The sequence below is a fragment of the Candidatus Limnocylindrales bacterium genome, from assembly GCA_035559535.1.
In the GTDB taxonomy this organism is placed as follows: domain Bacteria; phylum Moduliflexota; class Moduliflexia; order Moduliflexales; family JAUQPW01; genus JAUQPW01.
In genome coordinates this window covers 115,344-168,746 of the sequence record DATMBG010000036.1, presented here as the reverse complement: position 1 = coordinate 168,746, position 53,403 = coordinate 115,344, and the positions used below count along the sequence as shown (strand labels likewise).

At 45.9% G+C, this 53,403-nt stretch carries 35 protein-coding genes (1 of these 35 cut by a window edge); 16 read left to right on the top strand and 19 right to left on the bottom strand.

What is annotated here, in order from left to right; translation table 11 throughout:
* From VNM22_12595 to VNM22_12570, 6 genes are all read left to right on the top strand, one after another.
* Positions 1-2,919, top strand: a 2,919-nt coding sequence (locus VNM22_12595; GenBank protein ID HWP47995.1) for an FG-GAP-like repeat-containing protein, incomplete at its 5' end; no start/stop codon positions are given.
* Between the two features lie 326 nt (positions 2,920-3,245).
* Positions 3,246-4,703: a glycosyltransferase gene (locus tag VNM22_12590; protein HWP47994.1), complete on the top strand. Its 1,458-nt coding sequence runs from the start codon at positions 3,246-3,248 to the stop codon at positions 4,701-4,703.
* A 566-nt stretch (positions 4,704-5,269) separates the two neighbouring features.
* Positions 5,270-7,366: an XrtA/PEP-CTERM system histidine kinase PrsK gene (gene prsK, locus VNM22_12585; GenBank protein ID HWP47993.1), complete on the top strand. Its 2,097-nt coding sequence runs from the start codon at positions 5,270-5,272 to the stop codon at positions 7,364-7,366.
* A 225-nt stretch (positions 7,367-7,591) separates the two neighbouring features.
* The gene (gene prsR / locus VNM22_12580) at positions 7,592-8,962 is read left to right on the top strand and encodes a PEP-CTERM-box response regulator transcription factor (protein ID HWP47992.1); all 1,371 of its coding nucleotides are present in this window, start codon (positions 7,592-7,594) and stop codon (positions 8,960-8,962) included.
* Positions 8,949-10,157: a glycosyltransferase family 4 protein gene (locus VNM22_12575; protein ID HWP47991.1), complete on the top strand. Its 1,209-nt coding sequence runs from the start codon at positions 8,949-8,951 to the stop codon at positions 10,155-10,157. The genes prsR and VNM22_12575 overlap by 14 nt, the downstream gene beginning before the upstream one ends.
* Positions 10,158-10,228: 71 nt before the next feature.
* The gene (locus tag VNM22_12570) at positions 10,229-11,104 is read left to right on the top strand and encodes a polysaccharide biosynthesis/export family protein (protein ID HWP47990.1); all 876 of its coding nucleotides are present in this window, start codon (positions 10,229-10,231) and stop codon (positions 11,102-11,104) included.
* A gap of 1,104 nt (positions 11,105-12,208) precedes the next feature.
* Here VNM22_12570 and VNM22_12565 read toward each other — a convergent pair.
* Positions 12,209-12,925, bottom strand: a complete 717-nt coding sequence (locus tag VNM22_12565; GenBank protein HWP47989.1) for a PEP-CTERM sorting domain-containing protein — start codon at positions 12,923-12,925, stop codon at positions 12,209-12,211.
* A 789-nt stretch (positions 12,926-13,714) separates the two neighbouring features.
* Here VNM22_12565 and prsT point away from each other — a divergent pair.
* Positions 13,715-17,254 carry an XrtA/PEP-CTERM system TPR-repeat protein PrsT gene (prsT, locus tag VNM22_12560; protein ID HWP47988.1) on the top strand — a complete coding sequence of 1,180 codons (3,540 nt, stop codon included), beginning with the start codon at positions 13,715-13,717 and terminating at the stop codon, positions 17,252-17,254.
* 55 nt (positions 17,255-17,309) lie between these two features.
* On the opposite strand, the gene VNM22_12555 is transcribed toward prsT, so the two are convergent.
* From VNM22_12555 to xrtA, 3 genes are read right to left on the bottom strand one after another with little or no spacing between them, the layout of a single operon-like run.
* The gene (locus tag VNM22_12555; GenBank protein HWP47987.1) at positions 17,310-17,723 is read right to left on the bottom strand and encodes a four helix bundle protein; all 414 of its coding nucleotides are present in this window, start codon (positions 17,721-17,723) and stop codon (positions 17,310-17,312) included.
* A gap of 58 nt (positions 17,724-17,781) precedes the next feature.
* On the bottom strand, positions 17,782-18,447 hold the full coding sequence (locus VNM22_12550) for an EpsI family protein (GenBank protein HWP47986.1): 666 nt from the start codon (positions 18,445-18,447) through the stop codon (positions 17,782-17,784).
* Complete coding sequence (gene xrtA, locus VNM22_12545; protein HWP47985.1) at positions 18,417-19,241, bottom strand: exosortase A; 825 nt, start codon at positions 19,239-19,241, stop codon at positions 18,417-18,419. Before xrtA ends, VNM22_12550 begins: the two co-directional genes overlap by 31 nt.
* Positions 19,242-19,811: 570 nt before the next feature.
* Between xrtA and VNM22_12540 the strand changes: the two genes are divergently transcribed.
* The 4 genes from VNM22_12540 to VNM22_12525 all read left to right on the top strand — a co-directional run bounded on the left by VNM22_12540 (position 19,812) and on the right by VNM22_12525 (position 24,626).
* Complete coding sequence (locus VNM22_12540) at positions 19,812-21,020, top strand: glycosyltransferase (GenBank protein ID HWP47984.1); 1,209 nt, start codon at positions 19,812-19,814, stop codon at positions 21,018-21,020.
* 16 nt (positions 21,021-21,036) lie between these two features.
* Positions 21,037-22,332, top strand: a complete 1,296-nt coding sequence (locus VNM22_12535) for a glycosyltransferase family A protein (protein ID HWP47983.1) — start codon at positions 21,037-21,039, stop codon at positions 22,330-22,332.
* Positions 22,333-22,519: 187 nt separating this feature from the next.
* Positions 22,520-23,722, top strand: coding sequence for a glycosyltransferase (locus tag VNM22_12530; GenBank protein HWP47982.1), 1,203 nt, complete (start codon positions 22,520-22,522; stop codon positions 23,720-23,722).
* A 97-nt stretch (positions 23,723-23,819) separates the two neighbouring features.
* On the top strand, positions 23,820-24,626 hold the full coding sequence (locus VNM22_12525; GenBank protein HWP47981.1) for a class I SAM-dependent methyltransferase: 807 nt from the start codon (positions 23,820-23,822) through the stop codon (positions 24,624-24,626).
* Here VNM22_12525 and VNM22_12520 read toward each other — a convergent pair.
* From VNM22_12520 to VNM22_12460, 13 genes are all read right to left on the bottom strand, one after another.
* Positions 24,607-28,401, bottom strand: coding sequence for a trifunctional glycosyltransferase/class I SAM-dependent methyltransferase/polysaccharide deacetylase (locus VNM22_12520; protein HWP47980.1), 3,795 nt, complete (start codon positions 28,399-28,401; stop codon positions 24,607-24,609). The genes VNM22_12525 and VNM22_12520 overlap by 20 nt on opposite strands.
* A gap of 108 nt (positions 28,402-28,509) precedes the next feature.
* Positions 28,510-29,247: an ABC transporter ATP-binding protein gene (locus tag VNM22_12515; protein ID HWP47979.1), complete on the bottom strand. Its 738-nt coding sequence runs from the start codon at positions 29,245-29,247 to the stop codon at positions 28,510-28,512.
* 18 nt (positions 29,248-29,265) lie between these two features.
* A complete protein-coding gene (locus tag VNM22_12510; protein HWP47978.1) occupies positions 29,266-30,123 on the bottom strand; it encodes an ABC transporter permease in 858 nt (285 codons plus the stop codon).
* Positions 30,104-31,732, bottom strand: a complete 1,629-nt coding sequence (locus tag VNM22_12505; protein ID HWP47977.1) for a HEAT repeat domain-containing protein — start codon at positions 31,730-31,732, stop codon at positions 30,104-30,106. The genes VNM22_12510 and VNM22_12505 overlap by 20 nt, the downstream gene beginning before the upstream one ends.
* Positions 31,733-31,738: 6 nt before the next feature.
* Entirely contained in the window at positions 31,739-33,058 is a 1,320-nt protein-coding gene (locus tag VNM22_12500) for a glycosyltransferase (protein HWP47976.1), read from the bottom strand.
* A 2-nt stretch (positions 33,059-33,060) separates the two neighbouring features.
* Positions 33,061-33,975 (bottom strand): glycosyltransferase, encoded by a 915-nt coding sequence (locus VNM22_12495; protein HWP47975.1) that lies wholly within the window; start codon positions 33,973-33,975, stop codon positions 33,061-33,063.
* A gap of 9 nt (positions 33,976-33,984) precedes the next feature.
* Positions 33,985-34,992, bottom strand: a complete 1,008-nt coding sequence (locus tag VNM22_12490; protein ID HWP47974.1) for an NAD-dependent epimerase/dehydratase family protein — start codon at positions 34,990-34,992, stop codon at positions 33,985-33,987.
* Complete coding sequence (locus VNM22_12485) at positions 34,983-36,083, bottom strand: radical SAM protein (GenBank protein HWP47973.1); 1,101 nt, start codon at positions 36,081-36,083, stop codon at positions 34,983-34,985. Before VNM22_12485 ends, VNM22_12490 begins: the two co-directional genes overlap by 10 nt.
* On the bottom strand, positions 36,080-37,048 hold the full coding sequence (locus tag VNM22_12480; GenBank protein ID HWP47972.1) for a glycosyltransferase: 969 nt from the start codon (positions 37,046-37,048) through the stop codon (positions 36,080-36,082). Before VNM22_12480 ends, VNM22_12485 begins: the two co-directional genes overlap by 4 nt.
* A gap of 86 nt (positions 37,049-37,134) precedes the next feature.
* Entirely contained in the window at positions 37,135-37,986 is an 852-nt protein-coding gene (locus VNM22_12475; GenBank protein ID HWP47971.1) for a class I SAM-dependent methyltransferase, read from the bottom strand.
* The gene (locus VNM22_12470) at positions 37,983-39,533 is read right to left on the bottom strand and encodes a DUF2723 domain-containing protein (GenBank protein ID HWP47970.1); all 1,551 of its coding nucleotides are present in this window, start codon (positions 39,531-39,533) and stop codon (positions 37,983-37,985) included. Before VNM22_12470 ends, VNM22_12475 begins: the two co-directional genes overlap by 4 nt.
* On the bottom strand, positions 39,505-40,281 hold the full coding sequence (locus tag VNM22_12465) for a polyprenol monophosphomannose synthase (protein ID HWP47969.1): 777 nt from the start codon (positions 40,279-40,281) through the stop codon (positions 39,505-39,507). The genes VNM22_12470 and VNM22_12465 overlap by 29 nt, the downstream gene beginning before the upstream one ends.
* Positions 40,282-41,076: 795 nt before the next feature.
* On the bottom strand, positions 41,077-43,560 hold the full coding sequence (locus tag VNM22_12460) for a methyl-accepting chemotaxis protein (protein ID HWP47968.1): 2,484 nt from the start codon (positions 43,558-43,560) through the stop codon (positions 41,077-41,079).
* Between the two features lie 388 nt (positions 43,561-43,948).
* Here VNM22_12460 and VNM22_12455 point away from each other — a divergent pair, with 388 nt between their 5' ends.
* The gene (locus VNM22_12455) at positions 43,949-44,722 is read left to right on the top strand and encodes an RluA family pseudouridine synthase (GenBank protein HWP47967.1); all 774 of its coding nucleotides are present in this window, start codon (positions 43,949-43,951) and stop codon (positions 44,720-44,722) included.
* On the top strand, positions 44,719-46,275 hold the full coding sequence (locus tag VNM22_12450; GenBank protein HWP47966.1) for a 5'-nucleotidase C-terminal domain-containing protein: 1,557 nt from the start codon (positions 44,719-44,721) through the stop codon (positions 46,273-46,275). The genes VNM22_12455 and VNM22_12450 overlap by 4 nt, the downstream gene beginning before the upstream one ends.
* Before the next feature lie 38 nt (positions 46,276-46,313).
* Here VNM22_12450 and VNM22_12445 read toward each other — a convergent pair whose 3' ends face one another.
* Together VNM22_12445 and ftsY are read right to left on the bottom strand one after the other, a co-directional pair.
* Positions 46,314-47,327 carry an NAD(+)/NADH kinase gene (locus tag VNM22_12445; GenBank protein ID HWP47965.1) on the bottom strand — a complete coding sequence of 338 codons (1,014 nt, stop codon included), beginning with the start codon at positions 47,325-47,327 and terminating at the stop codon, positions 46,314-46,316.
* Between the two features lie 23 nt (positions 47,328-47,350).
* Complete coding sequence (ftsY, locus tag VNM22_12440; protein ID HWP47964.1) at positions 47,351-49,849, bottom strand: signal recognition particle-docking protein FtsY; 2,499 nt, start codon at positions 49,847-49,849, stop codon at positions 47,351-47,353.
* 690 nt (positions 49,850-50,539) lie between these two features.
* Here ftsY and VNM22_12435 point away from each other — a divergent pair.
* The 3 genes from VNM22_12435 to VNM22_12425 all read left to right on the top strand — a co-directional run.
* Positions 50,540-51,421 carry a dihydrodipicolinate synthase family protein gene (locus VNM22_12435; protein ID HWP47963.1) on the top strand — a complete coding sequence of 294 codons (882 nt, stop codon included), beginning with the start codon at positions 50,540-50,542 and terminating at the stop codon, positions 51,419-51,421.
* Complete coding sequence (prfA, locus tag VNM22_12430) at positions 51,412-52,491, top strand: peptide chain release factor 1 (GenBank protein HWP47962.1); 1,080 nt, start codon at positions 51,412-51,414, stop codon at positions 52,489-52,491. The genes VNM22_12435 and prfA overlap by 10 nt, the downstream gene beginning before the upstream one ends.
* Before the next feature lie 280 nt (positions 52,492-52,771).
* Positions 52,772-53,403, top strand: the 5' end (the start) of a protein-coding gene (locus VNM22_12425; protein ID HWP47961.1) for a TrpB-like pyridoxal phosphate-dependent enzyme. It continues 727 nt past the right edge of the window; the window shows 632 of its 1,359 coding nt (coding positions 1-632); its start codon is at positions 52,772-52,774; its stop codon lies off the right edge, out of view.

Genomic DNA, 53,403 nt, shown 5'->3' with positions numbered 1-53,403 from the left:
AACGGAGTCTTCTATGCCTACAATCCCCTTACCAAGACCTGGGCAAGTCGAATTATGCAAACCCAACCTGCTGGGAGTTCTGTGGGTACTTTGGCTTTTCATGCACTGGATTATGATCCGGTAGATAACGTATTTATTTTTCTTGCAGATTCTGCTTCAGGTAGACGTACCTGGGCTTACCGCTATGGAGGGGGTACTCCTTCTACATCGGCTCCCATAATCTCGAATATCCTCGTTTCCTCCATTACCGCAAATTCAGCTACCATTTCATGGACCACAAATACTCCTTCTACCACGAAAGTAGAATATGGGCCTACCACCAGCTATGGAAATTCTACTCCTCTCAACTCCACACTCCTGACCAGCCACTCGGTTACCCTCTCCGGCCTCAATGCTAACACCCTTTACCACTATCGGGTAAGTTCTGCTGATGCCGCAGGGAACCTGGCAGTGTCCACCGACCAGACCTTTATGACCCTTACAGCTACAGTTCTTCCCACCCCAACTCCTACTCCTACCTCTACTCCTTCTTCTACTCCACCACCCTCTTCTGGATCAACCCAGATAGGCGGAGTTCTTATGCCGTCACTACAGGATGAGAAAAACACTTACCGATCATGGGGATGGACCTGGAATACTTCCCAGGAGCCGAACTTCCCTTCAGACTCTACTTATGTTGTGAGTGACCCGGATATTCATGGAGAGACGGAGGGAGATGATTTATGGACCTACCTCATGATGTATCGTCGCACCGGGCAAAAAGGATATTTAGATCGGGCAACTGCCTGGGCGAATTATTTTGAGAATGTGATGTTAACGTGTCCAGGTGATTATTATACAACCTATTGTTATGATCGTGATGCGTTTGGGTTGGATCATGCCTATGGATGGGGATTACTTGCCTGGTACGAATATACAGGTGATACAAAGGCACTGACTACAGCAGAAAGTATTGGTGCAGATATTGAAGCCATCTGGAGTAAGAGAGTCAACAACAATTATCCGGTGCCAGGACAATTTAGTATGTCATACTATGGGGCCCGGCAACCTGCACGGCATTTACTCCTTATCACCCGTCTTGCAGAGGTTACCAAAAAACAACGTTGGATCGATTTACGTGATAAGCTCATCGATCTTTGGTTACAATCCCCTGATTGGGACTCTAATTACGGTATGTATTTTGTAGGAGATTGGCAGACGGATTATGTGGCAGGAGCAGGTACCTATGCCAGCGGTGTGCGGATGCAGTCTTCATTTTCACTTGGTATATTAGGTGAAGCCTTCGAGCACGCCTATCGAACCACAGGGCGAGCGGAACTTAGGAATCGCATGATCGCCATGGCACGGTTCGTTGATAAATATGGACTTGATCCGGTCTATCAATATACCTCAAGCTGGTTTGGAGTAAAAAATGGTCAATCCTGGCAAAAATATTCTGCACAAACGCCGGTTACATTCTGGGATCCTGTCTATACAGAATCTCTGGTGAATATATTAGTGCGTGGATATAAATATACCGGTGATCGTACACTCTACGACCGGGCAAAATACTTCTTTAATCGTGGTACAAAAGGTATTTACGGAGAACCCGTAAAACGGGCTGCAAGTGATACTCAAGTTGGGCATTTCATCGATACGATCTTCGACTCCTCATCAGGTAATTTCTATCTCGGCTATAATAAAGGCGAATTGCAATATACCTATGCTATTTTTGAAAATGGTGGTTCACCAACCGTATTAGGGACTGTTCCTCCATCTCCAACTCCTGTTTCTAGTTCGACACCGACCCCGACGCCGACTCCTAAACCTGCTTCAACTCCAACGCCCACACCTAAGCCGACTGCAACCCCAATTGAGAAGCCTAAATCTGTTCCAACTGCGACCCCAACCCCGACTCCTAAACCTGCTTCGACTCCAACGCCGATTCCAACGCCAGCTTCTGACTCCAATGAGCTTTCCCTGACCTGGGGAACATCTGGCGATAAACCGGTACCTGAAGATTACGATGGAGATAAAAAAGCGGATGTTGCCGGATGGAGATCCACGGAAGGAAATTGGTATGTAGCCCTTAGCACCGGTAATCCTATCATCCAAACCTGGGGAACATCTGGCGATAAACCGGTACCTGAAGATTATGATGGGGATGGAAGAGCGGATTTTGCAGTTTTCCGACCTTCCCAGGGAACCTGGTACATTTTGAGATCCTCAGGTAAATCCCTGATCCAGAAATTTGGAAGTTCTTCAGATATTCCAGTTCCAGGTGACTATGATGGAGACGGAATTGCCGATATGGCTATCTTTAGACCTTCTACAGGTGGATGGGCTGTCATACCGTCCCATGGAGGAGATATAATAAGAGTGATATGGGGACAGAACGGAGATATTCCGGTACCTGCAGATTATGATGGGGATGGAAGGGCCGATATGGCGGTTTGGCGCCCCAGTACGGGAACCTGGTACATTCTCTTATCCACCGGCGGAATTAAAATAACACCCTATGGGCTATCCCAAGATATTCCGGTACCTAGAGATTATGATGGGGATAAGAAGGCCGATATAGCAGTTTGGCGACCCAAAGATGGAAGCTGGCACATCCTTTTCAATAAGCTGGCTTCCACCCTCACCCCTGCACCAGTTCCAGCTTCAAATACAACCTTTACCTTAAAGTCTGTGACCATCTCAGGCCAGGTAAAAGACATGCTGGGTAGAGCTATCAAAGGGGTTAGTATAACCCTCAGTGGAACGCAAGTTAAGACCACTCAAACCGATAGATATGGAAACTATAGGTTTGAAGGTCTGACCCAGGGTGGGGACTATACCCTGACGCCATCTAAAGAAAGGTACCTGTTTAATCCTAGAACTCAGCCTTTAGCCGATTTAATGACGGATATGGTCGTAAACTTTACCGGAATAAGGTAAAGGTTCCTGCCCAAAAACTTCCACCCCTTCCCCCGAGGTTCTGAAAGCCTCGGGGGCTTTAAAAACCTTCCTAAATTCTTCGCCAACTCAAAATTCTGGTTGACGCTCTATTCCTAAAACTCTTATATTTCTTCCATAGGCTTTCAGGAAGTCTTTACAATAAAAGCCCCTGAATGAGGGTAGAGTAATACCTTTCCAAGTTGAAAAGGATACTCCGGCCTGTCATCGCCGATAATGGCAGGAGCGAAGCGATTGGTTTGGTAATAAGTCGAAAGGTATTAATCCCAAAGATTCTCATAGCCCTTCATTAAAAAAGAGGAGAATGTATGGCAACCAGTACGACCCTCTCCATTATCGTACCTGTATACAATGAGCAGTACCTGGTTCAGGCAAGTCTCAACCGCCTTCAGGTACTCGGTGAGTCACCCCTATTAAGCCGGATCAAGGTGATCGTGGTTGACGATTACTCCACCGATCAAACGGAAGCTTCGCTAAAACAATTCCAAAAGTCCTGGGAAGCAAATCCCTGGAGCCCTAAATTCGAATGGATATTCCTCCATCATGAAGAAAACCAGGGAAAAGGAGCTGCCATCCGAACCGGTCTTGAGTATGTAGATACCGAACTGGTGGTGATCCATGATGCAGATCTGGAGTATCATCCCCGGGATTTATTGAAAATGATTCCTCTATTTTTAGAGGAAGATGCAGATGCAGTTTTCGGATCCCGTTTTTTAGCCGGTGAATTTAAGCGGGTCCTCTTCTTCCGCCATGCTCTGGGGAATAGTCTCCTTACCTTCCTCTGTGACCTGGTCTGTGATCTCAACATTACAGACATGGAAACATGTTACAAAATGGTCCGAACCTCGCTTCTAAAGAGTATCCCCCTGGAGAGTTGTGACTTTCGCATAGAACCTGAAATAACCATCAAATTGGCGAAACGGGGGGCCCGTATCTTCGAGGTCCCTATCAGTTACTCGGGTCGAACTTATCAGGAAGGCAAAAAGATCAACTGGAAAGATGGACTATTGGCGCTTGGAGCTATCCTCAAATACGCGGTTTCCGATCAAATCTATACGGCAGATAAATATGGAAGTGAAATTCTGGCTCGCCTGAACCGGGCTCCAAGATTCACACGCTGGATGGCAGATACGGTACGACCCTACATCGGGAAACGAGTTCTGGAAATCGGAGCCGGAATCGGGAATATAACGCTAAATCTGACCCCTCAGCCAGTCTATTGGGCAACTGATGTTAATCCGCTGTATTTAGACAGTCTTCGTAAACTCTGTTCCACTCGACCCTATCTTCACGTCACCTTCACAGATGTGACCGATCCGGGTTCCTTTCCCAAAGGTCAACAGTTTGATACAGTCATCTGTCTCAACGTTATTGAACATGTAAAGGACGATGTTGCTGCCTTACAAAACATCCGAAATGTCTTAGAAGATAAAGGACGGGCCATCGTTCTGGTTCCACAAGGACCCAACCTCTACGGAAGTTTAGACCGGGTTCTGGGACACTACCGGCGATACACCAAAGAACAATTGATCTCTGTGGGAATAAAGGCCGGTTTCCACGTCCAGGAAGTGTTGGAATTCAATCGAGCCGGTGTGATCGGATGGTGGCTAAACGGTCAGGTCTTGCCACAAAAAACCTTCGGATTCGGACAAATCAAAATGTTAAATCTCCTGGTCCCACTGTTCAGAAGAATGGAATCCTGGCTTCCACTTCCACCTCTCTCACTTATCGCCATCTTCGAGAAAGTCCCGGATCGTAAAGAATAGCTTTTTTATATCAAGCGGGATACTTAACCTACTGAATACCTGCTGACTTTCTCTAGAGGACTTTCCGGGGTATCTTTTTTATCTCGAAGGGGACCTCCTGTCTCACCCTGGGCTGGGTCGAAGGGTGAATTCTTCGCTGCTAACCCCGAAAGATTCTCTCTTCCACAGGCTCAGAACCCAGTCGATCCAAATTCAGATGGTGATGTAACTGTAACAATTCAGTAGATGTCACTTTTTTCTGTCTGAACACCCCCCTGGCCCCCCTCCAGGAGGGACTGACGTAGGGTTGCTGCTGCTGAAGTCCCTCCTGGAGGGGGGCCAGGGGGGTGTTTTTTCCACTTACTAAACAGTCATGACCCGTTGGGTCGCCACAAAGCGTGAAAATCGTAAGGCGATTTTCATAAGAAATTGTTACAGTTACGATGGTGATTTTTTACTTGCAAAAATAGAAGCTTTATGAGAAAGTTAAAAAACTAATAATCAATTCAATCCTAAACAAAACCCATTTATAACCGGCTAAAAAAACAGAATCGTGCAGTAAGTTAATTTACCTCAAAGGGTTAGATATGTCATCTATCGGGCTTATTTTCTCTACATTCAGTCTTATAACCTGTATAGGGCTGGCTTTATTTGTATTTTCCAGAAATTCTAAGCATATCGTCAACCGAAGCTTTTCCTTTGGGATGCTGGCCTTAGCTATTATAGAATTCGGGAATTTAATGGTCTCTGTTTCCTCGTCGATGGCTTCAGTGCTTTTCTGGAAACGGCTGGCTTTGGTTGGAGAAAGCCTTGCGGCTCCTAACTGGTTGCTTTTTAGTCTAACTTTTTCCAGGAGTAATTATCCCCAACTCCTGACCAAATGGAAGTGGGTTATTCTGGGAGTGTATCTTATCACTTTCACTTTTCTTGCTTTTATCTGGTCTGATGGATTTGTCTGGGCCCTCCCGGAACAATCCCCTGGAGAATTTCTTTTCCTGGGTCGAGTTGGGTATTATTTTTACATTTTCTTCCTGCTTACTTCTCTAAGCATTCTGGTAAATTTAGAAAGTACCCTTCGTGCTTCAACTGCGGTGAATAGGTGGAAAATTAAATATACCGCCGTAGGAGTTGGAGCGATCTTTGCTTTTTTCATCTACCTGAGTAGCCAGTACCTCCTTTTCTCGATACTCAACCTGGGTTTTCTTCCGGCCATCTCGGGCGTTATCTTTATCTCTACGGTTCTGATTGCCTTCTCCCTTGTCCGACATAGACTTCTGGATGTAGACGTCTTCGTCTCCAGGCAAGTTGTTTACCGTTCCTTAGCCGTTTCAATCGTCGGTGTCTATCTCTTGATACTGGGACTCGCCGGCCAACTTATGCGATATATTGGCGGGAGAGAAAGCGTTTCTTTACCTGTTTTATTTACCTTTATCACAACTTTAATTTTGGTAATAGTTTTGCTATCGGAAAATGTTCGACGAAAAGTTAAACTTTATATCAGTCAAAATTTTTATAAAAACAAATATGACTACCGGGAAAAGTGGTCGGAATTTACCGAAGGGCTTAGTTCCAAAATATCCTTGAAGGAACTTCTCCCGGCTATTATCGATCTCCTGGCCAAAACCATATGGGTAAATTATATCACCCTCTGGCTCTATGATGAGGAGAAAAATGAATTCTATCTGGCCAAAGGCATGAACATCTCAGAAACCTCTATAAAGATAAAAGGAAATAACAGCCTCATCCGTTATTTCAAGGACACAGGGGCTTTGATAAGCACTCAAGACCTGGATAAGGATCCAAGACTTTCTGCTATTTATGAAGAAAATAAGGATTTTTTCAAAGAAACGAAGGCAACCGTTTGTCTGCCTTTGATAAGTGGACAAACCCTGGTCGGTTTGATGACCTTAAGTAAGGAGCTAACCACCGGAACTTATACCTACGCAGACTATGAACTTCTCAAGACTATCGCCAATCAAGTTGCCAGCAATATCCTTATTGCGAAGTTGTCTCAAGAATCCATTGCTGCAAAGCAAATGGAAACTTTTCATCGACTTTCTTCCTTCGTCATTCATGATATCAAAAATTATATTTATATGCTCTCTCTGGTTCTTCAAAATGCCACCGACCAGCGTATGCGGGATCCAGAATTTCAACAGGATGTACTCAAGATGATGTCGGATCTGGTTTCAAAAATGCGGGATCTGACCACCAAGCTCTCGGCGACGCCCGATAAGTTGAAGTTAGAATTTAAAGAGGAGAACCTTAATCAACTGGTCGAGGAGATTATTTCTAAATTTCAGTTAAGTAGCTATAAAAAAGTTACGGTTGTTAAAGACTTGGGGGTAGTTCCCCAGATAAAAGTGGATTCTGAGCAGATCCAGAATGTCCTGATGAACCTGTTATTGAATGCAGCAGGGGCTATAGAAGAAAAAGGTGAGATCCGGGTAAGAACCTCCTGTGAAGATGGATGGATTACCCTAGCAGTATCAGATAATGGCCGTGGGATGTCTCGAGAGTTTATAGAAAACTCTCTTTTCAAGCCTTTTAAAACAACCAAGAAAAATGGTTTGGGAATCGGATTGTATCAATGTAAAACCATTATAGAGGCCCATGGAGGAAAGATCGAAGTAGAAAGTGAAGAGGGAAAAGGAAGTACCTTTACAATAAAACTCCCGAAGTAAAAAAATACGATACTTTTGCATTTTCTCGTAAGTTAAGTTATTGTAAGTTATTGATTTTATTTATCCACGAAGGGCCATATCTGAGACATGGGGATGCGGGGACATGGGGGGACGCGGGGACTTTAGGACTGGGAGACAATGGGACACGGAAACAGGGGAAATTCTGTCTCCGCGCCCCCATGTCCCGAAACTCCGCGTCTCAAAGTGGAAACAATTCTTTAAGCTATGCTAACAGATCAAGAAAAAGCCAGAATCTTAGTCGTAGATGACGAAGAACCCATCCGGAAACAGATCAAATGGGCCCTTTCCGAGGAATATCACGTCCTGCTGGCCGAAAATGAAGACATCGCCCTGAAACTCTTAAAAACCGAAAAACCCCACATCCTCCTGCTGGATCTGGGATTATCTCCCTCTCCGGGTGGTGAAGAGGGTCTGGAGTTGCTGCAAAAGGCCGTAGAGATGAGCCCTCAGACGAAGGTTATCATCGTGACCAGCAACGAATCCAAAGAAAATGCCCTCAAAGCCATCAAGATGGGGGCCCATGATTACTATCAGAAACCGATCAATGTGGAAGAGTTAAAGGTGATTATCCGGCGAGCGTTTCATGTGCAGAGATTAGAGCAAGAGAATTTGGCGTTGCAGCGGAAGGTGGAAGGGGAGAGCAAGTTTGAAGACATTCTGGGCAACTGTGAACAGATACGGGAGATGTTTGGATTATTGAAGCGGGTGGCACCGACGAATGTAACGGTCCTGATTTATGGGGAGAGTGGGACGGGGAAGGAGTTAGTAGCCCGGGCGATCCATTATCAGAGTTTAAGGCGTGGGAAGGCTTTTATAACGATTAATTGTGGGGCGATTCCTGAGAATTTGCTGGAGAGTGAGTTATTTGGTTATGAGAAGGGGGCATTTACAGGAGCGTATACGACACGGAAAGGGAAGCTTGAAGTGGCCGATGGGGGAACCGTTTTTTTAGATGAGATTGGGGAGTTGTCCCCTCTTTTGCAGGTAAAGCTGTTACGGTTTTTGCAGGAGCGGGAGATCGAACGGGTTGGAGGAAGACAGCCCATTAAACTGGATATTCGGGTGCTGGCAGCGACGAATAGAGATTTGAAGAAGGAAGTGGAGCGAGGAAACTTTCGAGAGGATCTGTACTATCGCCTGAGTGAAGTCTCCATAACTCTTCCTCCGTTACGGGAGCGCGGAGATGATATTATTTTGCTGGCGACCCATTTTTTGAATAAATTTAGCCAGGAGCATAAGAAGGCAATTCGAGGGTTTTCAAAGGAAGCGATGCGGGCCATGTTGGAGTATGAGTGGCCTGGAAACATACGGGAATTAGAGAATAAGATAAAACGCGCGATTATCATGGCTCAAGATAAAGTCATCCTGCCTCAGGACCTTGACCTCAGCACGGGAACCAGCTCTATTTTAACCCTGCAAGAAGTCCGGGAGCGAGCAGAAAGGGACCTGATTATTCAGGCATTACGGCGAAATAAAGGGAATATCACCCAGGCAGCTCGAGAGATAGAGGTCAGTCGACCCACTTTTCACGACCTGTTAAAACGATATGGAATCAACGCCGATGAGTTCAAATAACTTGAAAATCCTTACCTTTACAACCCTTTTTCCTAATCATTGTTTTCCTCTACATGGGCTTTTTGTTAAGGCCCGGATGAAGGAAGTGGCGAAATTGTGTGAATTAAAGGTTGTGGCACCGGTCCCCTGGTTTCCACCTTTTCCTTTCATGAAGCAGTACTATCCCTATTCCCAGGTCCAACGGGAGGAGTGGATGGAAAACCTGCACGTGAGCCATCCCCGTTTTTTCCTTTTCCCGGAGGTGGGAAAAATACTTGACGGACTCTGGATCTTCCTGGGGGCCTATGGTACGATCAAGAAATTACAACGCCGTTTCCCCTTTGATCTGATCGATGCACATTATGCGTACCCGGATGGATACGCAGGTTATTTGCTGGCCCGTGCCTTTAACAAACCTTATACCATAACCATCAGAGGAAGTGATATTAATCTCCTGCCCCGGTACCCTCTACGCCGTCGGCTTATTCAAAAAACCCTGTTAAAAGCAGGCCGGATTATCGCCGTCTGCCAGGCCCTTAAGGAAGCCTCTATCCAGTTAGGTATTCCGAAAGAGAAGATAACGGTTATCCCCAACGGCGTGGATTTGTTTAGATTCTTCCCGGTGAATAAGCAGGAAGCAAGAAAGGTAGCAAATCTACCCCTGGATAGGAGAATTATTCTCTCGGTAGGGCATCTGTGTGAACGGAAAGGGTTTCATTTGCTGATAGATGCCATGAAGGAATTAATCAAAAAAGGAGAGGAAGATCTTTTGCTGGTTATCGTAGGAGGTAATACCCATGAAGGGGATTTCAGAAAATATCTTGAGGAAAGGACTATCCGACAGGGACTTGAAAACCATGTTCTGCTTGCCGGTCCTAAACCACCCGATGAACTTCGTATCTGGTACAGTGCTGCAGATCTGTTCTGTTTAGCAAGTTCACGGGAAGGCTGGCCAAACGTTTGTTTTGAATCTCTCGCTTGTGGGGTCCCTGTTATCGCCACACGGGTCTGGGGCACTCCCGAGGTCATTTGCTCACCCGATTACGGGCTTCTCGTAGAGGAACGGAGTGTGGAAGCCCTTGCTGCAAAGATTGAACAGGGATTAAAAACCGAATGGGATTCCGAAAAGATGGTTGCCTACGCCCGTCAAAATACCTGGCAGGGTGTAGCCGGGAAGGTCCTGGAAGTTTTTGAATCGGTTTCAAAATCAAGATGAGGTTAAATAAAAAGACCAGAAACCTCCGTTTTAAATAAAAGGGGTTTTCTGGTTTACTAAAGGTAATTGTTATGAAAAACTGGATCAAATTGGTTGTTTTATTTGCCACAATCTTCTTGGCTGTTTTTTCGGATAATTTTTGGGTTTGTGCTGCAGATGAATATGTCCTTGGAGAGGGAGATATCATTGAAGTGATCGTCCGACGTAACCCGGACCTGAGCCGGGATTTCACCATTCGTCCCGATGGTAAAATCACGTTTCCTCTTTTGGGAGATATTCAGGCCAGCGGCTTCACGGCCAGTAGTCTGAAAGAATATCTGACTAAAGAACTCGAAAAGTATATCCAATATCCCGACGTAACGGTTATCGTAAAGGATGCCAAAAATTATAAGATTTCTGTTCTGGGGGGAGGCGTCAAATCAACCATTGTCAGCCTGCAAGGTCCAACCCCACTCCTTCGGGTCCTGCTTCAATTGGGCCTTGATCAGAATGCTAATTTGAAGGATGCTTATATTATCCGAAACAATCAAAGGCTTCCTGTTGATATGTATGCTTTGGTCATGAAAGGAGACATGAGCCAAAATATCATAGTTGAACCCAATGACACCATCTTCATCCCCCCGATTGCCATAGGTCCCGTAAATCCCGGAATCCCCGGCAGTCCTACCGGAGCTATCGTCGTAGGGCCCTCGGTTCAGATTGTCGGAGAAGTCAAAGCCCCTCAAACCGTTCCCTATCGGGAAGGATTAAAAATTTTAGATGTTATACTGCAGGCCGGAGGGCTTACAGACTATGCCAGCGGTAATAAGGTTAAAGTAGTTCGAAGGAAGGGGGATAAGGTTGAGGAAATTAAAGTGAAAGTTAAAGATATCTTAAAAGGGGATATTTCAAAAAATATCCTGCTTCAACCGGGAGATCTCATTGTGGTTCCTAAAAGCTTTTTTTAGAATATACGCCTACTTTCAGCATTTACTACCTTGTAAAGTTTCTGTGTAATTCCCCCTCACCCCCAACCCCTCTCCCACGCTGCGGGAGAGGGGTGTAAGGGTGGAGGTAGACTGTTCCCCTCTCCCACAGTTTTGAAAGAATGGTTCTGCCCTCCCCTCCAACTCATCCTCTCCCGCGTCGTAGGCTTATACCCATTCTACATAAAAATGTCGCATTCCTTACCGTTCTGCTCTCCTTCCCAACCCTCTCTCTCCCCTTACAAGGGCAGGTTTTTTGGGCCTAACCCCTCCGACTCCCCTTCCCTCGTAAAGAAGGGGAGAGTTGGGACTCAGGTTATCCCCAAGTTCCCCCTTCCCGGCGCAGGAAGGGGGTTAGGTTAGAAAAAACCTACCCCTAAAAGCTCCCTCTCCCTCCCCGTGAACCTTATCTTTACCCACATTTTTTGATTTGGGGGGATGGGGCTCAAAACGGTTAGTCCGGTAGGTTAACCGTCCCGGTTGACAATAGGGGTAGGTTAACCGTCCCGGTTGACCAGGACAAGCGAGACGCTTGGCCTACCATACCTTTCAATGACCCCGAATACGCAAAGGGCAGGCCAACCGTCCCGGTTGACAATATTTGCTATTCAACCAACAGGCTAGCTGAGCCCGCTATCAATCCCTCGAAATGAAAAAATATGGGTAATGGTTAGCCCCGTGAACGGGGAGGGTCAGGATGGGGGAGGGGCGTCCTGTTTCACAGACCGCTCTGGACAGAGCTTGGGGAGTTTGAAAGAGGTTACGTTGGGCTATAAACTGAACGCTGCTAACGGAGCTCAAAACCCTTGGGTTGTGCTATGTAGTTTTAACTTCATGTCATGGGCCGATGCTCCAGGTATAGGAAGACGCCCTTTCAGGGCTTTAAACCGAATGAAGTTCTGAATTAAAAAGATAGGGGTAAAGCGAAGCATGCTATGGGCGAAGGGTGTAGGGGTGGGAGCGGCCTGTTCCTATCTCCCACAGCGTGGGGAAGGGGCCGAGGGGGAGGGCCTAAGGTAAGATTTAAAAAGATAAAGGGCCGATAGAAATTCAGAATCTCTATCGACCCTTTATCTTTTTAACCTTCTATTTCTTAGATCTTTTCAATCTCCAGGCTCCAAAACCTGCTAAACCAGAACCTAGAAGGAGCAACGAACCCGGTTCAGGAACCGGAATGTTGGTAATATCGCCACTGAGAACCTGGGTACTGGTAAAGGCATTACCCGGTGTTACCGTAGATAAGGTATTAAAACTAATGTTGAAATTTCCACTATAGAACGGAATACTGGGATCCAAACCATAAAAACCCGTTAAGGTAGGATCTTTCGTATCCGTAAATCCAGAAGCAGCAATATTGAAACCTCCTGGAAACGGGATTACAGAGACAGTTTGAAACGTTCCTGTTAATAGTGTGGTCCCGGTAGGAATATCTCCTGGACCAATACCTCCACCATTGAAATCCACACCTCCTGTGACCGTAATAGTCCCACCACTCCAGGTCAAAGGACCGGTAGATGAACCGGTTGTGAAAGTCAGGGTACAACTTACACAGGTGACCGTGACGTTGTTATTCGCCGGAGTCCCTAAACCCGTTATGGTGTCTACCTCAATCCCTGTTCCCACCAGGGAACTCGAACCACCACCATAGGAGATAGTCCCCGGCGTGGGAGGTGCGATATTAAAATCAAGCGTGGTAGCCTGTACGGGGGTTGCAAAAACCAGCAAACTTAAAACCAAACCAAGACCAATAATTCCTAAGAAAAATCGTTCTGTTAAAATGGGTACTTTCATGAAATTTCTCATGGGTTATTCCTCCTCACTAGATCTCAACGAAGATTTATTTTTCTTCTTGTGTGAAGGACTGCCTGTTAATTTAGTTCGTCTTACTAACTGCTATTATGTATTATGCATCTCATATGCCAGGAGCAAACTTTATGGAGATAAGTAGAGGAAATACCATGGGATTCTCCGACAGGTCTATAAAATTTAAGACTTTGAAGCAGTATAACCCCAAGGAATCTTCAGAAAGGGGATCCGCCGGGAACCGGGGGTCTCAATTCGTATCTTATTCGTTCCAAACCCTTATAGATCTGGAATTTCACCTCTCGCTTCTTACTTTTAAGATTCAGAAAAAGCTATTTCTTTTAAAATCCCCATCGTCGATTTTTTTTACAAATTTTTGGACGCCTTTTTATGTTCTCCTTTTTATTAATCTCAGATTAAACCTTAAAAAAGGAAATAGTTCGGGCTTTTCAGGAAATCTTTTACAAAAGTAACTTGGGAGGGTTGTCGAGTTTCTTTACATTTTTTTTAGAGCCCTTAATTTTAGCCTTTTCTGGATAAGCTTTTAAAAAAAAAGGGTTTATTCTACCAAAAGCCTTTTTCAGGTAAAAATTCCCGTCTTTTAAGCGTCGATATCTTTTACATCTGAACGACTGGATAAAGCCAGAAGAAATAGAACTTGTTTCCGACCCGAATCCTGGTTATTTTAATATAAAATTTTACATTCATCTTCCATCAAATCAATTAACCGGGGAAGGTCAGGATTTGCCTGAGGATCGGACAGATCTTCCCATTCGGAAGGAGTTTATTATGATTTTGGACGAAAAAGTAAGGGACTCTGGGTACCTCCGCGGGATCCCGGATTTACCGAAAAGTTTTGTTATTCTGCTTCTTTGTAAGGTATTACTGATAGGCTGTACAGGAGATCCCGAGGTTAAAAAACGAGAGCATTATCAGAAAGGTATAGATTACCTGACTAAAAAGGATTTGAATACCGCCGTTATCGAGTTTAAGAATGCGGTTAAGATAGACCCTAAATATGCCGAAGCCCGTTATCAACTCGGAAAAGTCTATTTAAAAAAGGGGGATGCCGGGACGGCTGTTCAGGAGATAGAGAAGTCCCTGGAATCGGGCCTATCATCAGAGGAGGCCTCGATTTATCTGGCCAGAGCCTATGCTCTTCAGGGAGATTATGAAAAAGCCGAGAAGATTCTCAGCAAGGATTCTCAAAAAGAAAATGCAGAAGCTTTAGATGTTCTCGGAATCATCTCGGCAGGGAGAGAGGATTTTAAATCAGCCAAAGCCTATTTTGAGAAAGCCCTCCAGTTGAACCCTCAACTCGTCTCGGCCCATGTTAATCTGGGTCGAATTTATGCCATAGACAATAATCTAGAAAAAGCAAAACAAGAATTTGAAGAAGCTTTAAAAATCGAGGATAAGGATCTACAAGGGTTATACGCCCTGGGAGATCTTTATTTACAGCAAAAGCAGTTTGACGAGGCGATAGCCAGGTATAAGCAGGTTTTGCAGTTGGATTTTCAACAATTCTCTGCCCGGGTTAAGCTGGCAGGTATTTACCTGGATCAAAAAAATTATGAAGAGGTTCTTCGACTCAGTGAGCAATTGAAAAAACTCTACCCCGCCTCCGCAGAGGGGTATTATTTCAAGGGAGCGGTTCTTACCCAGCAGGGCAAAGTGGATGCGGCAGTTCCAGAATTACAGCAAGCTTTAAAGATTAATTCCAAACATATTGGTGCGCATTATTTTCTGGGTTTTGCCCATTATGCCAAAGGTAACCCCCAACAGGCCATTGAAGAGATGGAGCAGGTTCTCAGTTTAAATCCCAAGGTCACATCTGCGCGTTTTCTACTCACCGTTCTTAACCTGGAGAACAATTGGTTTGATGAGGCCATTCGACACGGAGAAGAACTGGTCAAATTGGAACCTTCCAATGCCATGGCCTATAATCTTCTTGGAAGGGCTTATTTGGGTAAAGGACAATTTGATAAAAGCCTGCAGCAGTTTAATAAAGCCCGGGAAATCGATCCGAATCTGGTTACCACCTACACCAACCTGGGAACGTATTATCTTCGAACCGGCAAGCCGGAAGAAGCCGTCCAACAGTATCAATCGGCTTTAAAAATCGATCCGGATCAAACCGGAACTCGGATTGCCTTGATCCTGGCCTACCTGGATCAGAAAGCTTTTGATAAAGCCCTGGTTGAGTGTGAAAACGGCCTCCGGATAGATCCCAAAAATGTAGTTCTGTTTAACTTGAAGGGTCTTTCTTATTTAGGAAAAAACGAGTTAGGACAGGCCAAAGAGCAATTTGAAAAAGCCCTAGAGATCAGCCCCCAGTTCGTTTCCGCCCGATTGAATCTGGCTAATGTTTACATTCGGAATGGAGAAAAGGAAAAAGCTCTCGAGCAATATCAGCAAATCCTGGACCAGGATCCTTCTAACCAGTTTGCCCTTGTTGCCTTAGGGCAACTTCTGGAAGAAAAAGGAAAATGGGAAGACGCCTTGAAAAAATATGAAGCCGCCGTTCAGAAAAATAAATCAGAAGGAGTTTTATTGTTATTAGGACAACTCTATCTGAAGAAAGGTCGTTTAGAGGAGGCAATGCGGGCGGCCCAAGAAGTGATCAACATGCATCCAGTTTCGCCACCCCCCGGGGCCCATGAAATTCTGGGGCTGGCTTATGCCCTTCAGCAAGACTACCCCCGTGCCCTTGCCGAATTTAACGAAATGGTTCGTTTGCTGCCCGAGCTTCCTGTGGGGTATAACCGCCTGGGAGAAACTTATCTGCGGTTAGGCAGGCGGGATGAAGCCATATCGGCTTATAAAAAATCTCTGGAGCTGAATCCCAACCAACCCTTAATTGCCCTTCAATTATTGCTGGCCCAGCAGAAGTATGAAGAGGCAATTAAAAAAGCTCAGGAGGAGCTTAAAGATAAGCCGGAAGATGTGAGTCTTTTAAATTTGCTGGGAATGGCTTATATCCTTTCAAAGGATTTTGCATCCGCCCAGCAAGCCTTTGAAAAGGTTCTGGAAGTTAACCCTGATTCCACCGAAGTCCAACTTAATTTAGCCCGTCTTTATGTAACCCTGAAAGAAACAGACAAAGCCGCCAAACAATATGAAGATCTATTGGGGAAAGGCTCCGAGGTTACCCAGACCCTGGCCCGGGTGGAGTTGGGAAAGCTCAAAGAAACAGAAGGTAAAAGTGATGAGGCTATCCAGCAATATCGAGCGGCAGCTCAAGAAGGCAAATCCTTACAGAGTTATATCCTTCTGATTCAGGCTTATCTTCGGAAGGGAGATGTGGATGAAGCTGTTAAAACAGCACGGGAAGCCGTTAAACTTTATCCGGATCAACCTCCGGTGTACGAGATGTTAGGACGCTCGTACGCTGCAAAGGGGGATTATGAAAGTGCGGCCGTAGCTTTTGAAGATCTGAAGAGGCGGATCCCGGAATCTAGTATAGGCTACAATCTACTGGCTTCCGCCTATCTGGCCCTCAAAAAATACGATCAGGCCGTAAAAGAATTGGAAGAATCCCTGAAAAAAGATCCCAAGCAGCTCGAAACGAAGGTACTCTTGATTCGTGCTTATTTATCTCAAAATAATATAGCAAAAGCTACTCAGACTGCTCAAGATGTTATCTCCATGGATCCAAAAAATCCCATCGGTTATAACCTCCTGGGAGAGGTTTATCGTCAACAGAAAGATTATACCAAAGCGGCCTCAAATTTTAAAAAGGCCATTGAGCTCGACCCTAAGGCAGCGGCAGCATATTTTAATTTAGGTGGTATCTACATGGAACAGAATGATACCGCCCAGGCCATCCCACAGTTTGAGAAGGTGATCGAATTGAATCCAAAGTATGCAGCGGCTTATGTGGCCCTGGGTCAGGCCCATGAAAAAGCTAAAAACAGGGATCGAGCCATTGAAGCCTATTCTCGAGCACTGGGTATAGACCCCAATTCGGTCCCGGCTCTGAATAATCTGGCCTGGTTATATGCCGAAAGTAAACAGAATATTGATGAAGCCCTTCGTTTTGCCCAAAAGGCCAGGACCCTGGCACCGAAATCGGGAGATGTGGCTGATACTCTGGGATGGATTTATTACCAGAAAGGGAATTACGAGGAAGCGGCTAAAGTTTTGGCAGAAGCCGTTCAGCTTTCTCCCCAACACCCAACCATTCATTACCACCTGGGGTTGGCCTATTCCAAACTGGGAAAAAAAGACGAGGCCCTTCAGATGCTGAAAAAATCCCTGAGTTTATCTCAGGATTTCCCGGAGAAGGAAGAAGCTAAGAAGTTGATTGCGGAGTTGGAATCCAAGTAAGAGTGTGGGGGTGTGAGGGTGTGGGGGTGTGGGAGTGTGGGGGTGGAGAAGTAAATTAAGTGCTGATTTCGTAATCAACACTGTCCTCTTTCAACAAAGAGGCAGGACCGCACCATTTCTCAGCTTCAGCCATCATCCTTACTAACCCACTGCTAATGGCTTCATAACACTGATTTAGTTCAATAAAGTCTGTTTCAGAAATATAGCCACAGCGTAGAGCAAAGTCAAGCCATGATTGGGTCTCGGCAGCTTCACCATCTGCGTCTGTTAACTTACTAACAAAGTGAGCCACATAACGACGTTTACACCATGCTTCTGTAATATTGGAGCATACGGAACGAGATGACCTTCGAATTTGATCAGTTAAAGAGTATCGTTCTTCTTTCGGCCAATTTTTAGATAGTTCAAAAATCTTCATCGCAGCTTCTAATGCCCCTTGATAAACCCGTAACTGCCGAAAGTGCTTCACCCCCTTCAGTCACCTCCTGTTAACATCTCCCACACTCCCACACCCCCACACTTCCCTACTAAACCCCAGGGGCAGGTGGAAAGTACCGATTACTCAAGATCGGTGCTATTTTCTGGGTAAAATCCCGCAAGTTTCGGTCGGCTTCGGCCAGGTTATCATTCCGAATGGGGGTGAGGAGGCGTATCAGCGCTTCATCGGTTCGATTATACCGGATGGCATCCAGAATAAGATAAACTTTTTGTAGGTACTCGCTGGTCAAAGTCCTTCCTCGACCCTCATACCAGTAATAAGCCAGCATTTTTTCATCGTCTTTTTGGAGGGTAAACCGGTTGACCCGAAGATGGGAACGTCTTCCGTCCTGGATAGGAATGGAGATAATCTCTCTTTTTGTAATGTTCCATCCTCCACCCGGCAGACACTGTTGAGGGGAGTGGATAAGATCTCCCTGGCGTTGATTACGATAGTAGCCCACATAGAGGGAGATCATTTCTCCTCTGGAATTTTGATAATTACGATTAAGGTAATCATCTACCCGGAGCTTTTCGAGGACTTCAGGGGAGAAGGGAATATGAGGTTTTCCTGTCCAGTCACCGATTTGAGTATTTAAGGTGAGAATATCCTGACGCAAAGGAATATCCTGACCGTGAGGTAAGAGTCGCAGGTACCCTGTGGTTAAGCCCAGGAGTATACAAATTATAAGGAAGTTTCTTGTGGCTTGATCCATGATAATAAACCCCTTACACCGAATAAGCAAATCAAAGCCATTCCAAAGACCAGCATGCCAGAGAATTCATGTAAAAATCCTTCAGCTACTCGCTGACCATAAGAGTTTGCTAAGATACCGGTGAATGTTACACGGAATAAATTGGTTAATATAGCGATGGGAATGGCGGAAATGAAAAGAAGAATCCGTTTCCAATTGGTTTTAAGGGTAAGATATCCGAAAGCAGCACTTAAAGCGAGGAGAGACATGATAGATCTCATGCCACTACAGGCATCCACCACCTCTAAAGGACCCGTAGACATATGAAGAACATTTCCTTCCCGAAGAACCGGGATGCCCATCCCCTGAAGAAGGGTCTCGGCCTGGGCTGTAACAAACATTTTAAGGGGAAAGGCGATCAAATTATAAATAATATAGGGAATCGGGATCATAAAAAGAAGATAGGCTATGGGAAACAGTAAGATCTTAAAGATATTTTTTCCAAATATAGCCAGAATAATTCCACTTAAAACGATCAGCATAGATACCCGCATGGTATAAAGTTCGGCTGCAATATTTGCAACCAGGTAAAGGATCAAGCCGAGAACTGTGATCGCTAACCCCCAGTTTGAAGGACTCACTTTCTGAAACCCCAACTTTTCTCTCTGCTGCCAAACCAGGTAACCGGAAACCACAGGGATTAAAAATCCATGGGAGTAGTTGGGGTCATGGCTCCAATCGTAAACCAGCATAGGAAAGAGAGGCGAATACAAAATAAGAAATAGTAAACCTAGAACGCCGATTTGAATTCTCATACCTGAAGTTCTCTTCAACCAGGAGGGATGAGATACGGATTTAGAACTTTTTTCTATAGGGATAGTATAACGCATTTTTGAGATCCTAACAAGGAAGAATTTGTTATGTTCCTAGTCATAATTTAGACCCTTCCATAAACTCATCCTGTAACTTTGCAATAGCGGTGCCAGGAGTCTCCTTAATGCTAGATGACCCCAGGGTCGTCCTATCGGGTTGATTATAACCCCTTTGTTTTACAAAGAACCGTCTAACTTTTAGATAGGAGACCTATTCATACAAATCCCAGAAAAGTAACAATGTGGTAGGATCAGTCGGTAATAAGTCCTGGAGTAATGAGAAAAAGGGGCCACCGACCAAGGTGTGATGGTTGGAGGATGGCGTTGACCCTTTTAAATGGTATAACATATGCAAAGTATACTTTATGAAGGAGCCTGTGAGATAAACTTATGAAATCTACCTAATTTGGTTTTAAGGGGTTATGAAAAATATAATAAAAATATTCTGAAGGGGCGGAGTTGGCTCGATCTATACTCTGCTCAAGTATCGATTTAAGGACTAAAGATTGACATATGGCCACAAAAATTTTGGATGTAGATTTAGCCTATGGCCCCCAGGATATTCAGGATCTGTCTCCGTATCGTACCGCATTAATCTTGCTACGTTGGCGAGGTAAACCTCTAGGGCAGGTACAGATGGATATCCTGGGAGGTCGCATTACGGCCGTCGATCTCTGGCGAGCGGCAAGTGCGAAGTTAGATAAAGCACTTGTGGTTGTTGCCCTTGATGAGCTACTCCCTACTTCTGCTGAAGTACCAGTATTTGAAGAAAAGCTGCCATCGGCCAGTGTGGTTATTTGCACCCGTAACCGTACCGATGACCTCCGCCGTTGTCTGGATACCCTGTGTACTGTAGCCACGAAGGACACTGAAATTATTGTCGTTGACAATGCCCCCTCGGATGACAGCACGACTCGCTTGGTGACCGGCTATCCTGTACATTATGTACTTGAGCCTCGTAAAGGCTTGAACTGGGCCCGGACCCGAGGCGCACAGGTGGCTAAAGGTGAGGTTGTGATCTATACCGATGATGACGTGGTGGTGGAAGCCGGCTGGATCAAAGCCATGCTTAGACCCTTTGTCGATCCTCAGGTTGCTGCTGTTACGGGCCTGGTAATGCCCTTTGAACTGGAGACCGAAGCCCAGGAATTATTTGAGCAGTATGGAGGCTTTGGGCGAGGTTTCCGGCGACGTGAGTTCACAGCTCAGACGATTTTACCCGCTGCAGCAGCCAATGTAGGAGCAGGGGCTAATATGGCATTTCGGCGGCAATTGCTGAATCAACTCGGTTTGTTTGCCGTGGAACTTGACGGTGGGACGGCGACCCAGTCCAGTGGAGATACCTATGCCTTTTATCGCTTATTGAGGGCCGGCTATCGGATTGTATACGACCCGGCGGCTGTAGTCTGGCATCGCCACCGTCGTAGTTACGGCGAGTTACGCAAAGCTCTTTATGGTTACAGTGTGGGAACCTATGCGTTCCTGCTTCGCTGCCTGTTTCAACATAGAGATCTCCAAGCGCTTCAGGTGGCCTGGTACTGGTTCCACCATCACCATTTACGCCATCTCAGGTTGGGAGTGCTTCGCCATCCTGATGCTTATCCCCTGACCATGACTTTGGCAGAGTTGTGGGGTTGTTTCATTGCGCCCTACGCCTATTTTATCAGCCGTCGTCGTGAACGTAGGACCCGGTTGATTGGAGTAAAAACTCCCCAAACATAACCTTTGGAGGGAACTTATGACCCCACGGATCAGTATTATTATTCCGACCCACAACCGTAGCGAGATGTTACCTCGCACGTTAGGAGCCCTTGCAAAACAGACCACTGCTCCTGAAGACTATGAAGTCATTGTAGTGGCCGATGGATGTCAGGATTCTACCTCCGATGTGGTCCGGTCACTCCAGTTACCTTATACCCTCATATTCGTCGAGCAGCCTGCATTGGGAGCCGCTGCCGCTCGCAACCACGGTGCCCGTTTGGCTACCGCGCCTTTGCTACTCTTTCTGGATGATGATATGGAAGCAACGCCGGAACTTGTTCGGGCACATCTCACGACCCATACCGCCTATCCCGGAGGGGTAGTATTGGGTTATTTTCCGGTAGCTGTCCGTGAAAATATCACGGATATCTTTGAAATCTCCGTTAAGCTTTGGTGGGATAAAGGATTCCAGGCCCGGTCACAACCTTCCCATCGTTTTACTTTTTGGGATTTCTGTACGGGCAATGTTTCATTGCCCCGTCAGTTATTTAATGACCTGGGAGGGTTCGATGAGCGGTTTCATGGGAAAGCCGGTGAAGATTACGAGTTCGGTATACGACTCCTGAAGCGGAGGGTGCGATTTCGCTTCATACGCGAAGCTGCTAGTATTCACCATGGTGAACTATCTTTGGAGCGCTCACTCCAAAGGGCAACCGCAGAAGGGCAGGGTCAGTCCTTAATCGTACAAAAACATCCTGAGGTGTTTCGAGAGTTTTCGCTAAGCCGACCGGTTTCAGGCCCAATTCTGCGACCTCTTTGGTACCTGCTCTGGCGGCAGCCGGTACTGGCTACGCTCCTGGCTCAAATACTCCGGGTGCCCCTTCGTGTTGCCAGGGCCTGTAAATTTTCCAGTCTGATGGAACGTATCTATGGTTGTTTGCATAGTTATTTCTATTGGCGTGGTGTGAAGAGGGAACTGGGCTCGTTGTCTGCTCTGCGGCGGTTACAGCAAGATGCCCCCCTGGAGCCAATCACCTATCATGAAATCGAACTGGATGTAGCCACGGATATGCCACGCCTTGAGGCGATTCTAAATGAAAATCCTGTGGACGCAGTGCGTTTGCGGTACGGCACTATCCCCCTTGGCCGTATTGCACCGATGATCGGTGCCGAGCCCCTACGACCTGTTCATGTTCGGGAGGCACTGATTTACCAATATGGAACTATGCTCCTCGGTTTATATATGCTAGATCAACTGGAACACTCAAGTCCGATACCTCAGACTTTACAAAGGAATGGGGGACTTAAGAAAGATGCAAATATCCCTTCCTGATTAACCCCCCATGGCCTTGACTTAAGGAACGCTCCCCAATCAAGGTAGGTTTTTTAGGGAAGTACCTGTCAACAGGCCCCCTCCCTGACCTTCTCCCACTTTGGCAGGGGAAGAAATGTTGCCATCAAAGTCCCCTCCCCTGCGAAGCGGGGGAGGGACAAGGTGGGAGCCTACTCTCCTTGGAGTCATGAGAACTTATATCATCCAATACGATCTGAGTCGACCCTCAACCCCGATTTGGGGATTGGAAGGTTATCAACAAGCGTTTGTATTGGTACGGAACGGAAGACGGCCCTTGGGGATTTTGTACCTTACCTTAAGTCCCTGGCAGGTCACCTTGTCCCACCGTCAATTGGAGCAGGCTATTGCCGATCAACTTAATATTTCCCCTGAAGAGCAAACTACCTACGCACGGAGAACCGAATTTACCTGTGATTTAAACCTCCCTATCAGTATTGTTGTCTGCACAAGGGATCGGGCCTATTCCTTACGACAGTGTCTCAAAGCCTTAAGCCGGCTCGAGTATAAAACGTATGAGGTGATTGTGGTGGATAATGCTTCCCGGGATCAAGCAACGGCCGAGGTGGTATCTGAAACGCCATTTCGTTCTGTACGAGAAGATCGACCCGGATTAAACTGGGCACGTAACCGGGGTATAGCCGAAGCCCAATATGACATTATCGCTTATGTAGATGACGATGTAAGGGTAGATCCGGGCTGGCTTCAGGGAGTTGCTACTGCGTTTGCCGATCCGCAGGTATCGGCCATGACCGGGCTGGTCCTGCCTGCTGAATTGGAGACCCCTGCCCAACATCTATTTGAACAATACGGTGGTATGGGCAAAGGGATGCTACCTCGCCAATTTCAGCGTGAGACCCTGCGTCCCCAAGACCTCATTGCCGTGCATGCCGTTGGGGTTGGGGCTAATATGGCTTTTCGCCGAAACGTCTTTGAAATCGTCGGTAACTTTGATACGGCCCTGGATGTGGGTACTCCTGCACGAGGAGGAGGTGATCTGGACATGTTCCACAGGATTCTTACCGCTGGTTTGACGCTGCGTTATGAGCCAACGGCCTTAGTCTGGCATCAGCATCGGCGAGATATGGATGGCCTGCGCCAGCAACTTTATAATAACGGATGTGCGTTTGGAGTGTACCTCATCAAAGTGTGGCGTAGAGGTCAAGTTGGACGTGGTAAAGTTCTCCACTTTGCCTTATGGCAATGGATAGTGGGCTGGCTTCTGAATCGCCTGGTTAAAGGCTTATTGAGACGGCATACCTTTCCTCTCAGGCTGGTCTGGGCGGAACTATGGGGAATGCTACATGCCCCTTGGACCTATTTTGCCACCTATCGCTATGATCGTAAAGTTCGCTCCAACTCTCTACTGTGAGTATGGGAGTGTGGGGGTATGGGAGAATTTACACCCATACCCCCATATTCTCATATTTTTCTTGACCCTTCGTGGATAAATAAAATCGATAACTATCATGAATGCTATCAATCAACCTCAGATTGCCTACGAACCGGATCTTATTCCTCCTTTATCTCTAATGCGTCAGGAGGGTATTGAAGTGCTTGAAGAGTGGTTCCGATGGGCGGAAGAATGGAGTATGTTACTCCGTATCTATGGCGGTATCACCCGGCAGAGTGCTGTGCTTGAAATAGGCTGTGGACTCGGGCGAATCGCTTTTCCCTTACGGTATATTTTATCCTCAGAAGGCTCTTATGAGGGTTTTGATATTTGCCGGAATAAAATTATATTTCTTGAGCAAACTTTCCATAGGGCCTATCCGAACTTCCGTTTCCTCTGGGCCGATATCCACAATACCTGTTATAATCCTGCCGGACGGATATCTGCCGCAGTGTATCACTTTCCTTATCCTGATTGTACCTTTGATATTGTCTATGCGGCCTCTGTCTTTACCCATATGTTACCGGAGGCAACTTTGAACTACTTCCGGGAGTCAGCCCGAGTTCTCAAGTCGGGTGGGCGTTGTGTATTTAGTTTCTTTCTGCTCGATAATTATCGACCTGGACAACCCAGGCCATCTGGGTTTGCACGACCCCTATTCAATTTTGATCATCCTTATGGGCCTTACGATGACGATTTTGCCATTGTAGAGCCAGACAATCCCGAGCAAATGACCGCCTACCGATTTAGCCTGATCCAGCGTTTTACTCTTCAGGCAGGTTTAGAACTGGTCCAGGCTCCTTTACCAGGACTTTGGTCTGGAAGTACGGCAACCTGGGTTGGGGCACAGGATTTGGTCATCCTTAAGAAGAATCGGGCTTAATACTGAGTTTTGAGATAAAGGTCTGTAAATTATCTGAACCGGTCACTTCGATTCGAGGTAATTCAAGTAAGGAATCCTGAAACCTGCTCCGTTCGGGTCGGCAAGACAGGCCGAAGATATAGCCACAGGCTCCTATGAGGTGTTGAACGACCGGGTCGACTTCCCCGTAGGGATAGGCAAAGGACGTGACGGGACGGCCCAGTCCTCGCTGGAGGATTGCCCGGGAGCGGGCCCCTTCACGAACAATCTCAGTTATAGAAAGTGCCGTCAAAGGACGATGGGTGGCCGAATGCGCACCAAATTCAACCCCTTCCTTTTGGAGTTGATGAATTTCATCCCAATGAAGCAGAGGGACTGCTTCTCCATAAAAAAGTTCCCACCGGTTCAAACGTCCGATTTCTTCTGCAACCAGGAAGACCATGGCGGAGAAGCCATAACGCTTCAGCACAGGCCATGCATACGTCAGGAAATCGGCATAGCCGTCATCAAAGGTGAGGAGTATGGCTCGACCCGGCAAGGGGCGCCGGGTTTCCATAGCCGTATGCCAATCCTCCAACCTGATGCTATAGAACCCGGTCTCGTGCAGGTAACGGATTTGCTCTTCGAACATTTGGGGGGTTACACAATAACGCAGGGAGGAACTGTCGGGTGTGATACGGTGATACAGGAGGATGGGAAGCCGGTCTGTGACAGTAGTCGGTGGGGGACCGTAGATTTTTGGACGGCCCCCCTGCCAGAGGACCCGAGCCGCGACATGAGGAGGTAGAGGAGTAGATTGCGGGAGTTCTATGATTTCCGGCGTATTTTGCCCGTGAGAACTCAATTCATAGGTCCCTTGTATCGGATATTGTCGTTGGAAGAGTTGGATACGGTAAAGTGGAGTTCGAAGCTCCTTCACAAGCCGAAGAGGAGGTGTACTTGCCAGTACTTCGCCGATAACCTTTGCCCCAAACGGATGGTTCCAATCAAAGCCGGTACGATCCGGCTCGTCGACAACGAGGTTGGCATGGGCTGAGATCAGGTAGCCTCCAGGCTCCAGGGCATCGGCAAGCTTACGGGCCACTGCTTCCAGGGAATCCCTCCTGCCGACATAGTAAAGGACCTCGCTACAGACAATCAAGTTGAAGCGACCGGGCAACGGGTCCTTGGTCAGGTCGAGTCGTATGAACTGTACGTTCTTGCAATTTGAGCATCGCGCTGCGGCTCTATCCAGTGCCGTTTGGGAAATATCGGCGGCCATAAGGCTTCTGACACGAGGGGCCAGTTGGACTGTAAAATGACCTTCGGCACAGGCAAGCTCAAGGGCTTTGTCGAAGGATAGCGTAGGAAGGAGGGCCAGGGTTTGCTCGTATTTGGTCTGTTCGTAAGGATGGGTGTATCTCCAAGGATCGGATTGGGTTACGAATATGGTCTCGAAGAAGTGTCGATCATAGGAAGAGCCTCCCATAAGTCGGTTCTTCTGGGGTGAAGGTTCCTCATCAGACCCTTTTGTTTCCACAGGGGATACGGACGTGTGTCGACATGGTTGCCAAAGCAGGTCTGGAACGTAGATTACTCGCCCTGGAGGTTCTGTATCCTCGTATCCTGGATTCCGACGCCAAATCCGGTTCCATCCCTGCCGGAGTAGATTCTGCAGGTGAACGGTCGGTTTGGATTGCTTGTTCAACCCATGAATCTGAATGACAGGCTCGTCGGCAGCCAGGGCAGCTTTGATGAGATCCGGGGCAGCCGCCGCAGGAAGTAAAGCCCGTCGGCAGACACTGGTTCCGATCCGACCATGGGCTCGCCGGGCAAGGATTACGCTTCTCAAGGGTTGTTTTATTAGGTTATCCCAGGACAATGCACGGGCTACAGTTTGGGTCCAGTCAGGTACCAGGAGAACCTCCTTTGGTTCTTTAGGAGTTATGCTTCTGAAGTTCTTCTGAGCGACCGAAGCCAGGCGTGTCCGAAGAGATGCAGCTTCTTCGAAAGGCCTGCCAATTAATCCTTCCCGTACAGCCATACGGCACAATTCTAAGCCACCAACAGTGGTAAGAACGGCCCGTAATTCTTGAGCTCGTATCAGGTTCCCCTTGACCGAAATCGTTACGATCCCCAGGGCGGTACCGCCAACAGTAGGTATGACTTTGAGCTTCTGATCCATGATTTCTACATCGGGAAGATCTCCACTAACTTCCAAGGTCAACCAGTTGTTTCCATTACGGGTCTGAGCGACCCTATGGCGTCGTGTGGCTGGTTGGTCCCCAGATTGGGGATCGTAGAAATGGGAAGAGGTCCAGTCTGGGCGTGCCCAGATTTCTTGCAAGAATAGGGTCCAGCCGATTTGATCATGGATTTCCTGGAAAAAGGTCTGGGACTCCGGTTTAGGGAGTCCCTCTGCCAGGAGCACAGCTCCACGCCATACGGATAAGCCTTTAGAAGTTTCCCGAATTTCCACACCGGGATAAATCGTTCGTTCAAAGAACTTCCCAAGGATCGGCCAGAAAAATTTAGCTGCAATGGCATCGGTAAGAACCTGGGCGGAAACCAATTCATCGCAAATTGGTAGTTCGATCACGCCCAAAGACTTGCCCTCAAGCTCGACAGTACAATGTAAACGCTCAGCAGGTGCCGGGATGATAAGGTCCGGAATTGGTTCTGTTACCTCAATCCGGACGGCATGGGTCGTTCCCATAGAAAGTGTCTGCGGCTTAGACCCTCTTATATGGGCACTCCAGTAATCCAGAATCAACCGCTCCAGGATCGTACTACAGCGGCGCATCAAACCTGGAGGGGAAGTCAGTTCTTCAAGGGAAAGTAAGAATTCTTCAATAGGTCGGGCAAGGGAGGGCCAGAGCTCAACCCAGGCAGAAGGCGTTTTGTATAGGGCCAGGGGTACGGTTGTGAAGATCATTTGAGCTATGACAGGAGGATCGAGGGGGAGATAACGGTTTTCTTTTATCCTGCCAAGCAAGGGTTTGGGATTCTGGCCACAACCGATCAAAAAGAAAGCCCACCATATCACGAAAAGGGCCTTTGTAACCGATAGGTTTTCAACAGGTAACCCATCCATATGGGCGGGATCTGGATTCGGAACCCGGGGATCCCGGGAGTGTCCCAAAGTAATGACCCGAAGGCCGTCTGTGAGCATTTGGTGCACATTGGACGAGAGGGAATGGCCCCGCATACGGTATCGAGAGAGAACATCCGGAATCCTCCCAAAACGAGCCCCTGTACGGGCAATACGCTGCCAAAGATCCCAATCTTCACACGTCTGAAAGGTAGAATCAAAGCCACCCACCATCTCAACCAGCGAACGACGTACAATGCAACTATGAATGACGAAGGGGCATCTACAGGCAGCTTTGGCAAATAGATCTCCCGATAGAGTACAGCCTTCCTCACTGAAAACTTCTCCATTGGGAGCAATACGCGCCCAGCCGCAGTGAACGGCATCAAGACCGGGATCGGCGATGAGGCCATCTGTTAACCGCTCCAGCAGAGGAGGTAGAATCCAATCATCAGCATCCAGGAAGAGCAACCAATCGAAATGGGCCAGGCGAATCCCGGCATTGCGGGCAGCCCCTGCACCCTTCTGGAGTTGGCTCACAGTACGTATCCTTGGATCTCGTTCCGCAAAGCTAGTAGCTATAAAGGCAGTTCTGTCGGTCGACCCATCATCGACAACAATGGCTTCCCAGTCTGGAACAGTCTGGACAAGAAGCGATTCAAGGGTCTGTGCCAGCGTGTCCGCTGCGTTATGAGCAGGTATAATCACAGATACACTGGGACGCATGGTTATTCCGGCTAAGCTGAGAGTAAGGAACCCTGAAGGAACAAAAATCAAGAACTGAAATCCTGGAATTCTTGATTTCTGACACCTCACATTTCATTATTTGATAATTTATTTAGGGACCACTGCTTGCCGATAGTGATCTATCACTTCCTTTGCAGGACCCTCTTCCTTCAAAACCCCTTCATCGATCCAGATAACCCGATGGCATAAATATTCCATCAAACTCAGATCGTGGGAGATAAGAAGAAGAGTTTTTCCCTGATCCCGAAATTCGGTGATTTTATCAAAACACTTATACCAAAATGCGGCATCACCAACTCCCAAAATCTCATCCAACAGAAGGATATCGGGATTAACACTCAGGGCAACTGCAAAAGCCAATCGTAGATACATCCCTGAGGAATAGTGCTTAATCTGGGTATCGATAAAGGGCCGGACAATTTCTGCAAAATCAATAATGGCTTCGATTTTCTGATCGATTTCCTTTTTTGATAATCCCAGAATTGACCCGTTTAAATAAATATTTTCCCGTCCCGTTAACTCTCCATGGAAACCTGCTCCTAAAGCTAACAGGGCAGAAACTTTTCCTTCTATCGAAAGGGTCCCTGTGGTTGGAGGTAAAATTCGTGAAATAATTTTAAACAAAGTTGTCTTCCCGCAACCGTTTCGGCCAATAATCCCGAAGGTTTCTCCTTGAGAGACGGAAAAACTTATATCCTTTAAAGCCCAAAAGTATTCATAGGAATTTGGATGAAAAAGATTCACAAAAAATCCATTCAAGGTGTTTTGTTTTCGTTTATAGATTTTAAATCTCTTAGAAAGATGACTGCATTCTACCACTTTCATGGAAGGTACCTTACTCCTTTAAGCTTCTTCGGGAAAAACTCCTTTGAAACCTTTAAAAATCAAATAACCGGCCAGGAAGGTCACCAGCGACACGATACCCGGATAAATTAGAAAATCGAGCGCGGGGAAGCGATCATAGTAGAGAATATCCCTGAAGGCGGCAATAATCCCCGCCATGGGATTTAACTTATAAAGAGGCCTGTACGGAGGTGGAACCGATTCAAAGGTATAGAATATAGGGGTCAGGAAGAACCAGGCGGTCAACAAGATGGAAATAATATGCTGAACATCTCTAAAAAACACATTTAAAGTGGCCAGTATCAACGAGATACCCAGAATTAGGATAAATTCTATAACGATCAGAATCGGTAAGAATAACATGGCAGGACTTAAATTCCAATCCATAATGAAAAGGATACCCATCAGGAGTCCTAATTCCACAATAAAATCCACAAGGATAGATAAAATGGTACTGAGGGTCAGGATTTCGAGGGGGAAAGAAACCTGGTTGATGAGACCCGAATTATCTGTTATAGATCTAGAACCCATGGATAGGGATTGAGAAAAGAAATTCCAGGGCAAAAGACCGCTTAAAATAAAAATCGGATAAAAAGGGATGTTAAATTGAAGGATTTTTGAAAAGACCAGGGTATAGATAACCACCATTAATAAAGGGTTAAGTAAGGTCCAGAAGAAACCCAAAATGGATCTTTGGTATTTAATTTTAAGGTCCCGACCCACAAAATTTTTAATAATCTGTCGATGGGCCAGAATTTCCTTGCAATCCTGCCCCAGGCTTGTTTTTTCAGATGGGATGGTAATCCGACTGGACTTTGGAACCTGGTTAAAAATTCTTTTAGTTTTTATTTTTATCATCCCGAATTTTCTCCTCTTTTAGTCGCCATTGGATTCTTTCCATAAGATCGGAGATAGAGATATAATAAATTTTTCCGTTAAATTTTTGCTCTACAGCCAGGCTCTTTAAAGCTTCCAGGGTTTTTTCATCGCCGATCTGGGCCAGGGCTTCTGAGGCTCCCTTAACCACCCAGATGGATCTATGATCCAGCAGAGAGATTCCCATCTCGGCATCTATCTGGGTTAAAGCAAAGGCAATTTTCTCCTGGATCTGGAAATCTTGATCGTTTAACATTTTCTGGAGAGGTTCCGTGGCCGTCTTTGACTTTAAATTCCCCAGGGCGGTGATCATATGACCTCGAACCCATTCATTTTTATCTTTAAGCCCTTCTATAAGGGGCATTACTGCCTTCTCGCAAGTTGGATACCCCGGTGGAGCGTTTGCACAGAGTTCTCCCAGAACCGTTGCTGCTTCCCCACGTATCCCTGCATTTTCATCCTTCAAGATCTGGATAATCGGTTCGATAGCCCTTTTGGATTTAAGTTTCTTGAGAGCCGACAATGCTCCCCATCTTAAATTCTTCTCCTGCAGCAGAATCCAGATAAGAGAATCTACGGCTTTTTCAGATTTCAGTTCCTCCAATGCAGTTAAAGCCTCCCATCGTACTCCCTCATTTTTATCATGAAGGAGGACCTGGATGAGGGGATCTACGGCCTTGTCGGATTTCAGCTTTCCTAATATAGTAGCCGCTTTCCAACGGATTCCATCGGATGGATCGTTTAGAAGTGCCTGAATAAGGGGTTCAACTAAACGATCTGATTTCAGATCCTCCAGAGCCGATACAGCCGTCCATCGTATAGACTCAACCGGGTCCTTCAGGGCCTGGACGAGAAATTCCAGAGCCGGTTCGATTTTGAGTTCTCCCAGTAGAGAAATAGCTTTATACCGAAGGTCGACGTCTTCGGACTTCAGCAGAGGTATAAGGGATGAAATCAGGTTGTCGGGCCTGGCCAGGAGTAAATCCGAGGCTGCTTTCTTGCTGATTTCCTCGTCTTTATCCTGCAAGGCTTTAAGAAGAGGTTCGGTTATTTTCTCTAACCCCAACTTTTCCAATCCAGACAAAGCCGCTTTACGGACATTCCGGTCTTCATCCTCCAAGGCATAGGTGAGGAACTGGGTGGCAGGTTCTGCATAGGGTCCTGCCAGTAAAGAAACGGCTATAGATACTGCTATCAGGCGTATTTTGGGATCCTTCTCTTTAAAAATCAACCGAAGGGACTCCATCATTCTTTCCCTTTTCAGTTCTCGAAGAGCCTTCTCGGCCTCTTCACGTATACGAAAGTCTTCATCCTGTAAGGCCTTAACAAAAAGGGGAAGAGTTTCCTCCGACTTTATTTCTCTCAGCAAAGAGAGGGCTTTCCAGCGGGTATTTCTATCCTTACTGTCCATGGCCAGGACAAGATCTTCAAGACCCTTACGGGAATCGAGTTCTAAAGGGACAATAACCCAGTATCTCCAATAAAGTTCCAGAACCCCGCCTGAAAGGAGAAGTAGGGTCAGAATTCCTAAAACGATCTTTATGCTTCTCCCTGTCTGTTGAGTTTCTACGGTATATCTATCTGGACTCATGGGAGTTCATGTTTTACAGGAGTCGGTTATGGCTTTTATTTTAGCTATACGTCTCCAGGAGGTAAAATAACTCCCAAGGCCTACTATCCCTCCTAAAAATTCGGCAAGGATCAGGTCCATTGGAAAATCATATTTTCCCCGTAAACGCCCGAATACTCGGGTTATTAACTGATAACCATACCAGACTACTATGGCAGATAGAATGGTTTTTCGATAGGGTTTATCGGTCAGATACGATTTAACCAGATAGGCCATAAATCCCCGACCCCAAGAGTGGTATAACTGACTTCGTAACTCTTTATAATGCCGTCGATGGCGGTGCCAAACCAGGACCCTAGGATCCTGAGCAATTTTATAGCCTGCCCGAATAATTCGGTAGAACATGTCTGCATCCCCACCCCCCGGTAGAGGGACGCCAGTATCCAGGGCTTCATCAAATAGACCCACAAAATCAAAGATCTTTCTCCGAAAAGACATGTTACATCCGGCTCCAAAGATAGGTTTACAAGGATAACAACTTCCTATCGGAGAGCTGAGTTCATAGATCCTTTTTTCAAACCAATGACCATAACCTCCTCTTAATTCCATGAGTTCTTGGGCTTCGGTTTCCATCTCCAAGGCCAAATTAGGTCCTGTACAACCCATGATATGGGGATCTGATTGAAAATTTTCGACTATGGACGTGATCCATCCAGGATCTGCAACCGTATCGTCATCCAGATAAGATAGAATTTCTCCCCTTGCCTCCTGGATCGCCCGGTTCCGGGCAAAATCTAAACCCCGTCGAGGTTCTACAACATACCGGATGGCAGTAACTTCAAGCCGACCCTTCATCTCCATTACAAGCTCCTTTGTTACTGAAGTCGGAGGATCATTATCGATGACCAGAATTTCGTACCTGGGATAGTCTTGCAAGATAAGGGAATTTAAACAACGACGTAGATCGTCAGGACGGTTCCTTGTACAGACACAGACCGAAACTAAAGGAGAAAAGGAGGAAAGGCCATCTCTCTTTTCATCTCCCTTTGTTCCCTCCCTTTCCTTTGCTTCTCCTTTCCCTGGAAAAGATGGCCTTCTGGCTAATTCCAGGGAAATCTTCTGCCCCAATTGTCGGTAGATTTCTCGAAGTAGCATGGAGACTTCTATAAAAGGAGAATCCACCTTCAGGTTTACAAGGCCCAATGGAATCCTCCCCATTCTTACCAGTACTTGCAAATTCTGATACCCCTCCAGGCCTCCAATTTGAGAAGCCGAAGTATGGGATGCCGTTGAGACTTCCTGTACAATGGGTTGAGAAATATCCCATTCTATAATTTTAGTGGCCATGCTTAAGGGTTCTTATCTTCACCTTTAATCTTAAAAGGTGAACCATAAACTCCCGAGGCAAATCCCAATGCCCAGGAAAAAAGCCCCAGGCAAAAGAGGGGAATTACCAGGGGAGGACCTAAAGAGTGGATAGATCGGAATTTGATAAATGTGTAAATCGTCCGAATAAATTTGACAAAGGGTAGAACCGGTAAGATCCCTGCAGCCAGAACCGGATGCCTGACGATAAAGGACCCCTGGAGATCTGTTTTCTTCAGGACCTGCACGGTTGTTCTGCCGATTTTATACTGATGCTTCAAATAATCCTTCAGATGGGTCCGATGAAAATGGTGAACCTGTATAGTCGGGTCAAAAAGAATCTTCTTCCCTTCTTGGGATAACCGCCAGTTGAACAGGAGATCTTCCTGGAACTCTCCGAAGAATCCTCCCTTCTCAACCAGGACACTCTTCTGATAGGAACTATTACCGGTGGCGATGTGTTGGACCAACTGTTTGGGTATTCCAGGTAAAAAATCTCTAAACTCACATAAATATCCCGCGCGACTTATCAGGCTGTGGGGATTTCCATTGTCTATAGACCCCCCGACGGCAACGATATCCCCCGTATGGGCCTCCTCCATTTTTAAGAGCCAGTCCGAAGCCGCGATACAGTCTGAGTCAACAAAGGCAATGAGGCGACCTTGTGCTTCTTTAACCCCCAGATTTCTGGCCGTCCCAGGATCCGCTTTTTCATCCAAATGAATGAGCTTGACGGTGGGAAACTCGCGTCGGATAATATCCGGTGTGGAATCCGTAGAACTATCTACCACAAGAACCTCAAAGGCTCCCCTTGGCTTTTGCTTTAAAATAGCCTCCAGGCAAGAGCGGATGGTTTGCTCTGAGTTATAAGAAGGGATAACTACTGAAATAGTTATCAAACTCATGGATTAAAGCTGCCGGCCGGTTCTTAACCACTCAACAGTCCATCGAATCCCCTCATCGTAGGGGACCCGAGGTTGATACCCCAATAGTTGCCGGGCTTTTTCAATACTATAGGAACAATCCACGGTCATAATATCAACCTTACTTCGGGTACATAAAGGTTCCTTCTTAAAAAAAGAAAGACGGGTAGAAGCTCCGGCTGCAAAAATCTTTTCAAGACAAAATCCGATACCTCTGGCCAAACTCCGGGGAACGTGAAAAGGAGGTACCTTCTTATTTAAAATGAAAGCTACCTTGGCGACCAGCTCGTTCACGGTAATCGGCTTTTCTCCGGCGATAATAAAAGCCTCTCCCACGGCCCTGGGTTGGGTCATGATCCGTTCAAATCCCTGAATAAGATCATCAATATAAACCAAATGGACCCGATTATTTCCATTCCCAACCGTTAAGTATTTCCCACTATAGATTAATCGAATTAACTTGGTTAACATGCCACTTACATCCTGAGGACCGTAAGTGATGACCGGGCGGACGATGGTTACAGGGAGATCTTTTTCTTGATAATAGCGAAATACAAGCTTTTCCGCTTCAACCTTGGATCGTCCGTAATTGTTAACCGGGGCGTAAGGATAGTTCTCCGTGGCAGGTCCTGGCCAAAAATGGCCGAAGACACTGACCGAACTACAGTAGATAAAATGGTTAACCTGATTTAAACAGGCTTTTAAGAGATTCTCGGTACCTTTTACGTTTACCCGGTAAAACTCTTCCCAACTCCAGAATCCTTCTCCCCTCAAAGCGGCCAGGTGAAAAACCACCTTTGCACCCCGAACAGCTTCCTTCAATTTATCTGTATCCTGCAAATCTACAAGAACCGGCTCTACACCCCATTGGGTTAAGAGATCCACTTTATGGAAGTTTCTAATGAGTCCTGAGATTTTGAATCCCTGCTGAGAAAGGTGCTGGACCAGATTATAACCAATAAAACCTGTGGCTCCACTGACAACTATATCCATTTCAGAATTCGCCAGATTACCCGGGTTATGGTCCTTCCAGAACATAACATATTGGTGTAACTGGCATTGGCCAATGGACAATAACATTCCTTATTTCGAATACTGGCCCTGAGTTCTTCAGCCTTTGGGCTAGACCATACTTTCTTGAAATCATAGTCATATTCCCGAAGATTTCCTATGCTCTCGGCCCGAATACAGCAAGTCCACACATTTCCATCCGGGGCTATATGGGCAGAAGCCCAACCGGCATAACAGGGAATCACCTGGGTTTTCTTCAACAAAATCTGTTTTACCAACTGATAGTATTCTAGCCGAAAAGCCTGGGTAATCTTGGAAATATGGAAAATCGAAGTACCCGAGATAGACTGCTTCTTTTCAATTTCTTTGGTGAGAAAATCCACTGCCTGGGCATATTCCTCATAGGAAGGGGTAATATCCAACCCAACCGTATCCAACTCCATCCGCTCCTCTGCTATTTCTGTGATATAAGAGTTTGGCTCCAGTCGGTCCAATTCATGATAGATAGGGAAAATGTTATGGACGTTATATTTGGATAGAACCGTGTGAATCCCCAGGGTTAAATTGGGATAATCGAGATTTTTAAGTTGCTGGTAGGTTTTTAAGGCCAGTTGGTAGTTATTTTTATAACCCCGAATTTCATCATGCCGCTCACCGATTTCATCCAGAGAAAGATTAATGATGATCTGGCTATCCGGACAACTCTTTGCGATCTGTTCCACCCTATCCGGAATAAACCGATAAAGAATCCCGTTGGTGGGAATATTAATGATACCCGGCTTACAGTGCCGGTAAGCACGCCGACAGATTTCCACAATATCTTTCCTCAAGAAAGGTTCTCCCCCGCTAATGGTAAACCAAAATGGCGCTTTACCCAGGGATTTGAAGATCCTGTCGTATTCTTCGACCGTAAGATTATCAACCCGTTTTTTATAAATGTTACAGGTCTGGCATCGGGCGTTACATGAGTACAAAATGCTGACAGTTAAATTAACCGGAAGGGTATTGGGGAACCCGAATTTTCTAAAGAGGGGGTACCTCAAAATTTTAGAAAATAAGTTGGTTTTCATCATATTTTCTTTGTACTTCTGGCCACATCCCAGATGAAAGGGTTTTTCTTTTTAATGTAAAAATCATAAGCTCCGAGGCCCTGGCCCAGAATTTCCAGGAAGATAGCTCCGATAATATAAAGAACTCGCCGAAGATGGAGGAATAAATACTTTGTCAGGCGATGAAAGCGCCTTTGTTTTATAAGCCGAAGGATCATTTCCAAATGAAGATAAACTTTCTTCACAAGAATAGATAGAATCAGCCGGATATCGGTGGATGCTACAGCATATCCCTGGGTTCTGTAGAGATGTTTATGTCCTGCAACGATACGTCGCCGCTGGGTCAGGTAATCCCGGATGGTTTCTGGACCCTTATTTCGTACAATAGCATCTTTCACGTAAAGGATTTGATATCCGGCTCTAACTAAGATGGCTTCCAGGGCCGCTTCATCAACCGCCGTATCCGATGGGATTCTTTTAATGACATTCCTGAAAGCGACCAGCTCACCCAGTTTAGGTTTGCTAAGGGCTAGGTAGTGATGCATCCACCAGAGGAAGTTGATGGAATATCCCATAAAGGTATTTAAATGGTTAATGGGACGAGATCGAGCTCCCGTCATCCCTACTCTAGGATCTGAGAAAGGTTTTAAGAGATTTTTTATGGCATTCCGAGAAGGAATCGTATCGGCACTTTCTAAAACCAGGATGTCGGCTTTGGCTTCTTGAAGGAAGAGATTGATCGCTGAGGCCTTTCCCTCCCGCTGTTCTTGAACCAGGAGTTTAATCCGCTCATCTTGGCCACAAAATTCCCTTACAAGGGCTTCGGTATTATCCGTGCACCCGCTGGCAACCACTATTATCTCCTGAATATGATACCCCTCCAGATTCTGCCTTAATAAAGCCTCCAACAAACGATGGATGTTGGCCTCCTCATTATGGGCCATGATCCCCACGCTGCAATACTTTATAGGATCTTTCAGGTTTTTCATTTTAAAATCCTAAAGTTCTCCTGTTTATCTTAGAGAGGAATAATATAACTATATATCATATTTTATATAACTCTATACAATTTTTATTAAAGACGAACCGTCAAAGCTCTTTTATAAGAAGGCTTTTTACCTAGTATATAGTGATGGTGAGCCCATAAAGCCTTAAAGAAATAAGGAAGAGGAGATTTCTCCAGGAAGGAAAATCGTTCCACCTTTTCCTTAAGCCCAGGATTTCTCCCCAGGTAGTAATCCATGATATTCCAGGTCCAGCCTCCTTCCGGGGATCCTGTTGAAGGATTCTCTTTCAGACGAATCCCGAACTTTTGAAGTATGTGTTTAATGGGGACGCAGGTGTCCGGCCAGGGTGGAATATCCAGAATACCCTGTCGGATGATTTGAAGGTTCTCCGATGCCAGAACCCGACAAATCCGATCCTTACGAACCCATTTTTCATCGACCTGTTTGAAAAAGTCTGGATCTATGCAATATTTCCGTAGAAAATATCCTGGCTGCCCTGGATTAGGAACCGCTATCAACACCAGGTTAGAGGATACCCGGATCATATCCCGGAGTAAGGACTCTGCCTGTTCTACAAACCAGAGGGCTGCAAAGTTCCATACCAGATCGAAACTATTTTCTTTGAAGGGAAGTCGGGATAGATCTTTTTGATAAATGGGTTGACATTGATCTTTTAAATCGGCCATCTTCCATAATTCTTGAGCTTCTAAAAGCCAGTTTTGGTCTTTATCCACAAGGGTCACCCGACAACCTTTTTTCGCAAAATGAAGGCTGTTGATCCCGGTTAGCCCGGACATGCCATAAATAGGGACTTCCAGAACATTATGGATGGGGTAGGTGGCCAATAGCTCATCAAAAAGGTTATTCAACATGAATCGCTCGTAAACAGTACCCAATCCTTCATCCAGATTTCTTTTCATTTTTTGGTTACCTCAAAGAGGGGTCCTACCCGGACCAGATTAAAGTTTTTCTGAAGATTATCGATCTTGTAATATCCCGAATTGATACCCGCCAGGTAGACAGGGTGTTCAGGAAAGTGTTCGGCTACGATCGGTTGCAGATCTTTCAAGCTTCCATAAAAATTACTGGATAGGATGATTACATCGGGTCTTAGCGCCTCTATCTCCTGTAAATAGAGTAGCACTGTGTAGGGAGTATAATCTGCAATCAAAATAGCATCGGGTTTGACAACTCGCAGGGCTTCTTCACCGAACCTTCTGGCACCATATTCTCCACGTTTGCCTGGATTCAGAAAAAAAGCGGTATTATCCCTAAAAGGGATTTCCCGGGCGTGTAAAAGATCTATATGCAGGCTTTTTACCAGATAAGGAGTCAGGTTGTAAGTTAGAAGAGGCGCAGCAACGATCGCCAGGATGAGGAAGAGAGGTAGGAATCCGGAGATGTCAAAAGGTTGTAACCTTCCACCTGTCTTCCTCTTTTTATACCCCTTTCCAAACTTTCCATACTTCCACACTATGGCAAAGGTTCCGTAACCTATAAAAAGAGAGAATATGACATAATCAGAGATGTAAAAGGTATACTTTGTAGAACCCAAACTCGGCCATGCCGTGGTTTTTATAAAAAACAGGCCGTTGATCCCCATGGCCAGAAGCAGGAAAATCCCGGTCTTCACATCTACTTCTAACAGGCTTTTTATTCCCCAAAAACCAAGGATAAAACCAATCCAGGGAAACTGATACATTAAATAGAGAAAGTAGAATAGGACTTCCTTGATCAGGATGTTTCCTTCGGGGAAGGTAAAATAGTGATAAATAGGAGGTGGACCAAACCATAATTTCTGGATGGTGGTTATAAAACTTCCCGGGAAAATCAAAAACAGGAGAAAGGCCACACCCCAAAAGCCTATCATCTTCACAACCCCTTTTTTACTAAAAATTCGGGAGGGGTCTGTGACCACAATAAAGTAAATTAAAGCCGGCAGGAGGGAAGCCAGAATCAGGTGGTTGGTAAGCCCCAACAGCAGAGTGAAACCTATGAGATAAAGCCAGTAATTTGTCTGAGGATGCTCTCGCCATACCAGAAGCAAGTAAATCAATAAAGCTACGAAAAAGGCATGTAAAGTATAGACCTCGGTGATGACGGCATGAAGCCAGAATGCATGGGAAAAGCAGAGGGCAGTTGCAGCGGTCCATCCGGCTGAGGGAGAATGGGTTAGTTTAAAGGTAATTGCATAAATAAAAGCAACCGTCAGGGCTCCGAAGAGGGCAGAGAGTAAATTCAGATTCCAGGCTAATTCTCCAGGTAACCTGGCAAAAATACGTCCCAATAAAATATAAAGAGGATGATCACTGGCCGTACCAATCCTTAAAGAGGACCTACGAACTTCCAGGGCAAAACCTGCGCTATCCCCCCAGATAACGGTGGGAGCCAAAGTCCACAGGTAAGTAAAAAAGGACAATAGAAAAGTACCCACAAAGTTACCTGTTGAAGAGGGTCTCTTTATCATCCTTGAAAAATTCCCTGGCATGGTAGAGGATCACTTTGAGGGGAGCCCGAAGTTTTAAAACCGTCCAAAAGGCTTCCCAGACGATCTTCCTTGAAATTTTAGAATATCCATGTTTTCGCTCCCGAAATAGAATAGGAATTTCCTTGACTTTAAAGCCGTTTTTTAAAACGTGATAAACCATCTCAATCTGAAAGGCATAGCCATCGGAATGAATCTCATCGAAGTTAATCCTTTCAAGAACCGCTCTGCGATAGCACCGAAATCCACTGGTAAAGTCCCAGATAGGCTGAACCATGATATAAGAAGCATACATGTTGGCAAGCTTGCTCATCAGCAGGCGTCGAAATCTCCATCCTTCAACCCGTATCCCATTTATATATCGGCTACCGATCACCAGATCCGAATCCTGTATGGCTTCCAGGAATTGAGGAAGATAGGAGGGGTCATGGGAAAAATCGGCATCCATCTCGAAGATATACTCTGCCCCTTGGCTTAAAGCGTACTTAAACCCGGTTATATACGCCGTTCCCAATCCCATTTTGGTTTTTCGATGGAGAGTATGGACCTGATGAAATTTCTCTGCCAGCTCGTCGGCTAATTTACCAGTTCCATCCGGTGAGTTATCGTCTATAATGAGGATACAAAACCGGGGATCGACTTCTATAATCCGCTGAACTAAAGGGTGAATGTTTTCCCGCTCGTTGTAGGTAGGAAGGATGATAAATGGTTGGATATCTTTTTCTTGCATGTCTATAAACTGTTTACAGCGATAAAGCCTGGATTAGTGGCACTGCGGAGACCTGCTTCAAGCAAGCAACTTAAATTGAATGGCTTCCCAACCCTGAGAGAAACTCCAAAAGGCTTTTACTGAGCTATATTAATTTGTGAAAAAAACCGTAAAAATATGTTTAACCTAAACAGGTATACCCTTAAATCTATATCCTAAGTTAAAATTTTTCAAAACATCAATATTATATCTTAATTAGAACTATTTTATTAAAATTAATCTGTAAAAATGAGCAAAGGAAAAGGGAAGATAAAAAGGAAAGTAAAACTATTAAATATGCTATAACTTAAATATGCTATAATTATGCCAAAATTATAAATTTTCTGAATATTTTTTAGATGCTCTATCTAACCCATTGATTTTATTGAGTAATTCGTTTTACAGATTTTGTAAAGTGGGAAGAAAAAAATCTTCTTTTTCAGCCTATAGGTTGAGTAAATTGTAAAAAATCCCGACGGTTAGAAGGATCCTTAAGCCTACGTTTTGTATTTATAATAAAAATGAAAAACAAATGTTGAAGGCAATTCGGTTAGAAAAAAGGGAGGGGTAAAATTTCTTATCACTTTCCTCTTACGGATTTTATATCCTATTTACATCCTAAAGGTAGCTTATTCATTTTAGATGGTAATAAATGGTGGATAAGTCTTGACAAAAGGTTTTCCATATGACAATCCTGGACTAACTCCTGGAAAGAAAAAGACCTTCAGGGTATCATGTTTGTTTACATTTTAATCTTGGGATAAAAGAAATCTTCCCTTATTCCGGAGTGAGTATAAACCGATCCATTAACCGGCGCAGGGCTTCTGCCTGAGAAGAAAGCTCTTCGGCGGCTCGAGCAGAATCTCGGGCATTGGCAGTGCTTTGCAAAATATGATGTTTTACCTCATCCATGGCCAGATTCACCTGGCCGGCTCCCTTTGTTTGTTCCAAAGTTGCCCGCTTTACCTGTTCTGCCAGGCTCCGCACGCCTTCCACTGCATGTAGAATTTGAGATCCTCCTTTTTCCTGTTCCTGGGTCGCACGATTGATCTCTGCAATCCGCTCCGTGACTTCTTCCATGGATACCATAACTTTCTGGGTAGACTCCTTTTGTTCCTGGATCGCCTGAGCGATCTCACTGGCAGCAGACAATGAGTTCTTTGCACTCGAAGTAATTCGATCCAGAGCCTGTCCCGCTTGATGAACCAATTTCACCCCTTCATCTACTTCCTGATTCCCCTCTCGGATCTCCTGCACGGCTTCCAGGGACTGCTTCTGTACTCCCTGGATAATCCCGGTAATCTCTTTCGTAGATACGGCTACCCGGTTGGCCAGTTCTTTAATTTCATCTGCCACCACGGCAAAACCTCTTCCATGTTCTCCAGCCTGGGCTGCCAGGATTGAGGCGTTTAAAGCCAGCAGTGCCGTTTGATCCGCTATCCCATCGATCACATCCAGAATGGTTCCAATCTCCTGGGATTTGGTTTCCAGATTCTGAATCGTTTGGGTCGCCGAGGCCACTGCCTGACGGATTTTATCCATGCTATTTATTACCTGTTGTACCGAAACCTGGCCCTGTACGGCAATTTCGGCAGTTTTTTGATAGAACTGCTTGAAGTCTTCTGCATTTTTAGCAACCCTTTCCACCGAGCGGACCATCTGATTCATGGCTGCCGCTGTGGTCTCGGACAATTCAGAAAGTTTTTCCGAGTTCTGATTAACCTGCTGAATAGAACCGAACATTTGTTCGACGGCAGAGGAAATCTCTTCGGTAGCCGCAAAAAGCGTCTGGGTATTTTCGGCAACCTCTTCCACACTGGCTCCCATTTCGGCCATGGCCGAGGAGGTTTCTTCAGCAGAAGAGGTAATATTCTCCACCGTTTTTAAATCTTCATCAGATCTGGTCAGAATCTCTGTGCTGATTAATCTCACCTGATCGGCATTACGTTGAATCTGGGAGACAAGTTCTCTCAACTGAGAGATCATATTCTTAAAAGAAAGGCCTAAAACATCTTTTTCAGATTTAGGATGAACGTCCTGGGAGAGGTCCCCACGGGCCAGTTTATCGGCAACCTCCGCCATCTTTTTCAAATACTGGGTCATCTGAGCAAAGGAATGCCCCAGTGTGTCATGCTGAGATCTCGGCTCGACTTGAAGGTCTAAATCCCCTTGAGAGATCCGGGTTGCCACCGCTGCCATATCTTTCAGGTATTCTATAAGGGCCCGGAGGGAAGCGGCCAGGATGGAAATCTCATCCCCCTTTTGGGTATTTATATCCTGAATGGTGCTTCCTACAAAAGCCCGAACCTCCTGCGTCATGGAAACGATCGGCCTGGACAAACCGCTGGCAATCAAAAGAGCTAGAAGAGTAACTCCAATGGCTGCGATCAAAACCACTCCTGACATTCTCCATTTCACTCCTTCGGCAGGGGCCAAAACCGTTGCCAGGGATTTGGAAATCCCAACCGTCCATCCTAAATCCCCTAAATCTTGATAACTCAAATCCTGCATATAAACCGTCAACTCTCCCTTTTCGATGTAATAGCCATTACGGTTCTTTTTCAGTTGGGTGGAAATCCCATCTGGAATTTGCTCCTTCCAGATTTTATTTTCATCCCGGTGCAGGATGTAAGTGCCCTGTTGGTTAAGGATCCAGATGGGCTCGGATTGGGTGGCCTTTAGCTCATTGACTTTCTCAGTTATTTTACTCCACTTCAAAAAAGCTACCAGGTAACCTCCTTTTTCCTGAATCTTCGTAATGGGGATGGAAAAGGTTAACGTGTAACCTTTGCTATCGGGAAACAGTTTCTGAATAAGGGGAGAGGGGTAAAAATCTCCCACCCGGGTATCCAGATGAAATTCTGAAATTTCTCCGGTTTGAAGGGTCGTCTCGCTGGAGGCCAGAACGTTTCTGTTTTCGTCTAAAAGAGCAAGTAGATAGTAATTTCCAGAACTGGTCACATAACTTTTAAGAAATTCACTCACCCGGGGGAGAGTCGCCGGAAATTTCAGGCCTCCAAGAATAAGTGGATTATCGGATAAAACCTGTAAGGCATGCAGACGCTCTTGAAGAAAGATCGTGATTCTGTCGGCGGAGTTTTCTACCAATTGTTGATAATCGCCGATAACGTTTTCTTTTAATATTCCAGTGGTATAATAATAGGCAATAATCCCTCCAATAATAACCGGTGTAAGTCCTACCAATAAAAAAAAGAACAACAATTTCTTATGAAGTTTACCGAACAAATTTTTATTTTTCATAACGATCTCTCCCCTCTGTGTGTCGTTTCCAGGAAACCTGGACCGGGTACTTTTTTGCTCTACTTTTGCATTTTTTAGCCCTTACGCCACGAAAAGCCATGAAAAGAAAAGTATGGGAGTGTGGGCGTATGGGGGGATGGGAGGATAGGAGAATTTACACCTATACTCCCACACTTTTCTTGACCCTTCCTGGATAAACAAAATCAATAACTTATGAAAAAAAGTAAAAATATAAAAGTATAGTAAACACGTATGATTATTTTTTTACTTTAACCCTTTGGGAAGGGACTTGACCTTCTTCATTAAAAAAGGTATACATGTTATTTGTAAACCATACAAAGCTTATTAAAATTAGACACATCTGTCCAGTGAAAAGTTTGGTAAAAGAATGAGGTCTCATTCTGAAATCCGTGTTATTTTTGAAGACTCCCAACTTATCGTGGTAGATAAACCGGCGGGGCTTCCGGTTATTCCAGGGCGATGGAATAAAGAGGAAGATACCCTGTTTGCAAGGGTCAATGAATATCTCGGTTCCTCTTCTGTTCCTTCAGGTTCCCCTTTACCTGAAAAAGTAAGGATAGTCCACCGAATTGATCGGGATACCAGTGGAGTTGTGATTTTTGCAAAGACAGCCCAGGCCCATTCTAGGTTATGCCAGCAATTTCTCCGCAGGGAGGTAAAAAAAATCTATGTAGGGGTGGTAGAAGGGGTTGTGAAGGAGGATCGGGGGACCATCCAACTCCCCATTGGAACAGATCCCCAAAAAAAGGGAGTGATGCGCATCGATCCTAAAGCAGGGAGGGAGGCTATCACCGATTATGAGGTGATGGAGCGGTTTATTGGTTTTACGCTGCTCAGGTTACAACCCAAAACCGGGCGAACCCATCAGCTACGGATTCACCTGCAAGCTTTTGGATATCCTTTAGCTGTGGATCCTATATATGGAAACCGGGGAGTTTTATACCTATCGCAGCTTAAGCGGGGTTTCAAGCCTAAATCAGATGAGCCCGAAAGACCCCTTATGGCCCGACTTTCTCTCCATGCAAGCAGTCTCTGTATCGTGCATCCGACGGAGGGCAAAGAAATAACCTTTGAAGCCAAACTCCCCAAAGATATGGAGATCTTGATCAAAAATTTAAGGAAATATAGACGGAACCCATGAGAACTCAACGCCTGTTTATAATAACTCTACTTTTAATCAGATTCTTTTTTCCTGCCGTCCTTGAAGCCGAAACCCGTTTAACCATTCTCCATACCAGTGAGCACCACGGAACTGCCTTACCCGATGAAGATGGAATGGGAGGGCTGGCCTATCAGGCAACCGTTATTAAGGAAATTCGGGCTAAGGAAAAGAATGTGTTACTCTTGAATTCCGGAGATCTTCTGATAGGGACTTTAATGTCGACCGTTTTTAAAGGAGTTCCCGATGTTCTGGCTATGAATTCGATGAAATACGATGCCGTAACGGTCGGAAATCATGAATTTGATTTTGGACTTACGGCTTTTCAAAATTTAAGGGATCTGGCCCGATTTCCTTTCCTGAGTGCGAATATCCAACGAAGAGATACCACCTCCTCCTCACCTAATTTGGCGCAACCCTGGATGATTCGAGAATTCGATGGTCTGAAAGTAGGGGTACTGGGTCTTACCACGGTAGAAGCTCGAGAGATCATGAACCCTGCCCTGGTTAAGCAGATTACTGTCCTGGATCCTATCCCTCTGGCCCATCAAGTGGTCTCGACCCTTCGTCATCGGGTAGATCTTATTATTGCCCTGACCCACCAGGATAATGAGGATGATATTGCCTTAGCTAAGGCGGTTCCGGAAATCGATGTCATTATCGGAGGTCATACCGAAGGTTTCGATGGGATTCTGCCTGTTGATTCCTCCACCCCCCGGGTATCAACCGCTTCGATGAGGGAATTGGAAAACCCCCCAACGATTTATGTTAAAACCCATAGACAGGGAAAAACGCTGGGTAGATTGGACCTGGTCGTTGAAAACGGAAAGATCCTAAAGGCAAAAGCCGAAAATATTCCCATTAACAGCCGGGTTCTCCAGCCCGATGAGGAAGTTGCCCACCTTTTAAAGATTTACTCCGACCAGTTAAACCAGGATCTGAAAAGGGTTATCGGAAAAACCCAGGTAGAACTCAACGGGGAGCGGGATTGGATTCGTTCCCGGGAATCTAATTTGGGAAATTTCATCGCCGACATGATACGAAGCCATACCCAAACGGATATTTCTTTCATTAACGCAGGGGCTATTCGGGCGTCTATCCAGAAAGGGGATATTACCCTGGGAGATCTTTATCGGGTATTCCCCTTTTTAGGAAACACCCTCGTAACCTTCCAGATCACCGGGGCAGACATTCGGGAAGCCCTGGAAAACAGTGTGAGTCAGGTTGAAAAGGGAGCCGGACGGTTCCTGCAGGTCTCCGGGCTGACCTATACCTATAACGCTAAGGCTCCCCTGGGAAAAAGAGTTCTGGAAGTCAAGGTACACGGAACCCCGCTGGTACCGGATCGCCTGTATAAGGTCTCAACCACCAACTACCTGGCGGAGGGGGGAGATGGTTATATTATCTTTTTGGAGAATAGAAAAAACTACCACGATACTCACATCCGTTTGATCGATCTGCTCCAGGAATACATTCAGAAACAAGGGGTCATTTCGCCCCAGGTGGAAGGAAGAATCGTAGAAAAATCGACCTAGAAGGCCGATCTGGGTCCTTTCCTTTGGATTCTGAAAAATTACTTTACCTGAAAAATCCCTTTTTCAACGGCTTCCTGGAGGGTTTTTTTGATATCCGCAACCCGAGGACCGTCCTTTGAAAGTTCTATCTCGATCCGATCCCGAGGTCCAACTTCAATCTCTCGTTCCCCATCCAAGGCTAACGTGGCCGGTCTTTGATGAAGGGAAATCCGATCTCCGATATTCAAGATCTTGTATTCGGATATTCCCACGACTTCACTCAGTCCGGGAGCAATCATAGATCGGATCTGTAAAGAGGGGGGCTTCTTACTCCCGCTTTGACTGTTTTCCAGGATTATATGGATGCCGGTATCGCTGTCTGCAGGAATCGGATGAAAAGCTCCTACGATGGAGGCCATTCCGATATGGGTCGGTTCTCCGCGGGTTAAGATGATCTCCCAAATCCTTTTCACATCCCAGATGGCCCTGGCCCCTACAAACAAATCTTTTGAAACCACTACGTCGATGAGGGCATGATCTATCCATCGATTATTTTTATAAATATTTAATTTCTTGGTTGGGAAGGTGATGGTCTCGATAGGGACCCACCCCCTGGCAATACAACCTCCGGCCAGCCCGGCAATGGTTCCTTCCACCATATAGGGGAAGACGTTGTTGGTCCCTGTAGATATGGGGATGAGAGGAATATCTCTACACTCTTTGGCAACAGCCCGGTTGGTCCCATCTCCTCCCAAAACAATCAAACAATGGATTCCTATCTCCCGCATAATCCGGGTGGCTTCTACAGTATCTTCCTGGTAACCGGTTACAGGCATTTCAACAAAAGAGACCGTGGCTTTCAATTTCGAGAGGTTACTCAGAGCTCTATGTCCCAGCCCGTATTGATCCGGCATAATAAGAATCTCATCCACACCCATCGAATCCAGTCCCAGGAGGATCTTACGCAGGATATTAGCCTTTTCCACATTATCTACAACCGTCGCATGGGCAACCAACCGCCGAATATCCTTTCCAGATAAGGGATTTGCAATAATACCTACTCTACTTGTCATTTTTATGAAGTAAAAATCCAATTTTATTCTGCAAATAAAGCTTCCACAAATTCTTCCGCCTTAAAAGGTCGAAGATCCATAAGTTTCTCACCAACCCCGATATAAGCAACCGGGATTTTAAGTTCGTTGATAATCCCTGTAATGATTCCACCTTTAGCCGTTCCATCCAGCTTAGTTAGAATAAGCCCTGTAAGTCCGATGTTTTCATGGAATAGTTTCGCCTGAGAGATGGCATTTTGACCGGTTGTGGCATCTAACACCAGGAGAACTTCATGGGGAGCTCCGGGGAGTTCTCTGCCGGCAATTCGCTTCATTTTTTTCAACTCATCCATGAGATTCTTTTTAGTGTGAAGCCGTCCGGCCGTGTCGATAATAACGACATCCGCTTTTCTGGATCTGGCAGCCTGCATGGCATCGTAAATCACCGCAGAGGGATCGGCCCCCGGTTCGTGCTTGATGACTTCACATCCGGCCCGCTGGCCCCAAATTTCCAACTGTTCGATGGCTGCAGCCCGAAACGTATCTCCGGCGACCAGAAGAACCTGTTTACCCGCCTTTTTAAAATTATGGGCAAGCTTCCCGATGGTGGTGGTTTTACCTGTCCCGTTAACCCCGATCACCATGATCACGAAAGGAGTTGCCTGGTTTATATCTACTACCTTTTCCCCATTTTTCAAAATAGCCAGAATCTCACGTTTCAGGTGAGATTTCAATTGAGCCGGATCTTCAAGTTCCTTCTTTTTGACTTTACTTTGAATACTGGAAATAACCTTAAGCGTTGCATCGACGCCTAAATCGGCCAGAATCAAGACTTCTTCCAACTGCTCCAAAAGATCCTCATCAATTCTGGTTTTACCGGTTAAGAGGGCTTCCAGGTTGTTGATAAAATTTTGATGGGTTCTGGCCAGTCCTTGTTTGAGTCTTTCAAAAAGCCCCTTCTCATCCAGAACCTCGTCAACAATCGTTTTGAGTCGCTCGGCTTCACTTTCTTCTAACTTCTCAGCTTTTACCTCCTGGGTAATCTCCTTTTTCAAATCTTTGAGCTCTCTTTTAACTTCCGCGGCCACATCCAGTTCCTTATATCGGGCCATGACAGTCCCGAACATCTCGATACCTTTTTTGGTGTCTCCCCGTTTTATAAAGCACTCTCCCAGGAGACGGTAAGCTTCGGCCTTTTTTTCATCTACGGTTTGAAGTTTGAGGGAATCTTCCAGTTGCTTGATGGCCGGACTATATTTCTCCTGCAACAGGTAAATCCGCCCAAGGGCCAGATGAATATCTGCAGCGGTCTGAGGATCGGGTTGGAGTTTCAAGGCGGATTTATAGATTTCTATGGCTTCCTCATACTCACCCAGCTTCTCCTGGAGGGGGGCCAGTTGAGTTAAGGAGAGGATCTTCTCCTCCGGCGTGGTGACCGATTCCAGATGTAATTTCTGAAACTCTAAGGCCTTCTCATAGGCCTCAACCCGTTGATAGCCCTGAGCCAGCAGGGCATAAATTCGTGTTAAAAGATCTTTAAATTCAATTCCGAAGGATAAAATCCGCTCTCCACTTTCGATAGCTTTCTTAAAGTTACCATCCTTGAGATACATCTCGGCCAGACCAACATGGGCTTCTAAGGCTTCCCTGGATCGATTTTCTCCATAGTATTTAATCGCCGTTTGATAGCTATCCAGGGCCAGAGGATAGAGCGTCTGTTCTCGATAAATATCTCCGAGTTGCTTGTGACTGGAGGCCAATAAAGCCGGTTGAGAAGTCAGATCTAAAACACTGCGATGATAGTTTTTGGATGTTTCCAGGTCCTCCTTAAGGGTTTTATAGAGAGTTCCTAAGATATGATAGATTTCCGCCCGGGGGAGTCTGGTGGCCGAGCTTTTATCGAGTTTCTCCTCTTTGAGGGCGGTTTCCAGGTAATGGAGAGCCTTCTCCCCCTGTCCGTAATCCAGATAAAGCTTCCCCAGCAGATATCTGGCTCTATTTGCCTCCTGGGCTCCCTGTGCAATGGCAGCTTCATATTCCCGGGCGGCCTTTTCCAGTAAAGAGATCCCCGCTGAGGCTTCGGTTTTTGGTCCTTTATCCCTTGCTTCCGGTTTCCTGTCTTTTACTTCCGGCTTCCTATCCCTTGCCTCTGGTTTCTTATCCCGGACTTCCGGCTCCTGGGCGATGGGTCGGTCGCCCTTACCTTCCCTTAGTTGCTTCTCGTAGATGGTTCCCAAATAGAAATGGGCTTCGGCACTTCTTGGAAATTCGGCAGATTCTTGAAGAAGGGTTTCGAGGTTCTCCCTCGCTGTATCTATATTTCCCTTCTTCAGGTCAATGATGGCCAGACCCAGACAGGCCTGGGCTTTAAAGTAGGAAGCAGGGTTCTGGTTTTGGACGGCCATAAATTGTTCCCGAGCTTCCTCATATCTCCCCTCATCAAGATATAACCAGCCCAGCTTTAGAATCAAACCTATATCCTTAGGATTCTTTTTGATAGCTCTCTGAAGCTGTTTAACTTCGCTCCAACCAAATAAATTCATTTTTTTATATTTCTCCCTCTTTTAAGCATAAATCGGTTTGAGGAATCTCCCAATAAAAAACAACCCCTAGTGGTTTTATCCCTGCTACCAGTTCGATATGAAGACCTGGCCTAAATTGTAGGGGCAGCCCTCTGTGACTGCCCTATTTTAGGTATAAGATCTCCAGGGGCATTCCCTGGAATAAAGTACCTTAAAATCCACCGATTTTCAAGCAAAAAAGATGATTCCTCTCCCAGCCCGGATGACCTTAGCCGGGAAGTAACTGTAACAATTTAGTAAGCGTCACTTTTTCTGTCTGAACCCCCCCGGTCCCCCCTGGAGGGGAGACTTCAGCAGCAGCAACCCTACGTCAGTCCCCCCTGGAGGGGGATTGAGGGGTGTTTCTTTTTCCATCTACTAAATTGATACGGATACAGCCTGGAAGTTTTGCTTGACATATTTACAGATTAAGTAATAACTTAGTTTAGTATCCTCCTGCAGATCAAGATTTAGCCATAGAGACTGAAGAAAATAGGGGTAGACAAAATTTTCTCTTAAACGCAGGTAATAAGGATATCTTTGTGACCAGATCTGGTTGGAATTACCTCTATCTTCTGGATTTTTTAATAGATCGTACCTTTAATTAATTTTATTAAGCATTGGATAGTTGTCTGTAACAGCGGACAATGGACAATAGCAACGGACTCATATATGTTTAAAGGTATACTTCCACCTATTCCGACTCCCTTTAAGGAGGACGAGGTTGCCTATGATAAACTGGCGGAAAATTTAACCAAGCTCAATCGGACAAAGCTGGCCGGTTATGTGATTTTGGGAACTAACAGTGAACCGGTTCATCTTACCGAACAGGAAAAACTTCGGGTCATCGAAACCGCACGAAAGGTCGTACCTAAGGAGAAGGTTTTACTGGTAGGAACGGGTTTAGAATCTACTCAAGGAACCATCGAGTTAACCAATAAGGCTGCAGAGCTTGGAGCTGATGGGGTTTTGGTTGTATCTCCCGGTTTTTACAAAAACGCTCTGACCAAATCGGAAATTCTCTATAAACACTACATGACCATAGCGGACAAAGCCAAGACCAAAGTACTCCTTTATAACATTCCTCAGTGCACGGGGATCAACCTAGAAGCCGACCTGGTTGCACGGCTTGCCCAGCACCCCAACATTGTAGGGATTAAAGACAGCTCGGGTAATATTGCCCAGTTAAGTGATATCGTCCGAATGGCACCGGCTCATTTTAGTACGTTTACAGGGTCTGCGCTGGTCTTATTACCGGCCCTCTGTGTCGGAGCAGTTGGAGGAATTGTAGCTGTGGCCAATGTGGCTCCCGATGAGATGGTTCGGATTCAGGAGCTCTATCAGCAGGGAGACCTGAAAGGGGCCCGACAACAGCAGTTTAGGATGACGCCTCTGGCCAAGGGGGTAACGGTTAAGTATGGAATTGGAGGACTCAAAGCCGCTATGGACCTGGTTGGTTATTACGGAGGTAAACCCCGATCTCCTCTCCCAGCACCCAATCAGGAAGAAATCGAAGATCTGAAAAAGCTGTTAAGAGAGGTTGAATTAATCTAATTATGTTTGAAAAACTGAAAGCCCTAGAAGAAAAGTATGAGGAACTCACGAAACTCCTCAGTGATCCCAAGATTATAGCCCAGCAGGATAAATTTAGGAGCTATGCTAAATCCCATGCGGAATTATCTGAGATTGTAGAAACCTATCGAAAGTACCAGAAGGTTCTTCGGGAAATAGAGGAAGCCCGGGAATTGATCAAGAATGAAAAGGACCGGGAGATGAGGGAGTTGGCGGAAGGAGAGCTAAAGAGCCTGGAGTTGAAGCGCGAGGATCTGGAAAGGCAATTAAAAATCCTGATGCTTCCCAAGGATCCCAATGATGAGAAAAATATCTTTCTGGAGATTCGGGCAGGAACCGGGGGAGACGAAGCGAGTTTGTTTGCTGCAGACCTTTTTCGGATGTACACCAAATATGCGGAAAGTAAGAACTGGAAGGTTGAAATTATGAGTCAGAGTCCCTCTGAAGTGGGTGGGTTTAAAGAAATTATAGCTCTTATTGAGGGAAAGGGGGCTTATAGCCGATTGAAATTTGAAAGCGGTGTGCATCGGGTCCAGCGGGTTCCGGTTACCGAAGCCAGTGGTCGCATTCATACCTCAACCGCGACGGTGGCCGTGTTACCCGAAGCCGATGAGATAGAGGTTGAGATCGATCCCAATGACATTCGGATCGATGTGTTTCGATCTTCAGGTCCAGGGGGCCAAAGTGTCAATACCACCGATTCCGCGGTGCGGGTCACGCATATTCCTACCGGAATTGTCATCTCTTGTCAGGATGAAAAATCTCAGCATAAAAACAAAGCCAAGGCACTTCGGATCCTGCGGGCCAGGTTATTGGATAAACTCCAGCAAGAGCAACAGGATAAAATCTCCCAGTCTCGCAAAAGCCAGATCGGTAGTGGAGACCGGAGTGAGCGGATTCGTACCTATAATTTCCCTCAAAATCGTATAACGGATCATCGGATCAACTTTACGACCCACAATATGGATAAAATTTTAAACGGGGAACTCGACGAGATTATCGATCCTCTGATAGCTTACTACCAGTCAGAACAACTGAAAAATACCGCCTGATCGGGTATCCATTCAGACTGATCATCTTAGACCTTATATCCATGGGTTGATAAAGGGGTGATCCTATCCGATCGCCCTATGTCTGGTTACTCTTTCTGTGTCCCCGAAGGGATCTATAGCCATGTTAGCGTTGGATTAAAAAGCCCGGTTGGGTTTTCCTTCTTTAGAGACTCCTAGGATCTCCATCCTGGCCAGCAGAGGTGATAAATTTTGTTGACAATAAAAGGTTTTGTTTGAAAATAAAGTAAAGGGAGCCAGTTATTCTGGATAAGGAGGGAAAATGAAAACAATCAAAATACTTTTAGAAGAAAAAGAAATGCCGACCCAGTGGTATAATATTTTACCTGATTTGCCTAAGCCGCTTCCTCCTCCTATTCATCCCGCTACCGGTCAGCCGGTTGGGCCGCAGGATTTAGCTCCTATCTTTCCCATGGAATTAATTAAACAGGAGGTCAGTTCAGAGCGTTGGATTGAGATTCCCGAGGAGGTTCAGGATGTCTACAAGTTATGGCGTCCGACTCCTTTATATCGGGCCTATCGGCTCGAAAAAGCCCTGGATACCCCTGCAAAGATTTATTATAAATACGAAGGCGTAAGTCCTGCGGGAAGCCATAAACCGAACACGGCGGTTGCCCAGGCTTATTATAACAAAAAAGAAGGAGTTCAACGTTTGACCACCGAGACCGGGGCCGGACAGTGGGGAAGTGCCCTGGCTTTCGCCTGTAAAGTATTCGATTTAAAATGCACGGTTTACATGGTAAAGGTGAGTTATCAGCAAAAACCTTACCGTCGAATTATGATGGAAAGCTGGGGAGCCGAGGTTTTTGCAAGCCCGACTACCCAAACCCGGGCAGGTCAAAAGATCCTGGAGCAAGATCCCAATTCCCCGGGAAGTTTAGGCATTGCTATCAG

Excerpts from the sequence above, each read along its gene's own strand:
- VNM22_12590 (HWP47994.1), top strand. The coding sequence starts at position 3,246 with ATGGCAACCAGTACGACCCTCTCCATTATCGTACCTGTATACAATGAG.
- prsK (HWP47993.1), top strand. The coding sequence starts at position 5,270 with ATGTCATCTATCGGGCTTATTTTCTCTACATTCAGTCTTATAACCTGT.
- prsR (HWP47992.1), top strand. The coding sequence starts at position 7,592 with ATGCTAACAGATCAAGAAAAAGCCAGAATCTTAGTCGTAGATGACGAA.
- VNM22_12575 (HWP47991.1), top strand. The coding sequence starts at position 8,949 with ATGAGTTCAAATAACTTGAAAATCCTTACCTTTACAACCCTTTTTCCT.
- VNM22_12570 (HWP47990.1), top strand. The coding sequence starts at position 10,229 with ATGAAAAACTGGATCAAATTGGTTGTTTTATTTGCCACAATCTTCTTG.
- VNM22_12565 (HWP47989.1), bottom strand. The coding sequence starts at position 12,925 with ATGAGAAATTTCATGAAAGTACCCATTTTAACAGAACGATTTTTCTTA.
- prsT (HWP47988.1), top strand. The coding sequence starts at position 13,715 with ATGATTTTGGACGAAAAAGTAAGGGACTCTGGGTACCTCCGCGGGATC.
- VNM22_12550 (HWP47986.1), bottom strand. The coding sequence starts at position 18,447 with ATGGATCAAGCCACAAGAAACTTCCTTATAATTTGTATACTCCTGGGC.
- xrtA (HWP47985.1), bottom strand. The coding sequence starts at position 19,241 with ATGAGAATTCAAATCGGCGTTCTAGGTTTACTATTTCTTATTTTGTAT.
- VNM22_12540 (HWP47984.1), top strand. The coding sequence starts at position 19,812 with ATGGCCACAAAAATTTTGGATGTAGATTTAGCCTATGGCCCCCAGGAT.
- VNM22_12535 (HWP47983.1), top strand. The coding sequence starts at position 21,037 with ATGACCCCACGGATCAGTATTATTATTCCGACCCACAACCGTAGCGAG.
- VNM22_12530 (HWP47982.1), top strand. The coding sequence starts at position 22,520 with ATGAGAACTTATATCATCCAATACGATCTGAGTCGACCCTCAACCCCG.
- VNM22_12525 (HWP47981.1), top strand. The coding sequence starts at position 23,820 with ATGAATGCTATCAATCAACCTCAGATTGCCTACGAACCGGATCTTATT.
- VNM22_12520 (HWP47980.1), bottom strand. The coding sequence starts at position 28,401 with ATGCGTCCCAGTGTATCTGTGATTATACCTGCTCATAACGCAGCGGAC.
- VNM22_12515 (HWP47979.1), bottom strand. The coding sequence starts at position 29,247 with ATGAAAGTGGTAGAATGCAGTCATCTTTCTAAGAGATTTAAAATCTAT.
- VNM22_12510 (HWP47978.1), bottom strand. The coding sequence starts at position 30,123 with ATGATAAAAATAAAAACTAAAAGAATTTTTAACCAGGTTCCAAAGTCC.
- VNM22_12505 (HWP47977.1), bottom strand. The coding sequence starts at position 31,732 with ATGAGTCCAGATAGATATACCGTAGAAACTCAACAGACAGGGAGAAGC.
- VNM22_12500 (HWP47976.1), bottom strand. The coding sequence starts at position 33,058 with ATGGCCACTAAAATTATAGAATGGGATATTTCTCAACCCATTGTACAG.
- VNM22_12490 (HWP47974.1), bottom strand. The coding sequence starts at position 34,992 with ATGGATATAGTTGTCAGTGGAGCCACAGGTTTTATTGGTTATAATCTG.
- VNM22_12485 (HWP47973.1), bottom strand. The coding sequence starts at position 36,083 with ATGATGAAAACCAACTTATTTTCTAAAATTTTGAGGTACCCCCTCTTT.
- VNM22_12480 (HWP47972.1), bottom strand. The coding sequence starts at position 37,048 with ATGAAAAACCTGAAAGATCCTATAAAGTATTGCAGCGTGGGGATCATG.
- VNM22_12475 (HWP47971.1), bottom strand. The coding sequence starts at position 37,986 with ATGAAAAGAAATCTGGATGAAGGATTGGGTACTGTTTACGAGCGATTC.
- VNM22_12470 (HWP47970.1), bottom strand. The coding sequence starts at position 39,533 with ATGATAAAGAGACCCTCTTCAACAGGTAACTTTGTGGGTACTTTTCTA.
- VNM22_12465 (HWP47969.1), bottom strand. The coding sequence starts at position 40,281 with ATGCAAGAAAAAGATATCCAACCATTTATCATCCTTCCTACCTACAAC.
- VNM22_12460 (HWP47968.1), bottom strand. The coding sequence starts at position 43,560 with ATGAAAAATAAAAATTTGTTCGGTAAACTTCATAAGAAATTGTTGTTC.
- VNM22_12455 (HWP47967.1), top strand. The coding sequence starts at position 43,949 with ATGAGGTCTCATTCTGAAATCCGTGTTATTTTTGAAGACTCCCAACTT.
- VNM22_12450 (HWP47966.1), top strand. The coding sequence starts at position 44,719 with ATGAGAACTCAACGCCTGTTTATAATAACTCTACTTTTAATCAGATTC.
- VNM22_12445 (HWP47965.1), bottom strand. The coding sequence starts at position 47,327 with ATGACAAGTAGAGTAGGTATTATTGCAAATCCCTTATCTGGAAAGGAT.
- ftsY (HWP47964.1), bottom strand. The coding sequence starts at position 49,849 with ATGAATTTATTTGGTTGGAGCGAAGTTAAACAGCTTCAGAGAGCTATC.
- VNM22_12435 (HWP47963.1), top strand. The coding sequence starts at position 50,540 with ATGTTTAAAGGTATACTTCCACCTATTCCGACTCCCTTTAAGGAGGAC.